Annotated in this window: 56 protein-coding genes and 2 pseudogenes (1 of these 58 only partly in view); 32 read left to right on the top strand and 26 right to left on the bottom strand. The window is 68.6% G+C overall.

Going from position 1 to position 55,875, the window contains the following annotated elements; genetic code table 11:
* Both BLR04_RS28100 and BLR04_RS42865 read left to right on the top strand, forming a co-directional pair.
* Positions 1-599 carry the end of an L-lactate MFS transporter gene (locus tag BLR04_RS28100; RefSeq protein ID WP_425413456.1) on the top strand. It extends 745 nt beyond the left edge of the window, so the window shows 599 of its 1,344 coding nt (coding positions 746-1,344); its start codon lies beyond the left edge, outside the window; its stop codon occupies positions 597-599.
* A complete protein-coding gene (locus BLR04_RS42865; RefSeq protein ID WP_425413455.1) occupies positions 599-715 on the top strand; it encodes an MFS transporter small subunit in 117 nt (38 codons plus the stop codon). Before BLR04_RS28100 ends, BLR04_RS42865 begins: the two co-directional genes overlap by 1 nt.
* Before the next feature lie 55 nt (positions 716-770).
* On the opposite strand, the gene BLR04_RS28095 is transcribed toward BLR04_RS42865, so the two are convergent.
* Positions 771-1,349, bottom strand: a complete 579-nt coding sequence (locus BLR04_RS28095; protein ID WP_090770840.1) for a TetR/AcrR family transcriptional regulator — start codon at positions 1,347-1,349, stop codon at positions 771-773.
* A 77-nt stretch (positions 1,350-1,426) separates the two neighbouring features.
* On the opposite strand from BLR04_RS28095, the gene BLR04_RS28090 reads away from it, so the two are divergent.
* Positions 1,427-2,254, top strand: a complete 828-nt coding sequence (locus BLR04_RS28090) for an NAD(P)H-binding protein (RefSeq protein WP_090770838.1) — start codon at positions 1,427-1,429, stop codon at positions 2,252-2,254.
* Between the two features lie 78 nt (positions 2,255-2,332).
* Positions 2,333-3,187, top strand: coding sequence for a haloalkane dehalogenase (locus tag BLR04_RS28085; RefSeq protein ID WP_090770835.1), 855 nt, complete (start codon positions 2,333-2,335; stop codon positions 3,185-3,187).
* A 24-nt stretch (positions 3,188-3,211) separates the two neighbouring features.
* On the opposite strand, the gene BLR04_RS28080 is transcribed toward BLR04_RS28085, so the two are convergent.
* A complete protein-coding gene (locus tag BLR04_RS28080) occupies positions 3,212-3,730 on the bottom strand; it encodes an EF-hand domain-containing protein (RefSeq protein ID WP_090770831.1) in 519 nt (172 codons plus the stop codon).
* 135 nt (positions 3,731-3,865) lie between these two features.
* Here BLR04_RS28080 and BLR04_RS28075 point away from each other — a divergent pair, with 135 nt between their 5' ends.
* From BLR04_RS28075 to BLR04_RS28060, 4 genes are all read left to right on the top strand, one after another.
* On the top strand, positions 3,866-4,117 hold the full coding sequence (locus BLR04_RS28075; protein ID WP_143022247.1) for a hypothetical protein: 252 nt from the start codon (positions 3,866-3,868) through the stop codon (positions 4,115-4,117).
* The gene (locus BLR04_RS28070; RefSeq protein WP_143022246.1) at positions 4,101-4,373 is read left to right on the top strand and encodes an HAD family hydrolase; all 273 of its coding nucleotides are present in this window, start codon (positions 4,101-4,103) and stop codon (positions 4,371-4,373) included. Before BLR04_RS28075 ends, BLR04_RS28070 begins: the two co-directional genes overlap by 17 nt.
* A gap of 96 nt (positions 4,374-4,469) precedes the next feature.
* Positions 4,470-5,195 carry a polyprenyl diphosphate synthase gene (gene uppS / locus BLR04_RS28065; RefSeq protein ID WP_245740608.1) on the top strand — a complete coding sequence of 242 codons (726 nt, stop codon included), beginning with the start codon at positions 4,470-4,472 and terminating at the stop codon, positions 5,193-5,195.
* A complete protein-coding gene (locus BLR04_RS28060; RefSeq protein WP_090770825.1) occupies positions 5,192-6,604 on the top strand; it encodes an oxygenase MpaB family protein in 1,413 nt (470 codons plus the stop codon). The genes uppS and BLR04_RS28060 overlap by 4 nt, the downstream gene beginning before the upstream one ends.
* On the opposite strand, the gene BLR04_RS28055 is transcribed toward BLR04_RS28060, so the two are convergent.
* Both BLR04_RS28055 and BLR04_RS28050 read right to left on the bottom strand, forming a co-directional pair.
* Complete coding sequence (locus BLR04_RS28055; protein WP_090770823.1) at positions 6,577-8,544, bottom strand: ATP-binding protein; 1,968 nt, start codon at positions 8,542-8,544, stop codon at positions 6,577-6,579. The two genes, BLR04_RS28060 and BLR04_RS28055, sit on opposite strands and share 28 nt — an antisense overlap.
* Positions 8,534-9,253 carry a response regulator transcription factor gene (locus BLR04_RS28050; protein WP_245740607.1) on the bottom strand — a complete coding sequence of 240 codons (720 nt, stop codon included), beginning with the start codon at positions 9,251-9,253 and terminating at the stop codon, positions 8,534-8,536. The genes BLR04_RS28055 and BLR04_RS28050 overlap by 11 nt, the downstream gene beginning before the upstream one ends.
* Positions 9,254-9,356: 103 nt before the next feature.
* Between BLR04_RS28050 and BLR04_RS28045 the strand changes: the two genes are divergently transcribed.
* On the top strand, positions 9,357-9,950 hold the full coding sequence (locus tag BLR04_RS28045) for a hypothetical protein (protein ID WP_090770819.1): 594 nt from the start codon (positions 9,357-9,359) through the stop codon (positions 9,948-9,950).
* Positions 9,951-10,073: 123 nt separating this feature from the next.
* On the opposite strand, the gene BLR04_RS28040 is transcribed toward BLR04_RS28045, so the two are convergent.
* The 3 genes from BLR04_RS28040 to BLR04_RS28030 all read right to left on the bottom strand — a co-directional run bounded on the left by BLR04_RS28040 (position 10,074) and on the right by BLR04_RS28030 (position 12,017).
* Positions 10,074-10,520, bottom strand: coding sequence for a hypothetical protein (locus tag BLR04_RS28040; protein WP_143022245.1), 447 nt, complete (start codon positions 10,518-10,520; stop codon positions 10,074-10,076).
* 228 nt (positions 10,521-10,748) lie between these two features.
* On the bottom strand, positions 10,749-11,501 hold the full coding sequence (locus BLR04_RS28035) for a hypothetical protein (RefSeq protein WP_143022244.1): 753 nt from the start codon (positions 11,499-11,501) through the stop codon (positions 10,749-10,751).
* Positions 11,502-11,648: 147 nt separating this feature from the next.
* Positions 11,649-12,017, bottom strand: a complete 369-nt coding sequence (locus BLR04_RS28030; RefSeq protein WP_090770814.1) for a YybH family protein — start codon at positions 12,015-12,017, stop codon at positions 11,649-11,651.
* Positions 12,018-12,088: 71 nt separating this feature from the next.
* On the opposite strand from BLR04_RS28030, the gene BLR04_RS28025 reads away from it, so the two are divergent.
* From BLR04_RS28025 to BLR04_RS28005, 5 genes are all read left to right on the top strand, one after another.
* Positions 12,089-12,991, top strand: coding sequence for a LysR family transcriptional regulator (locus tag BLR04_RS28025; protein ID WP_090770812.1), 903 nt, complete (start codon positions 12,089-12,091; stop codon positions 12,989-12,991).
* A gap of 130 nt (positions 12,992-13,121) precedes the next feature.
* Positions 13,122-13,649, top strand: coding sequence for a MauE/DoxX family redox-associated membrane protein (locus tag BLR04_RS28020; protein WP_342672310.1), 528 nt, complete (start codon positions 13,122-13,124; stop codon positions 13,647-13,649).
* Between the two features lie 115 nt (positions 13,650-13,764).
* Positions 13,765-14,316: a redoxin domain-containing protein gene (locus BLR04_RS28015; RefSeq protein WP_176903320.1), complete on the top strand. Its 552-nt coding sequence runs from the start codon at positions 13,765-13,767 to the stop codon at positions 14,314-14,316.
* Positions 14,317-14,324: 8 nt separating this feature from the next.
* Positions 14,325-16,115, top strand: a complete 1,791-nt coding sequence (locus tag BLR04_RS28010; RefSeq protein ID WP_245740605.1) for an ABC transporter ATP-binding protein — start codon at positions 14,325-14,327, stop codon at positions 16,113-16,115.
* A 498-nt stretch (positions 16,116-16,613) separates the two neighbouring features.
* Positions 16,614-17,033 (top strand): S26 family signal peptidase, encoded by a 420-nt coding sequence (locus BLR04_RS28005; RefSeq protein ID WP_176903319.1) that lies wholly within the window; start codon positions 16,614-16,616, stop codon positions 17,031-17,033.
* 168 nt (positions 17,034-17,201) lie between these two features.
* Here BLR04_RS28005 and BLR04_RS28000 read toward each other — a convergent pair whose 3' ends face one another.
* From BLR04_RS28000 to BLR04_RS27990, 3 genes are read right to left on the bottom strand one after another with little or no spacing between them, the layout of a single operon-like run.
* Positions 17,202-18,047, bottom strand: coding sequence for a GNAT family N-acetyltransferase (locus BLR04_RS28000; protein WP_090770804.1), 846 nt, complete (start codon positions 18,045-18,047; stop codon positions 17,202-17,204).
* Entirely contained in the window at positions 18,044-18,919 is an 876-nt protein-coding gene (locus tag BLR04_RS27995) for an alpha/beta fold hydrolase (protein WP_090770802.1), read from the bottom strand. Before BLR04_RS27995 ends, BLR04_RS28000 begins: the two co-directional genes overlap by 4 nt.
* Positions 18,920-18,973: 54 nt before the next feature.
* On the bottom strand, positions 18,974-19,909 hold the full coding sequence (locus BLR04_RS27990) for an RNA polymerase sigma factor (RefSeq protein WP_090770801.1): 936 nt from the start codon (positions 19,907-19,909) through the stop codon (positions 18,974-18,976).
* A 117-nt stretch (positions 19,910-20,026) separates the two neighbouring features.
* On the opposite strand from BLR04_RS27990, the gene BLR04_RS27985 reads away from it, so the two are divergent.
* Positions 20,027-20,617, top strand: coding sequence for a DUF6461 domain-containing protein (locus BLR04_RS27985; RefSeq protein WP_090770798.1), 591 nt, complete (start codon positions 20,027-20,029; stop codon positions 20,615-20,617).
* 157 nt (positions 20,618-20,774) lie between these two features.
* Here the strand turns inward: BLR04_RS27985 and BLR04_RS27980 are convergent, their stop codons facing one another.
* A complete protein-coding gene (locus BLR04_RS27980) occupies positions 20,775-21,206 on the bottom strand; it encodes a hypothetical protein (protein WP_143022242.1) in 432 nt (143 codons plus the stop codon).
* Positions 21,207-21,405: 199 nt separating this feature from the next.
* On the opposite strand from BLR04_RS27980, the gene BLR04_RS27975 reads away from it, so the two are divergent.
* The 3 genes from BLR04_RS27975 (at position 21,406) to BLR04_RS27965 (ending at position 23,945) form a co-directional block, all read left to right on the top strand.
* Complete coding sequence (locus BLR04_RS27975; RefSeq protein ID WP_143022241.1) at positions 21,406-22,491, top strand: sulfite oxidase; 1,086 nt, start codon at positions 21,406-21,408, stop codon at positions 22,489-22,491.
* Between the two features lie 43 nt (positions 22,492-22,534).
* Complete coding sequence (locus BLR04_RS27970) at positions 22,535-23,173, top strand: HD domain-containing protein (protein ID WP_090770792.1); 639 nt, start codon at positions 22,535-22,537, stop codon at positions 23,171-23,173.
* A gap of 202 nt (positions 23,174-23,375) precedes the next feature.
* Positions 23,376-23,945 carry a hypothetical protein gene (locus tag BLR04_RS27965; protein WP_143022240.1) on the top strand — a complete coding sequence of 190 codons (570 nt, stop codon included), beginning with the start codon at positions 23,376-23,378 and terminating at the stop codon, positions 23,943-23,945.
* Between the two features lie 70 nt (positions 23,946-24,015).
* On the opposite strand, the gene BLR04_RS27960 is transcribed toward BLR04_RS27965, so the two are convergent.
* Both BLR04_RS27960 and BLR04_RS27955 read right to left on the bottom strand, forming a co-directional pair.
* Complete coding sequence (locus tag BLR04_RS27960) at positions 24,016-24,456, bottom strand: hypothetical protein (protein WP_425413454.1); 441 nt, start codon at positions 24,454-24,456, stop codon at positions 24,016-24,018.
* Positions 24,457-24,627: 171 nt separating this feature from the next.
* Positions 24,628-25,833, bottom strand: a complete 1,206-nt coding sequence (locus tag BLR04_RS27955; RefSeq protein ID WP_090770786.1) for an FAD-dependent monooxygenase — start codon at positions 25,831-25,833, stop codon at positions 24,628-24,630.
* A gap of 81 nt (positions 25,834-25,914) precedes the next feature.
* On the opposite strand from BLR04_RS27955, the gene BLR04_RS27950 reads away from it, so the two are divergent.
* Both BLR04_RS27950 and BLR04_RS27945 read left to right on the top strand, forming a co-directional pair.
* A complete protein-coding gene (locus BLR04_RS27950; RefSeq protein WP_143022239.1) occupies positions 25,915-26,511 on the top strand; it encodes a TetR/AcrR family transcriptional regulator in 597 nt (198 codons plus the stop codon).
* 770 nt (positions 26,512-27,281) lie between these two features.
* The gene (locus BLR04_RS27945) at positions 27,282-28,349 is read left to right on the top strand and encodes a hypothetical protein (RefSeq protein ID WP_090770784.1); all 1,068 of its coding nucleotides are present in this window, start codon (positions 27,282-27,284) and stop codon (positions 28,347-28,349) included.
* Between the two features lie 243 nt (positions 28,350-28,592).
* On the opposite strand, the gene BLR04_RS27940 is transcribed toward BLR04_RS27945, so the two are convergent.
* From BLR04_RS27940 to BLR04_RS27930, 3 genes are all read right to left on the bottom strand, one after another.
* On the bottom strand, positions 28,593-29,000 hold the full coding sequence (locus tag BLR04_RS27940; RefSeq protein WP_176903317.1) for a PIN domain-containing protein: 408 nt from the start codon (positions 28,998-29,000) through the stop codon (positions 28,593-28,595).
* Positions 29,001-29,193: 193 nt separating this feature from the next.
* Positions 29,194-30,402 carry an FAD-dependent oxidoreductase gene (locus BLR04_RS27935; RefSeq protein ID WP_090770782.1) on the bottom strand — a complete coding sequence of 403 codons (1,209 nt, stop codon included), beginning with the start codon at positions 30,400-30,402 and terminating at the stop codon, positions 29,194-29,196.
* Positions 30,399-30,995 (bottom strand): PadR family transcriptional regulator, encoded by a 597-nt coding sequence (locus tag BLR04_RS27930; RefSeq protein ID WP_090770780.1) that lies wholly within the window; start codon positions 30,993-30,995, stop codon positions 30,399-30,401. Before BLR04_RS27930 ends, BLR04_RS27935 begins: the two co-directional genes overlap by 4 nt.
* Before the next feature lie 512 nt (positions 30,996-31,507).
* Here BLR04_RS27930 and BLR04_RS27925 point away from each other — a divergent pair.
* Positions 31,508-33,760 carry a sensor histidine kinase gene (locus BLR04_RS27925; RefSeq protein WP_090770778.1) on the top strand — a complete coding sequence of 751 codons (2,253 nt, stop codon included), beginning with the start codon at positions 31,508-31,510 and terminating at the stop codon, positions 33,758-33,760.
* On the opposite strand, the gene BLR04_RS27920 is transcribed toward BLR04_RS27925, so the two are convergent.
* Entirely contained in the window at positions 33,653-34,258 is a 606-nt protein-coding gene (locus BLR04_RS27920; RefSeq protein ID WP_090770776.1) for a response regulator transcription factor, read from the bottom strand. The two genes, BLR04_RS27925 and BLR04_RS27920, sit on opposite strands and share 108 nt — an antisense overlap.
* 91 nt (positions 34,259-34,349) lie before the next feature.
* Here BLR04_RS27920 and BLR04_RS27915 point away from each other — a divergent pair, with 91 nt between their 5' ends.
* The 3 genes from BLR04_RS27915 to BLR04_RS27905 all read left to right on the top strand — a co-directional run bounded on the left by BLR04_RS27915 (position 34,350) and on the right by BLR04_RS27905 (position 38,690).
* A complete protein-coding gene (locus BLR04_RS27915) occupies positions 34,350-35,081 on the top strand; it encodes an ABC transporter ATP-binding protein (RefSeq protein ID WP_090770774.1) in 732 nt (243 codons plus the stop codon).
* Positions 35,081-37,618 carry an ABC transporter permease gene (locus BLR04_RS27910; RefSeq protein ID WP_090770772.1) on the top strand — a complete coding sequence of 846 codons (2,538 nt, stop codon included), beginning with the start codon at positions 35,081-35,083 and terminating at the stop codon, positions 37,616-37,618. Before BLR04_RS27915 ends, BLR04_RS27910 begins: the two co-directional genes overlap by 1 nt.
* A gap of 268 nt (positions 37,619-37,886) precedes the next feature.
* Entirely contained in the window at positions 37,887-38,690 is an 804-nt protein-coding gene (locus BLR04_RS27905) for an MBL fold metallo-hydrolase (RefSeq protein ID WP_218129214.1), read from the top strand.
* Positions 38,691-38,843: 153 nt separating this feature from the next.
* Here BLR04_RS27905 and BLR04_RS27900 read toward each other — a convergent pair whose 3' ends face one another.
* Together BLR04_RS27900 and BLR04_RS27895 are read right to left on the bottom strand one after the other, a co-directional pair.
* Positions 38,844-39,545 (bottom strand): response regulator, encoded by a 702-nt coding sequence (locus BLR04_RS27900; protein ID WP_090770768.1) that lies wholly within the window; start codon positions 39,543-39,545, stop codon positions 38,844-38,846.
* Complete coding sequence (locus BLR04_RS27895; protein ID WP_218129213.1) at positions 39,542-40,771, bottom strand: sensor histidine kinase; 1,230 nt, start codon at positions 40,769-40,771, stop codon at positions 39,542-39,544. Before BLR04_RS27895 ends, BLR04_RS27900 begins: the two co-directional genes overlap by 4 nt.
* Positions 40,772-40,938: 167 nt before the next feature.
* Between BLR04_RS27895 and BLR04_RS27890 the strand changes: the two genes are divergently transcribed.
* The 4 genes and pseudogenes from BLR04_RS27890 to BLR04_RS41475 all read left to right on the top strand — a co-directional run.
* Positions 40,939-41,730, top strand: coding sequence for an ABC transporter ATP-binding protein (locus BLR04_RS27890; RefSeq protein WP_090770764.1), 792 nt, complete (start codon positions 40,939-40,941; stop codon positions 41,728-41,730).
* 48 nt (positions 41,731-41,778) lie between these two features.
* On the top strand, positions 41,779-44,322 hold the full coding sequence (locus BLR04_RS27885; RefSeq protein WP_090770762.1) for an ABC transporter permease: 2,544 nt from the start codon (positions 41,779-41,781) through the stop codon (positions 44,320-44,322).
* Between the two features lie 471 nt (positions 44,323-44,793).
* The gene (locus tag BLR04_RS27880; RefSeq protein WP_218129212.1) at positions 44,794-45,675 is read left to right on the top strand and encodes a sulfotransferase domain-containing protein; all 882 of its coding nucleotides are present in this window, start codon (positions 44,794-44,796) and stop codon (positions 45,673-45,675) included.
* A gap of 4 nt (positions 45,676-45,679) precedes the next feature.
* Positions 45,680-45,853 (top strand): annotated as a pseudogene (locus tag BLR04_RS41475) (IS982 family transposase); the annotation flags it as partial.
* Between the two features lie 29 nt (positions 45,854-45,882).
* Here BLR04_RS41475 and BLR04_RS27875 read toward each other — a convergent pair.
* The 3 genes from BLR04_RS27875 to BLR04_RS27865 all read right to left on the bottom strand — a co-directional run bounded on the left by BLR04_RS27875 (position 45,883) and on the right by BLR04_RS27865 (position 48,447).
* Positions 45,883-46,728, bottom strand: a complete 846-nt coding sequence (locus BLR04_RS27875) for a phosphotransferase (protein ID WP_090770758.1) — start codon at positions 46,726-46,728, stop codon at positions 45,883-45,885.
* A gap of 121 nt (positions 46,729-46,849) precedes the next feature.
* Positions 46,850-47,233 carry a hypothetical protein gene (locus tag BLR04_RS27870; protein WP_090770756.1) on the bottom strand — a complete coding sequence of 128 codons (384 nt, stop codon included), beginning with the start codon at positions 47,231-47,233 and terminating at the stop codon, positions 46,850-46,852.
* Positions 47,233-48,447, bottom strand: coding sequence for an MFS transporter (locus BLR04_RS27865; protein ID WP_090770754.1), 1,215 nt, complete (start codon positions 48,445-48,447; stop codon positions 47,233-47,235). The genes BLR04_RS27870 and BLR04_RS27865 overlap by 1 nt, the downstream gene beginning before the upstream one ends.
* Before the next feature lie 421 nt (positions 48,448-48,868).
* Between BLR04_RS27865 and BLR04_RS42860 the strand changes: the two are divergent.
* A pseudogene (locus tag BLR04_RS42860) lies at positions 48,869-49,036 on the top strand (tyrosine-type recombinase/integrase); the annotation flags it as partial.
* Positions 49,037-49,369: 333 nt separating this feature from the next.
* Here BLR04_RS42860 and BLR04_RS42855 read toward each other — a convergent pair.
* Together BLR04_RS42855 and BLR04_RS27855 are read right to left on the bottom strand one after the other, a co-directional pair.
* Complete coding sequence (locus tag BLR04_RS42855; protein ID WP_425413453.1) at positions 49,370-49,495, bottom strand: hypothetical protein; 126 nt, start codon at positions 49,493-49,495, stop codon at positions 49,370-49,372.
* A 502-nt stretch (positions 49,496-49,997) separates the two neighbouring features.
* On the bottom strand, positions 49,998-50,480 hold the full coding sequence (locus BLR04_RS27855; RefSeq protein ID WP_090770752.1) for a hypothetical protein: 483 nt from the start codon (positions 50,478-50,480) through the stop codon (positions 49,998-50,000).
* 408 nt (positions 50,481-50,888) lie between these two features.
* Here BLR04_RS27855 and BLR04_RS27850 point away from each other — a divergent pair, with 408 nt between their 5' ends.
* A complete protein-coding gene (locus BLR04_RS27850) occupies positions 50,889-51,167 on the top strand; it encodes a type II toxin-antitoxin system Phd/YefM family antitoxin (RefSeq protein WP_090770750.1) in 279 nt (92 codons plus the stop codon).
* Positions 51,164-51,568: a type II toxin-antitoxin system VapC family toxin gene (locus BLR04_RS27845; protein WP_090770748.1), complete on the top strand. Its 405-nt coding sequence runs from the start codon at positions 51,164-51,166 to the stop codon at positions 51,566-51,568. The genes BLR04_RS27850 and BLR04_RS27845 overlap by 4 nt, the downstream gene beginning before the upstream one ends.
* Positions 51,569-51,900: 332 nt before the next feature.
* On the opposite strand, the gene BLR04_RS27840 is transcribed toward BLR04_RS27845, so the two are convergent.
* Positions 51,901-52,737 carry an HARBI1 family protein gene (locus BLR04_RS27840; protein WP_090770746.1) on the bottom strand — a complete coding sequence of 279 codons (837 nt, stop codon included), beginning with the start codon at positions 52,735-52,737 and terminating at the stop codon, positions 51,901-51,903.
* 446 nt (positions 52,738-53,183) lie between these two features.
* Complete coding sequence (locus BLR04_RS27835; RefSeq protein WP_090770744.1) at positions 53,184-54,170, bottom strand: phosphoribosylaminoimidazolesuccinocarboxamide synthase; 987 nt, start codon at positions 54,168-54,170, stop codon at positions 53,184-53,186.
* 812 nt (positions 54,171-54,982) lie between these two features.
* Between BLR04_RS27835 and BLR04_RS27830 the strand changes: the two genes are divergently transcribed.
* On the top strand, positions 54,983-55,765 hold the full coding sequence (locus BLR04_RS27830) for a transposase family protein (protein WP_090770742.1): 783 nt from the start codon (positions 54,983-54,985) through the stop codon (positions 55,763-55,765).
* Positions 55,766-55,875: the final 110 nt, after the last annotated feature.

Here is a 55,875-nt window from a genome sequence, read left to right as displayed (position 1 = left end):
TGGAGAAGGCCGCCCCGATGATCACGAACTTCTTCGCGGAGACCGCCACGCCGATCTCGGTCAGCGCCGCCGCGGGCTTCGTCGCCCTGCTGTCGCTGGCGAACATGGCGGGCCGGCTCGTGTGGTCGTCGGCGTCCGACGCCATCGGCCGCAAGAACATGTACCGCGTCTACCTCGGCGTCGGCGCCGTGCTGTACCTCGTCATCGCGCTCGCGGGCGACTCCAGCAGCTTCGTGTTCATCCTGTGCGCGATGGGCATCCTGTCCTTCTACGGCGGCGGCTTCTCGACCGCTCCTGCGTACCTCAAGGACCTGTTCGGCACCTACCAGGTGGGCGCCATCCACGGCCGCCTGCTCACGGCCTGGTCGACCGCGGGCGTGCTCGGCCCGCTGATCGTCAACGCCATCGCCGACCACCAGGAGGCGGCCGGCAAGAGCGGACCCTCGCTCTACACGACGTCGCTGTTCATCATGATCGGCCTGCTCGTGGTCGCGTTCGTCGCCAACGAGCTGATCCGTCCGGTGAACCCCAAGTTCCACGAGCCCGCCGCCGCTGCGGCCGGGAAGAACGTCGCGGCCGCATCGCAAGGAGGATCCTGATGGCCGACCAGAAGCGCACCCCGCTGATGATCGTGACGTGGGCGTGGGTGGGTCTGCCCTTCGTCTACGGCGTCTACGAGCTGCTGCTGAAGCTCGGCCCCCTCTTCGGCGGCTGACCTCCGGCATCCACGACGGCGCGGCCTCCGCACGGAGGCCGCGCCGTCGTCGTGTTCACAGGGAGTCGAGCCAGGCGGTCAGCCGGGCGCCCTCCCGCGTCATGACCTGCGGGTCCCGCAGCGCGTTGGCCAGCAACGACATGCCCTGGTACGCGCCCACGAGGGTCACCGCCAGCGCGTCGGGCTCCGGCTGCCCCAGCTCGCGGAACTGGGCCTCCACCCAGGCGAGCAGCCGCCGCACGAGATCGCCGGTCGCGTCCGCCAGCTCGCTCTCCTCGCGTTTGCCCAGCTCGGCGGCGAGCGTCCCGGTCGGGCAGCCGTGCCGTACGGCCATGTCGCGCTGGGCGACCCAGCCCTCCACCAGGCGCTTGAGGCGCTCACGGGGGTCGGGCAGGTCGTCGAGCTCGCCGGTGATGAGTTCGAGCTGCTGCCGGTGCTCGTCGAGCGCCGCCGCGACCAGGTCGTCCTTGGTCTTGAAGTAGTAGTACACGTTGCCGACCGGGACGTCGGCGGCACGGGCTATGTCGGCGATGGTCGTGCGCTCGACTCCCTGCCGGTGAACCGTCCGGGCCGCCGCCGACATCAGGCGCCTGCGTTTGGCGCCGGCGGCCTGCACTCTCTGTGAGTTGGTCACCTGACTGACTATAGACGCTCGGAATCTGCTACCGTTCTCACTGAGTCAGCCAACTAACTAATAACTGGAGACCGATCGTGATCGTTGTCACGGGTGCCACCGGAAACGTCGGCCGAACCCTCGTGCGGCTGCTTGCCGAGGCCGGGGAGCAGGTCACCGCGGTGGCCCGCGGCGTCACCCCGGCCGACGTTCCCTCAGGGGTCCGCGTCCAGGCCGCCGACCTGGGAGACGTCCGGAGCATGCGGGCGGCCCTGGAGGGGGCTGACGCGCTGTTCCTGCTCGTCGCCGGGGACGACCCGCAGGGCCTGGTCGCGGCGGCCAGGGCCGCGGGAGTGCGCAGGATCGTCCTGCTGTCCACCCAGGGCGCCGGGACCCGGCCGCACGCCTACGAGCACGCCGGCAGGTTCGAGGCGGCCGTCCGTGAGTCGGGGCTCGCCTGGACGATCCTGCGCTCGGGCGGCATGGCCTCGAACAGCTACGCGTGGGCCGAGCCGATCCGCCTGCACCGCACCGTCGCCGCACCCTTCGGGGACGTGCGCCTGCCGTTCGTCGACCCCGACGACGTCGCCGCCGTGGGCGCCGCCGTCCTGCGGGACGACGCACACGACGGAGCCACGTACGTACTGACCGGGCCTGAGGCGACCAGCCCGCGCGAGCGGGCGGCGGCGATCGGCCGGGCGCTGGGCGAAGCGGTGCGCTTCGTCGAGCAGACGCCGCAGCAGGCGCGCGAGCAGATGGCGCGGTTCATGCCGCTGCCCGTGGTCGAGGGGACGCTCGCCATCCTGGGCGAGCCGACCCCGGAGGAACAGCGCGTCAGCCCGGACGTCGAGCACATCCTCGGCCGCGCCCCGCACCCCTTCACCGAGTGGGCCGCCCGCAACGCTACAGCCTTCCGCCGACCCTGACCGCCCGGCCCGGGCCCCCGCAACGCCGCAGTTTCCCGGTGATCGCGACCCGACCGACCTCGACCTTCGGAGCCCCCCATGCCTGTCAGGCACGTCCTCGACTCCACGATGCACTTCCAGGACCTCGGCGACGGATCGCCCACGGTCTTCCTCCACGGCAACCCGACCTCCTCCCACCTGTGGCGGCACGTCCTGCCCGCCGTGCGATCGGGCCGCCGCCTGGCCCCCGACCTGATCGGCATGGGCCGCTCGGGCAAGCCCGACATCGGTTACTCCTTCGCCGACCACGCCCGCTACCTGGACGCCTGGTTCGACGCCCTCGAACTGGACGACGTCATCCTGGTGGGCCACGACTGGGGCGGCGCCCTGGCCTTCGACTGGGCGGCGCGCCACCCTGGACGGGTACGCGGGATCGCCTTCACCGAGACCATCGTCAAGCCGATGACCTGGGAGGAGTTCCCCGACGGCGGCCGCGAGCTGTTCCGTGCGATCAAGACGCCGGGCGTCGGGGAGACCATGATGCTGGACTTCTTGCGCGAGGGCCTGCCCGGCACCGTCGCCACGCCCATGAAGCCGGAGGACCTCGCGGCCTACGAGCAGCCGTACCCGACCAGAAAGAGCCGTCTGCCGCTGTTGCGGTGGGCCCGCTCGATGCCGCTGGGCGGCGAGCCCGCCGACGTCGTGGCCCGGGTCGAGGCCTACGACCGATGGCTGGCCGCCGACCCCGACGTCCCCAAGCTGCTCATCGTGTTCCGGCCGGGCCCCGGCACCATGATGACGCCCGCGATGATCGACTGGTGTGTCGAGCACATGGCCGGCCTGGAAGTGGTCAGGCACGACGGCGTCGCCGGCCACCACACGCCGGAGGACCAGCCCGAGGCGATCGCGGCGGCCGTCGCGAGCTGGGCCGCCCGGGTCAGGGGATCTTCATGACGACCCCCCACCCGTGCCGGTGGGTCAGCGCGCCGGTGGGCCGAAGACGTAGCTGCCGGGGGCGTTCGGGTTGTCGCCGGCCCAGAACTCGGTCCAGTGGGTGCGGAACTCCTCGCGGGTGAGGTGGCCGTCGCCGTCCAGGTCGAGGCGGGGGAAGACGTCGTCGGTGGCCGTGGGCGCGCCGCTCCACGTCTCGATGAGCGCGGCGTACTCGGAACGGGAGATGAAGCCGTCGCCGTCGAGGTCGATGGCCTCGAACATCGCGTCGGCGGTGCCGGCGACGGCGTCCGTCATGCCGTCGAGGCCGTCCACGACAAGGAGCACCTCGTCGAGGGTGACGCCGTCGCCGTCCGAGGCGTCCTGGAGAACCGGCCACCAGCCGGTCATGACGGAGGCCAGCCGGTGCGGGTCGACGGGGCCGGCGACGGCCGTCCAGCGGTCGGCGAGCGCCTGGAAGTCGGACTCGGTCAGCCGGCCGTCACCGTCGACGTCCATCGCGCGGAAGACACCGCCGACCTTTCTACGCTGGAACTCACTGGCCACTTCAGCCTCCGTTCTCTCGCGGACGGCTTCATGGTGACGCCATGTCACCACGAGTGACCATTCCCTCCCGGTGAGTAACTTGTTACGTCACCCTCGGCCGTCCGGCGAGCAGCACCGGCGACGACAATGATCGCCATGACCCGTCCCCCCGCCGTGTCGATCGCCTTCTTCGACGTCGACGGCACGCTCGTGCCCGGCCGGTCGTCCGCCCAGCACCTGGCGGCCGACCTCGGCCATCTCGCCGCACTGGAGGAGGCGGAGGCGGCCTGGGGGACTCGTCGACGCCGCACGGTCGAGGAGCTCGACGCCCGCTGGCTGGGCGGGCGCCGGCGAGGCTCGCGTCCGCGCCCGGCCGGCCTCGCTGCCGCTCGTGGACGGCATCCCTGACGTGCTCGCCTGGTGCGAGAGCCGCCGCGTCGTCCCGGTTCTCGCCACCCTGGCCTGGCGTCCCGTCGGCGACCACCTGTGTGAGACGTACGGTTTCACCAGGTGCAGCGGCCCCTCACTGGAGGTCGTCGACGGCCACTACACGGGCGCGACCCTCGACTCATGGGACGAGTACGCCAAACGCGACTTCGCCGCCCGCGTGGCCGACTGGCTCGACCGCAAGGACGGCGCCTCCCGCGCCGACCGAAGCCGCTAGCCCTCACGCACGCCGGGAAGCCCCACCGCCGTCCCATCGCTCACCTTGACAACACGCAGGGTAAAGCTAGAGTAACGGACGGTTATGGGGGTGGTCATGGCTGTGCCGCGTCACGTGGCCTGTGTGATGGACGGAAACGGGCGCTGGGCCGCGTTGCGATCACTGCCGCGCACCGCGGGCCACGAGGCCGCGGAGGCCGCCGTGATGGACGTCATCGAGGCCGCGCGCTCGTCCGGCGTCACGTGGCTCAGTTTGTACGCGTTCTCCACCGAGAACTGGCGGCGGCCGGCCGTCGAGGTCGACGTCCTGATGAGGCTCGTCCGCCGGGCCATCCGCAAGCACGCGCCGGTGCTGCACGCCAGGGGCGTCCGCTGCAGGTTCCTCGGCATGAGCGACCCGCGCATCCCGGCGCCGCTGGTCCGCGACGTCGCCGACCTGATGACGCTCACCCGCGACAACCGGCGCATGACCCTGACGGTCGCCTTCGACCACGGGGGCCGCCGCGACATCGTGGAGGCCGCGCGTTCCCTCATCCGCTCGGCACTGCCGGCCGACCAGGTCACCGAGGCCAGCTTCGCCGAGCACCTGCCGTACTCCGACACCCCTGACGTCGACCTGGTCATCCGCACCTCCGGTGAGCAGCGCATCTCCAACTTCATGCTCTGGCAGGTGGCCTACGCCGAGTGGATCTTCCCTCAGGTGCTCTGGCCCGACTTCCGCGCGACCCACTTCCGGGAGTGCCTCGACGCCTACCGGCGGCGCCGGCGCAGGTTCGGCGACGTAGGCCGGACCGCCACCACGACAGGAGAGGGGCCTCGATGAGCCGCACCACCCCCCAGGAGAGCGCCGACGTCTTCGGGCCAGACTCGATCCTGCGCCGCCTGGTCGGCCAGGCACGCTGGGCCCTCCCGGTCGTCCGGGCGACGCTGCTGGAGGCCGCCCATCCACAGATCGGCGCGGCGCTGATGGAGCATTCCACGTTCCTCACGCACCCGTGGCGGCGGCTGCGCAACACCGCCACGAGCGCGCGCCGGATCCTCGACCCCGATCCGCGCGTACGCGACCGCGAGGTGGTCAGGCTCAACCGGCTCCACGCCCGCATGTCCGGCACCGACGCGCAGGGCCGCCCCTACGACGCGACCGACCGCGACGCGCGCGCCTGGGTGGTGGCCACCCTCTTCGAGTCGACGGTGACGATGTGCCGGCTGGGCGGCGAGGTGCTCGACGCCGACGCGATGCGGCGGCTCTACGACGAGCACCGCACGTTCCTCGCCCTGATCGACGGCGGCAGCGACCGGCTGCCCGCCACGCTGCCCGAGTTCTGGCCCTACTACGACCACGTCGTCGAGCACCGCCTCGAGAACAACGAGGCGGTCGGCGTCATCCTCTACCGGCTGCTCGCCGACGTGCCCGCGCCGCCGGCGCTGCGCGCCCGTCCCGAGCTGTGGGTCATGGGCCGGTCCGTGGCCGGCCCGCTGGCCACCGCGATCATCGTCGCCTCGCTCCCCGAGTCCTTCAGCCGGCGGGTGGCCCTGCCCGACCTGCCGGGGGCGCGCACGCTCATGCGGTCCACCTACCTCGCCGCCGCGCTCGCCACCCGCTACCTGCCCGAGAGCCTGACCCGCGTCGAGACCTTCATGGGCCTGGCCGGCGCGGGCGCCGACCCCTGGGCGTCCGTACGCCGCCAGGCGGGCAAGGCCGCGGCCCTCGTCCGCCTGCTCACCCCCGCCGCCGAGGACGACGGCGAGACGGTCCGCTCGGCCGACCGGTTCTTCGCCGAGGTCCTCGACCAGACCGGTGACGGCTACCTGCGCTGGCCCGACCTCGCCGCCATGGCCCGAGAGGTCGCCACCCGGCTCGACCTCGGCGAGCACGACGAGGAGCGACTGTTCCAGGCGTACGCGGCCTGGTGGCGGGAGCTGCAGACCGCCCTCGACGGCGACGGCGACGGGCGCGTCACCCGCCACGAGTACGCCGCGGCGGCCGCCTCGCTGCCCGGCTCGGGGCTCATCAAGGTCGCCGACGTGCTGTTCGACGTCACCGACGCCGACGACGACGGGGCGATCGACGCCGACGAGTACCACAATCTGTTCCGTACGGCCTTCCAGCGCGACCTCGCCGACGGCGGCGGCACGAGTTACTCGCGCGGCGCGTTCGTCAGGCAGTTCGTCTCGTTCATGTCCGGGCAGCAGCACTCCAGCGCCTACGCCTCGCTGCTCTCCCAGGCGTGATCGTGCGCGGGCAGCCGAAGCGTGAAGGTCGAGCCCTCGCCGACGACGCTGGTGGCGCTGAGCGACCCGCCGTGGGCCTCGGCGAGCTTGCGGGCGATGGGCAGGCCGAGCCCGCTGCCCCCGCTCCGCCTGCTGCGCGACTTCTCCACCCGCCAGAACCGTTCGAAGACCAGCGGAAGGTCGTCGGGCGCGATCCCGCTGCCGGTGTCGGCGACGTCGATCACCACGTCACCGCCGTCGCGGCGGGCGAGCAACCTCACGGTGCCGCCGGGCGGGGTGTGCCGTACGGCGTTCGAGACGAGGTTGCCCACCGCCTGGCGCAGTCGCACGGGGTCGGCGACCAGCCGGAGCCGGCCGTCGGCCCGTGTCACGAGCGTGACGCCGGCCGCCTCCGCGCCGCCCCGGTGCGCGGTCGCGACCTGGGCCAGCAGGTCGGCCACCTCGACCGGCTCGGCGTGCACCCGCAGCTCGCCCGCGTCGGCCACCGCGAGGTCCTGGAGGTCGTCGATGATGTGCTGGAGCAGCAGAGCCTCCTCCAGCAGCGACGACACGAGTTCCGGGTCGGGGTCGGCGATCCCGTCCTGGGTGGCCTCCAGCCAGCCGCGGATGTTGCTGAGCGGCGTCCGCAGCTCGTGGGCGACGTCACCGACCATCGCCTTGCGCAGCTCCTCCAGCCGCTCGCGCCGCTCGGCCATGGCGTTGAAGGCCGCGGCGAGTTTGCCGATCTCGTCCTTCCCTCTGACCTCGACGCGGGCGGCGCGCCCTTCCTCCATGTTCCGTACGGCGTCGGTGAGCGCCCGCAGGGGGCGGCTCAGCCGGGTTCCTGCCGTGACGCTCGCGGTCACGGTGATCAGCAGCACGAGGGCGGCGACGCCGGCGATGCGGGCCTGGTTCTCCGGCGACAGGTCGAAGACGGTCGACATGTCGCCGGCGCGGCTGCTGATGAAGAGCAGCGCGGGCGGGGCGACGTACGGCGCGAGCTGCTCGCGGCGGCTGCCGGTGACGCATTCCTGGACGGCGTCGCCGTGGAAGGCGTCGTCCGGCGCCGCCTCGGCGGGAACGGCCGCGGGCAGCCGCGTCCAGGTGAAGCCGAGGTTGAGCCGCACATGCGGCTCGTGCCGTCGCGTCAGGCAGCTGTCGACGAGCTTCTGCAGCGCCTTGAGCGCCTTGGCCTCCGTGGCGGTCGGCTGGTTGAGAACCGCGCTCACGCACCGCGTGTCCGCGTACGGGCGCGCCTGTCCAGGGTCCAGCACAGGCCGTCCGCTCGGGCTGTAGGCGATGGCGGCGACGGCGCCGAAGGAGTTGCGCAGGCAGGCGGCGCGCCGCTCGGCGGCGATACGCAGCGCGTCGCGCTCCTTCGACGGCAGCAGGAAGGGGCCCACGGCGCGCGGGTCGATGTGGTCGGGCATCCCACCTTGCGGCGTCCCCGCCAAGGACGCGCCTTGTGGCGCATCCATCGAGCCTTGTGGCGCCTGTGGCCTGGGCGTGTCCTGCGGCGCATCCGCCAGGGGCGTGTCCTGCGACGCGTCCGTCAAGGGCGTGTCCTGCGACGCGCCGGCCGCGAGCACCGTGTCGACGTGCAGCGGGTCGATCGACGCGGTCGGCCGGGCGGGCAGGGTCGCGGGCGGCCCGTCGTCGGAGTCCACGAGCGGCACGCGCTGCTCCGTGGTGATCGTGACGCGACGACCGGTCTCGCGCGCCAGCTGCCGCACCACCTTCTCCGCGCCGTCCCAGCCGGGATGGGTGGCCGCGTAGCCGAGCAGGGTGTCGTACGTGCGGGCGTCGTCGGCGAGCGCCTGTCCCTGTTCCTGCCTGATCGCCACGGTGGTGCTCCGCGCGGTCAGCCAGGCCGTCGCCGCGATCGAGCAGACCGACACCAGCACCGACACCGCGAGCAGCCGCAGCAGCAGGCTGCGGTGCAGCGGCACGTCAGCCCGCATCGCGCGGGTCCCGCCGGTCGTCGGCGAGCTTGTAGCCCACCCCGTAGACGGTGACGAGCCGTACCGGACGCCGTGGTGTGGGCTCGATCTTCCTGCGGAGGTTCATCACGTGGACGTCCACGGTGCGGGAGGTGATGTAACGGTCGAACCCGTGCAGCTGGGCGAGGATCTGTTCGCGGGTGAACACCCGTCCTGGCTGGGTGGCGAGCAGCTCCAGCACCGCGAACTCGCCGGGGGTGCACTCGACGGGCACGCCGTCCACGCTGACCTCGTGCCGGGCCGGGTCCACGACCAGGGCGCCGGCCCGCAGCACCGGCGCGGGCGACAGGGCCGGCGCGGCGGCGGTGCGGGCGCGCCTGAGCAGCGTGCGGACGCGGGCCATCAGCTCGCGCGGGCTGTACGGCTTGGTCATGTAGTCGTCCGCGCCGAGGTCGAGGCCGAGCAGCAGGTCGTCCTCGGTGGAGCGGGCGGTCAGCATCAGCACCGGGAGGTCCGACTCGGCGCGCAGGACGCGGCAGACGTCCAGCCCGTCGACCCTGGGCATCATCACGTCGAGCACCAGCAGGTCGGGGGCTCGACGGCGTACCGACTCCAGCGCCGCGCGGCCGTCATGGACGGCGGCGACCTCGTGGCCCTCCCGCTCCAGGTAGCGACGGATGAGCTCGGCCTGCTTGACGTCGTCCTCTGCCACCAGGACATATGCACCCACAGTTGGCGATACTAGGTCGGCCTCGGGACCACCTCGCCCCTGCTCATCGGCCGACCAAGGGATCCTGACAACTTCCTGACATTGCTCCACCAATCTCTCCGGCATGAGCAACCGAACCCAGCAGCGCGTGTCCGCACGGCACGCCGCCGCTCTTTCCCTCGCCGCCCTCGCCTGCGGCCTCCTCACCGCCTGCAGCGCCGCCGAGGCGGCGAGCGGCCCCAGCTCCCCCGCCCCCGCGCCCGCCGCCCAGACCGCCAGGACGGCCGCGAAGCAGAAGCCCGCCGAGGCCGCGAAGTCCCGCCCGCAGCTGCGTCTGGACAGCTCCCCCGCCGAGGTGCGCAAGTTCCGCGCCGCGTACGCCGGCTGCCTGACCGAGCACGGCATGCCGAGCAAGGGCACCTGGTCGAAGGCGGCGGAGAAGTCCGCGCGCGCCGCCTGCGAGCACCTGCGGCCGCTGCTGCCGCCGGAGCTCGACCCGGCCAAGAACCCGAACTACGCCAAGAGCGTCCGCATCGAGGCCAAGTGCCTGCAGGACCACGGCTTCGACGTCCACCTCGTCAAGAGGCCCGCCCCCGCCAAGCTCGGCTGGCAGTACGCGAGCGTTCCCGCGGACGGCGTCGACATCACCAAGATCCAGAACGACTGCCGCGTGAAGGCCTTCGGCGGCGGCCGCGCCATCGAGCCCGGCCCGGCGTAACCCCAAGCACGTGACGGGCGCGGCGGCACTTCCCCGAGTGGCATCCACCGCCCCGCCCGTCACGGCATGCGTCTTCTGGCGGCGCGCGTCCTGGTGGTGCGCGTCTTCTGTCGGCGCGGGCCGTCACGGCTTGACGTAGCGCAGCCTGAGGGTGTCGACGTGGCCGGACCAGCGCAACGTCAGGTGCCAGCAGCCCGCCTGCGGCAGGTCGATGCCCGACGGGCCGGGACCGCCGCGCACCTCGCGCATGACAGGCTCGCCAGAACCGTCGAGGCGCGCCTCGATCCGCAGGGGATCCCTGTCCTGGGACACCCTCGACACCCACAGGATCTTGTTGCTGTAGTCCTTGCCCGGCGGCGACAGCAACGGATTGCCGAAGACCACGGCCGCGATGTCCCCCTGGTCGCCCAGGACGTACGGCATCGGGGTCTCAGGCGGCCGGAACCCCGTACGGGCCCAGGTGGGCAACGGCTCCGGCGACAACCGGTCAGGACATCCACCGGCCGACTGTTCGGCACACCCCACCAGCAGGGAACAGGCCAGGGCCAGGGTGAGGGCGGAGCGAAGCATGGGTGACTCCCGTGTCAGGTCGCGTGCATAGTCGCTACCTCTACACCGCCGCCCTCGCACAGGTTCCCGCGTGGGACAACCGGCCGCACCGGCCACGGGAGCGCCGGTGCGGCCGGCCCACCCCCTTTGCGTGGAGGCGGGCGCGCGGGCGCTGACCAGGACGCCGGAACCAGGGCTCGCCATGCGACAGGCCCACCCCCTTTCGGTGGAGGCAGGCCGCCGCCCCTGTTATTCGTCCGGCAGCAGGTACCGCCACGTGAGCACGTAAAGTGCTCCCGCGCTCGTCCTGAACAGCGACTTGCCGTACTCCTGGCCGGCCGGGACCGCCTTCGTGACCGCGGTCGCCGCAGCACCGTCGAGGTCCTTCTGCCAGACCGGGTCGACCGTGCCCGAGGGCTCCTCGACCCCGGCCGGCCACGGCGACGGCTTGCCCTCCGCCGACTCGGCTCCCTCGGCGACCAGGCGGATGCGGGTGCCCACATAGTCGGTGCCCGACTCGGCGGCCTTGGTTGCCAGGGCGTCCATCAGCTTCTTCGCCTCCGGGAGCTCCTTCGGGTAGTACTGCGCGATCTGGTCCAGGGCCGGGACCCGGACCTCCACCATCTTCCCGTCCTTGCCCTGCACCCCGAGGACGGTGGTCGGCACGTCCGACACCACCGGCGCGTCCGGCTTGGGCGACGCGGTCGGCGGCTGCCCGGTCAGGTACTTCTCCATCGAGGTGACCGTTCGGGTCACCTCGTCCTCGTTGAGCTTCAGCTGCTTGCTCGCGTCGGCGATCACCACGCCGTCGTCGTACACCACCACCCTCGGTGGACGCAGCACGTTCGTGGTGGCGGTGACGAACCCGCCTTCGGCGCCCCACAGGGCCACCCGCTTCGCCGGCCCGTCGTCAGCCACGGCCGCCGATATATCCGATCCCGCTCCGCCACAGGCCGCCGTCAGCGACAGCAGGGCTACGAGCAGGGTCAATCGCAGTCTCATGCCCCCCAAACGTACGCGGCCCCCGAGCAGTTCAAACCGCACGCGACCCGTGCCGCCCACGCTCACCTTCGCCCCCGCCGATCCGGAGGCCGAGCCCGCGGAGCTGATCATGCTGACCCGCGCGCGTCCGCGGTTGAGGGGGCGGGGTCAGCGGCGGTCGGGGGCGACGAACTCGGGCTGGTCGAGCACGCGCAGCCAGCTTCCGTCCGACTGGCGGCGTACGACCTGGGCCCGGGCGCCGGCCCCGTCCCTCGGCGGGGTCGAGGTCAGCGTGAGGTCGCCGCTGACCAGCGTCGGCAGCGGCTGCTCCGGCTCGAACCGCGGCCGGTTCGCCAGCACCTTCTCCCACAGTTCCTGGATCGCCGCGCGTCCCACCGTCCGGCTGCCCGGCGGGTACGCGAGCACCGCGTCCTCCTCGTACAGCGCCGCGACCCCTGCCGCGTCACCGGCGTTCGAGCGTTCGACGAACAGCCGGGTGATGTCCTCCGGCCGCATGGCCTTCTCGTATTCCGTCACGACCGTCAGCCTGCCGACCCCACTGTCAGAAGTCCAACAGCTGGTTGTGCTGAGATCTAGAATCCGCAGTCATGGAACTCAGGCAGCTCGAGTACTTCGTGGCGGTCGCCGAGGAGCAGAGCTTCACCCGTGCCGCCGAGCGGGTGCACATCAGCCAGTCCGGTGTCAGCGCCCAGATCCGGCGCCTCGAACGCGAGCTCGGCGCCGAGTTGTTCGACCGTTCCGCCCGTACGGCCACACTCACCGTCGCGGGCAAGGCCGCGCTCGAACACGCCCGCGCCGCGCTGTCGGCCGCCGGGGCGGTCGGGCAGGCGGTGAGCGCCGTCACCGGCCTGATCAGTGGACGCCTCACGGTCGGCATGGTGAACGGCTGCACGATCACTCCGCTGTTCGACGCGCTCGCCGCCTTCCACGCGGCGCATCCCGGCGTGCGGCTCTCCCTGCTCGAGGACAACTCCGACCGGCTCGTGGAGTCCGTCCGCGACGGCGCCGTCGACCTGGCGCTCGTCGGCACCACCGCCCCGCCCGACGGGCTGGAGTCCTGGACGATCGTCAGCGAACGGCTCGTCGCCGCCGTCCCGCCCGCTCACCCGCTGGCGGCACGCGGGACGGTCACCCTGCGGGAGCTGATCGACCATCCCCTCGTGTGCATGCCGCCGGGCACCGGCCTGCGCACGCTGTTCGACCAGGCGTGCGCGGCGCAGGGCCTGCGGCCGGTCATCTCACTGGCGGCCGGCGCCGCCGACGCCATCGCCGCCCTGGCTGCGCGCGGGCTCGGGGTGGCGGTGCTGAGCGAGTCGATGGCCTCGGCTTACCGCGGCCAACTCATCGCCCTCCCCCTCACCGACGTCGATGCACCCGCCCTCCTCGCCCTGATCTGGCGCAACAACCCGAACCCCGCCGTACGCGAACTCCTCCACCACAGCCGCCGCACCTTCACGGCCTCAGACCGAACCCGTCACGAGCGCCAGTAGTGCCGTTTCGCGTCGTGACGGTGCCTTGTCGGCTCGACCGCGGGACAGCTGATCCATATACCCTGGTGCCGCGCTTGACCGGCATCCACCATCATTGTGAAACCGGGGCACAGTGGATAATTTGGCCACCGTGCAGTATGCGGAAGTGGCGTGCCGGATTTTGCTCGCGGCGGTCTTCCTGACGGCGGCCTTCGGCAAGGCATCCGGAAAGTCCGCCTGGCTCGCCTTCGTTCATTCGCTGCGCCGGCTCGAACAGGTGCCGGGTCCTCTCCTGCGACCGGTGGCGCTCGCTGTGGTGACGACCGAGGCAGTCGCCGCGGTACTGCTGCTCGTCCCGGCGCGGGTGGCGGGCTGGGCCGGCTTCGCCCTGGCCGGCTGTCTCCTCCTCGCCTTCACACTGGTGATCGGACGGGCGCTGAAGCACGGCAACCGCGCTCCCTGCCGGTGCTTCGGGGCGTCGAGCACGCCTCTGGGAGCGAGCCACATGACGCGGAACCTGATGCTCACCTGCGTCGCCGTACTCGGGCTGGTCGGCACCTCGGCACCGGGCACGCCCGAAGTGCCGTACGCCCTGCTCGCGGGTGCCGCCGGGCTGGTCACCGGCATCCTCGTCGTGGCGTTCGAGGACATCGTCACCTTGTTCAGGCCGGCCGAATAACGCCCAACCGTATCGACCGAAAAACGGCCTGACAATGCGATCACCATGGTCCATTGTTCGTGAACAGTATTATCCTGGCCGCTCCAGACAGGCTCGAGCGTTGAGGGATTCCGCCATGTCAGTCCTGTGGGTCGCGTTAGCCGTCGTCTTCGTCATCTGCCTGCTGAATCTGATGCTCACCCTCGCCGTGATCCGGCGGCTTCGAGAGCACACCGAGCTGATCAACCGAGGCCGCGTGCAGCCTCCCGGGCAAGGCGAGATCACCCTGCCCGCCGGAAGTCAGGTCGGCGACTTCCGCGTCGTGACCGGCGACAACCGGGAAGTGACCCGTGACGACCTCCGGGACGGCATGCTCGTGGCGTTCTTCTCGCCGCGCTGCCCGTCCTGCGAAGAGCAGAAACCCGCCTTCGTACGGTACGCGTCCGATCTGCCGGGCGGGCGCGACAACGTGATAGCCGTCCTGCTCGGCTCACCCGAGGAGCTGAGCGGCCTGCGCGAGGAGCTGGGCGGGCTCGCGCAGATCGTCGTCGAGGCGGACGTCGACGGTGCCATGTCCAAGGCGTTCGGCCTCAACGGGTACCCGGCCTTCTGCCTGATGGGCCAGGACGGCGTCCTGGCGGTGACGGGGTTCCAGGTCGACGTCCTTCCCGGAGCCGTTGCGCTGTGACCTCCGGCATGCGGGTGGCAGCCGCCGCCTGGCGGCTGGCCTGGCGGGTCGCGGCGCGTACGACCGTCGCCCAGCTCGTGCTGACGGTGCTGGGCGCGGCCGCGCCGGTCACCGCGGCGTGGCTGACGAAGGTGGTCCTCGACCAGCTGAGCGCCCCCGGCGGGCCCGCGGACCTGTTGTGGCCGATCACCGGCCTGGTCGCCGCTGGCGTCATGACGGCGCTGGTCCCGCAGGTGATGCGCTACCTGCGGGCCGAGCAGGAACGGATCGTCGCGCTCGCCGCCCTCGACCGGCTCTACACCGCGGTCAACAGGCTGGTCGGCCTGGGACGGTTCGAGGACCCGCAGTTCGCTGATCGGCTGCGCTTCGCCCGGCACGCCGGAGGGTCAGGACCGGCCGAGATCACGACCGTGAGCCTGAACCTGCTCCAGCAGGTCCTGGTGACGGCGGGATTCGCCGTCTCCCTGGCGACCGTCAGCCCCGCACTGGCGATCGCCGTCCTGGTCGGCGCGGTCCCCGCCGTCGCCGCCGAGTTCGCTCTGGCCCGCCGGCGAGCCGAGGCCATGAACACGGTCGGGCCGATCGAGCGGCGGGAGTTGTTCTACGGCCAGCTGCTGTCCGATGTCGACGCGGCGACCGAGATCAGGCTGTTCGGTGTCGGTTCCTTCCTCAGGGAACGGATGCTCCGCGAACGCCGTACCGCGAACCAGGTGCAGCGGGCGATGGACCGGCGGTCCCTGCGCACGGAGGCGCTGCTCACCATGCTCTCGACCGCCGTGGCCGGCGGCTGCCTGGTCTGGGTGGTCAATGCCGCGGCCGGCGGAACGGTAACCATCGGCGACGTCTCCATGCTGGTCGCCGCCGTCGCCTCGGTGCAGACGTCGCTTCTCGGCATGGTGCGCGACCTGGCGGGAGCGCACACCCAGTTGCTGATGTTCGGCCACTACCTCGCTGTCGTGGAGGCGGAGCCTGATCTGCCGCTGCCGGTCCACTCCCGTCCGGTGCCACCGTTGCGGCACGGCATCGAGCTGCGTGACGTCTGGTTCCGTTACCGCGAGGATCTCCCGTGGGTGCTCCGCGGCGTCACCCTGACGATCCCGAAAGGGCAGGCGGTCGCCCTCGTCGGCTACAACGGCGCGGGCAAGAGCACGATCATCAAGCTTCTGTGCCGCTACTACGACCCGGATCGCGGTGCGATCCTCTGGGACGGCGTCGACCTGCGGGACCTCGACCCGGTGCAGCTGCGCGCCCGGATCGCGGGAGTCTTCCAGGACTTCGTCTCCTACGAGCTGTCGGCCGCCGAGAACATCGGCATCGGCGACGTCGAGGCCCTGGCGGACCGGTCACGCGTCGAGAGCGCCGCGCGGGAGGCGGGTGTCCACGACATCGTGAGCGGGCTCCCCCACGGGTACGACACACTGCTCAGCCGCACCTACTTCGCCGGCGACGAACTGAACGGAACCACCCCGGGCACCATGCTGTCCGGCGGGCAGTGGCAGCGCCTCGCCATCGCGCGCAGCTTCCTGCGCGGCGGTCGAGACCTGCTCATCCTCGACGAGCCCAGTGCGCGTCTGGACGCCGAGGCCGAACACGAGATCCACCAGGGCTTCCGACGGCTGCGCGACGACGGTACCAGCCTGCTGGTGTCGCATCGGCTGGGCACGATCCGGGACGCTGACCTGATCCTGGTGCTGGACGCCGGCACCGTGGTGCAGGCCGGTTCGCACGACGAACTGGTCGAGGCAGCAGGGCCCTACGCCGAGCTGTTCTCCCTCCAGGCCGCCGGTTACCGCGATTGACCAGAACCTCATTCCAGTCTCTAATGTAGATCGAAACGGGTCAAAGTCAGACGTTGCCTATCAGCCGTTCCGAATACGGCCCGTCATTCACGAGGGAGTAGAGCATGCTACGTCTCTTCAACACGCTCGGCGACCGAATGTTGTCCGCCTTCGTCCCGAAAGTCACTGCTCAAGCCGCCTGTACGACCTGGAAGGAATTCTGCTACTGCAGTGGCGCCTATTCCGTTTACCGGTGGTGCGACCGCGGCTGCGACAGCAACCAGACGACCTGCGGGGGCTGCACGGTGAGAGTGTTCGACGGCCGCTGCTAGCTGACACGTGGGCGGAAGCGGACCGCCGGCCGCGATCGGCGGCCGCTCGTCGTGACCGGTGGTCTGCTGCCACGACGCCCGAAATGCGCGGCCGCCGCCTGCTCGGCGGACGTGACCGCCGAGCAGGCGGCCGACCGCCATGGCGCTCCGAACACCGCCGACCGGTGAGGCGCATGTGTTGCAGGCCGTGATCGCAGTACTCCTGACGGCTTCCGGCATCGCGACCCTCGTCGCGATGCTGCGGCGCAGGTTCGTCCTGGCCACCGTCAAGGGCTTCAGCATGGCGCCCACCTTCCGTCCCGGCGACCGGTTGCTGGTGCGCCGGACCTCCCTGTCGCGCCTGAAGGCGGGCGACATCGTCGTGGTCGTGCCGGACGCGCGGATGGCAGGCCCACGGCCCGGTACGGGCTACGTGATCAAAAGGTTGGCCGCGGTGCCGGGGGACCCCGTACCGGAGCACGTACCGTCCCCCACGAGCACACAGATCCCTCCCGGCTGGATGGCGCTTCTCGGAGACAACCCCGACGCCAGTCGCGACTCGCGGGACTACGGCCTGGTCACCCAGCAGCAACTCGTCGGAGTCGTCGTACGCGCCATCGGCACCTGAGCCGTCCCGGTCCTCAGGTCGGCGACGGCGAGCACACCGCCGCCCACCGCATCACGCATCAACGTGCGGGTCCGTCCGAGCCCTCGTCGGACGGCGGCACCTCGGCGACGAGGACCGGGAAGGCGAGCTTGGCCGTGGAACCGCGACAGCGCCATCCGGGTGGGCGCCTCACGCGGAAGGGTCGCTCCACACCCAGGTGGCGCGCTCGTACAGGGGCTGGAAGCCGGCTCGCAGCATGTTGTGAAGGGACGTGTTGTGCTCGCCGGGGCCTTCCGCGCCGGTCTCGGCGACGACCCATCGGCAGCCTGCCGCCTCGGCCGCGCGGGCGCGGATGGCGAGCAGCGCCGACTGGGCGCCGCGGCCGCGGCTCTCAGGGAGCGTCGCGCCGCCGAACATGTTCGCGCACTCGCCGTTGAGGAAGACGGCTCCGACCGCGACGATCCGGTCGCCGTTCCATACGGCGTAATGCCGCCAGTTCGGCTTGCCCACGGACGACACAGCCATGTCGATCATGTCTGCCTTCTCGAAGCCGAAGGTGGACATCATGACGGTGGCCCACTCTTTCGCCTGGTACGGCTCGATCAGGCCGGCACGCAGGCCGGGGTCGAGCGCCGCGATGCCGTTGGCCACGGACAGCACGGTCTCGATGTCGCGGCCCAGCTTCACGTACCCGTGTGCCTGGGTGAGGTTCAGCTGTGCGGCGGTCGAGGCCCAGTCCGGCGGCAGCAGGTCCGGCGCGATCATGAAAGCGGCCCGCGGCACGCCCTGCTTGCGATAGAAGTCGCGGATCTGTTCCAGGACGTCCGCGGTGATCTCCTCGCCCGCACCGAACCCGCCTGCGCGGTTGAAGAAGCCACTCGGCTCCTCGCGCATCACGAGCGCCAGCGCCGATCCGACGTCCTGCGAGTCGATGCCCAACGACTCCCGCACCGGCGCCGGCGCACCCGCCAGGAAGTCGACGTACGCCTTGATCTCGGTCTGCTCGGCCAGGCCGAGCGGCACGATGGTGGTCATTCCCCGTTCCCCGTTCTCTGTTCTCGTACGAAGTCCAGCACGGCGGCAGCGAACGCGTCCGCCTGCTCGATATGCCCAAAATGTCCGCTCTCCCGCAGCTCGCACAGCCGTGCGTCCGGCATCCCGGCGTGCAGCTCGTACGCCAGGCGAGGCGGGCAGATGAAGTCGTGAGTGCCGACGATCACCAGCGCCGGCACGCCGATCGCGCCGAGCCGGTCCCGTACGTCCCAGTTCTCCGGCCGCCGGTTCGGGTCATGGGTGACCGCCACGGCGACCTCCCCCGTCCTGCGGTGGTCGGCGAAGTACGCGGGCAGGATGCCGCGGAGGTAGTGCCCGAACGACTCGTCGTCGATGATCGCCATCGTCCGCGACACGTTGACCGCGTCCCATATCCGGCCTGCCTCGACCGCCTCCGGACGATCCGCCCAGCGCTGGACGAAGGCCGCCATCTCTTTGGTCGCGGCCTCCCTCTCGTCCGGCCCGAATGCGGGGGCGGTGTCGTACAGGATCAGCCCGTCGAGACGGTCAGGGTGGTCGAGGCCGAACTGGAGGGCGACGAAGCCGCCGTGCGAGTGGCCGAGGAAGTACGCGGTGCGAGCACCGATGTCGTCGAGCACGGCCTCGGCGAACCGCCCGTAGCGCGACACGGAATAGTCGCCGTCCGGCAGCAGGTCGCTGTCGCCGCAACCGACCGGGTCCACGTACACCATGGTCAGCCGGCCTTCCAGCCCGGGCAGCCGCAGGTACTCCGGGTGCACGCCGGGGCCTCCGGAGTGCACGAGGCACACGGGGCCCTCGCCCGCGACGCGGTAGACCTGGCGTACGCCGTCGACGATGACGGTCCGCTTCTCCACCGCTGGTTCTTGGTTCATACGAGCAAGATGCGGCGAGGGCCGGGAAAAGTTCGATCGCGGGCCGGATTCGTTTCAGCGGCGGCGCGGGTGGTGAAGGCGCAGTCTGCCCACCCGGCCCTGGTCCATGAAGTGCACCCACACGGCGGTGGGCGGGCAGTGGTACGGGTCCTCCGGCGGGTTGAGCAGCGCGCACTCCCAGATGACCACCTCGCGGCCGGCCACCACGTTGAACAGCTCGTGGCGTACGCCGGCGGACGTGTCACGCGCGAACGCGGTCGGCAGGTAGTCGGGGCCGGTGCGCTTGCCCGTCGGCCAGATCACCTCCGCGTGCGGCGCCCAGCGGTCGGACAGGTCACCGCGGTACGCGGACTCCAGGGTCTGCACGGCCAGCCTGCGGTGCAGCGCGCTCAGGGCGGTGGCATCGTCGTGCGTCCGATCGGCCGAGCTCAGCAGAGCGCCGACCAACTTCGCCCGCGCCTGGTTGAGCCTGCTGCGGACGGTGCCGACCGGCGTGGCGCACACCGCCGCGATGTCCTCGTACGAGGTGACATCGGTGAAATACCGCAACATCGTCACCAGCCGCTGGCCGGGCGACAGGTCCTCCAGCGCGCTCCAGATCCAGTCACGCAACGCATGCCGGTCGAGTACCTCCGCCGGGTCGGGCGGACCGCCCGACCGGTCCATCGCGAGGGCTTGCGCGGGTTCGGCCACGGGCACCGCCGACATCTTGCGCAGCTGTGCACGGCACACGTTGCGCACCACCATCCGCAGCCACGGGCCGACCGCGTCCGGATCCCGGACATCCCCGATACGGCGCAGCGCGATCAACGCCGCCTCCTGAACGGCGTCCTCGGCGTCCTGGCTGTGCCCCAGCATGGCCAGCGCGACCGCGTACATTCCCGCTCGGTGCCTGGCGAGCAGCAGACCGAGACAACTCGCGTCGCCCCGCCGTACGGCCTGCACCAGATCGAAGTCCGTGGGCACCCCACCCACCAACAAATCCCCCATTGCGTGATAATAGCCACCAAACTTCACCCATGTACGACGACGACGGTCAGGCCGACGGCAGCTGTGGACCCGCCGACCATGCCGCGTTGTGTCGGTAGCTGCTGCCAATATGGCGCGATGATCAGGAACCCCGACAAGTACGCCTGGCTGACCGAAGCGGCGGACGGCTCCACCTTCACCTACGTCCACGGCCTCACGCCCGAACAGGTGGTGACCCGGCTCGGTGGCCGGCCGGAGGACTTCACCCCCGAGACGCTCGACGCACTGGGCAACGCCGATGGTCGCGGCCCCGGCGCGTTCCTCGGCGTCACCACCATCGGCGACTGGGCGTTCGTCGTCGAGCCCTACTGGCACACCATCGCCGAGGAAATGATCATGCCGCTTTCGGCGGGCACCCGCCTCGTCTCCCACCACTCCCTCGGCGTCAAGGGCCTCGACCACTTCTTCTGGGTCGACGACCGCCAGCTCAGGTTCTGCTTCATCGCCCAGGAAGGGTACGCAGAGGAGGTCCCTGACGAACTAGTGGAGACCATGGACCAGATCGACTCCCTCTACCCCCCACTCGCCGACCCCAGCGACGGCCCCATGTTCCTGCTGACCGAGCACCTCACCGGCATCACACTGACACCGCAGCTGCTGAACGAGTCCACTTACCTGTGGGGAACCGTTCCTGAACCCCGGTCCTGGATGTTCCCGTCCCCGTGGTGAGCTCCAGCGGCACCAGTGGCCCGGCTGGATGAGGCCTGGCCGACCCGAAAGGCCGCGAAAGACACGTCAAGAATGCGCCTTGCCGATCTGATGGGTCATGAACTCCCAGAACGACCGGCAGCGGACGGCGCCGGGATACCGGTGGCGTGCCACGGCCTTATTCGCCGGTCCATGTCGCCAGCAACCGCTCCGCCGTCTCCTCAACGCTCAACTCCGTGGTGTCCAGCCACAGATCGACCCCGGACGTCAACTCCTGCTCCCGATGCAGCATGGCGAACTCGTCCGAGGTGAGGTAGACGGGTCGGCCGGTAGCGCGATCACGAGCATGCCCGTACGCCACGTGCAGATGCACCACGAGAAGACTGTCCAGCGACACCCGGTACACGGGAAGCGTCTCCCCGTTGAGCACGTCGGCGATGACGACGTCCATCCCGGCCGCGACGAAGTTCCTGGCCAGGCTGCTGGCGTTGACCGCGCTGAGCCGCCGCTGCCGTCGCCCCTCCGCGCCGTCCCAAGGAGCGGCTGCCCCCGCGACCACGTTCCTGGGCCGGGGACTCGTCCGCCACGCGACCGTTGCTGACCTTGCCATCCCCAAGCCGAAGAGCCAACTTGTTCAAAGCGGCGATGGGGCAGGGCGAGGTCCGGCCCGAAGGGCGGCTCGTCCATCGATTGGGCCCTCTTTGCGACCCGTTCAGGGCAAGCCGTAATGCGCTCTGACAGGATGAAATGAGTGGTTATGCCAGGCGAGGGCCTTGAGAAGAGGCTCAAGCCGTGGGAGGCGATGCACCTTGAGTGGTCCCCTGCGTACCAGCGAGAAAGTCGTCAAGCCGACTCCTCCCGAACTCATGGAGGACGCCGGGACCGGTCTCGACTACGGCACCCGGCCGGACCGCATGCCCGGCTACATCACCCCGATCGACCGTTTCTTCCTGCGCAGCCACGCGCCGACCCCTCATCTGGACGCGGCGAGTTGGTCGCTCAGGATCGAAGGAAGTGGGGTGCGAGAGCCGCTCACCTACACCTACGCCGATCTGTGGGAGCGCTTCCCGCTGGTCACCGTGGTCCGGACCCTCGAGTGCGCCGGCAACCGCCGCGTCCTGTTCGGCGAGGCGTACGGACGCGAGTTCAAGGGAACCCAGTGGGGACGCGGCGCGATCGGCACCGCAGAATGGACCGGCGTCCGGCTGCGCGACCTGCTCGAACCGGTGGGGATCACCCCGGGAGCCCGCGAGGTCATGCCGCAGGCGCTCGACGCGATCCAGACCCGTCGTCCCATGCCGCTGACCAAGGCGCTTGCCGACGACACCGTGCTCGCGCTGACCATGAACGGCGAGACGCTGCCGCTCGATCACGGGTATCCCGCTCGGGTCGTGGTGTCCGGCTGGCTCGGCGCCGCCAGCATCAAGTGGGTGGGCCGGATCGAAGTCTCAGAACATCCGCTGTACGTCCCGTGGAACACCGAGGACTACGTACTGATCGGCCCGGACTACCCTGCCCAGGCGCCCTCACTCGGTGTGCCGATCACGGCCATCCCGGTGGCCGGTCTGGTGGAACTGCCCTGGCCGGCGCTGCTGCGTCCGGTGCCGCAGGTTGTCCGGGGGCGTGCGTACGCGGGAGAGAACCGGGTCACGGCGGTCGAGTACCGCATCGACGAGGGTCCCTGGCAGGAGGCGACCCTGACTCCCCCGGAGATCCAGGGCGCGTGGGTACGCTGGCAGTTCGGCTGGGATCCGGAACCCGGCGATCACACCATCCAGGTACGCGCCACCGACGACCAGGGCCGCACCCAGCCCGACACCGTCCCATGGAACGACCTGGGCTACTGCTATCACGCGGTGCTGTCCCACCCCGTCCGAGTCGAACCCACGGCCTGAGGCCGTCACAGAAGACCGAAAGGACTACGGAAGGGCGCAGCTCATGAGCGAAACCATCGCAGGGGTGGAGGTTCCCGAGACAGAAGCGGTCGCCGAAGCCACCCGCCGCATCCGGGAGATGACCAGCCCCCTCATCTTCCATCACTCCCGGCGCGTCTTCTTCTTCGGCGCTCTGCACGCTCGCGAAGTCGGGCTGCGGCCGGACCCCGAGCTGCTCTACCTGGCCGCCATCTTCCACGACCTCGGCCTCCAGGTGCCCTTCTCCGAGGTGGAGCAGCGCTTCGAGCTCGACGGCGCCGACCACGCACGCAAGTTCCTGCTCGACCGCGGTTTTCCGGCCACGGCCGCCGACGTGGTCTGGGAGGCGGTCGCGCTGCACAGCACGCCGGCGATTCCCGGCCGGATGGGCCCGGAGATCGCCGCCACGTACCACGGTGTGCTGACCGACGTGGTGGGCGCGGGCCTGGACAAGCTGGATCGTGGCCTGGTGGACGAGATCACCGCCGTTCATCCGCGCGGCGACTTCAAGAACGGGTTCCTGCAGGCCCTTCTCGAAGGAACCAGAGACCGCCCGGACACCACCTACGGCACCATAAGCGCGGGCGTGTTGATGCACCTCATCCCCGGTTTCCGTCACGTCGGCATGGTCGAGCGCGTCATGGGTTCCGCCTGGCCGAGCTGACCACCACCATCCCCTTCAGGAACGAGCAGCACCGGGCCCACCCCCCCTGATCGCGGAAGTCGGCACAGCCCCGCGAATCACCACACGGATTGAAGGCGCCGGACGGCTTCGCATTGCAACGCTCTCCGCTCGCCTCAGGACCGTCCAGGACGGCCCGTGAACCAGATGAGCAACAGCATGCGGACTGGCATGATCCGGAACCATGGCTGAAGGGACGGCTCTCAAGGACCTGAGGAGAGCAGGAAGTTCCGGTCTACCGGTGAGGGTCATCCGTGGAATCGACGATGCGGATCGACTCGACGCTTACGTGGTGGGCGTCGGTGACAAGTGGGTGCTGCTGAACACCGTCTCCGACGCACTCCGTCTCGACGGCTACTCGGCCGTACGCCTCCGCGACATCGAGCACGCGACTCACTCGGGATGGAAAGGCGCGATGACGGCCCATCGTGCCATCGCCTTGCGCGGGGAGCACTTCCAGCCCCTGCCATCCATCGACCTCGACTCCACCAAAGGCTTGATCAAGACGCTGACCACAGCGTTTCCCCTCATAGGGGTCTACATCGAAAAGATCGACCCCGATGTCTGCCACATCGGCCGAGCGCGCGGGATCACCGGAAAGAAGCGATTGCGCCTGCAGGAGATCGGCCCTGCGGCGGACTGGGCACACACATGCTCCACGAACAAGACAGCGGACATCACCCGGTTCGACGTCGGCAGCGGGTACATCGAAGCGCTCCACGCAGTCGGCGGAGACCCTCCAGAACCTCGATGACCTGCGTACGTCGGTGACCACGTGATCAGGTTCCCGATGGCCCACAGCTCTACGTCAACCCCGTGAGCGCTCAGGTCTCCTCGAGTTGCCGCAGGTACTCGCCCAATCCGGGGACTGTCGGCAGGATCCGCGGGTCGACGCTTCTCCGAATCAGGTCGGCCTCCTCGTCCCCGCGTTGCCCTTCGAGGATGACGACGACGAACTCGCCAGGAAGCGAGCCGTCGATGTTGCCCCGGCGTGCCGTCGTGGTGATCGCTTTACAGACGTTGGCCATCGCGGTGTCGTGCGCCGCCTCGAGTGCCTGCATCGCGGCATCGGCCTCGCCGGCAGCAGGTGCCAGGTACTCCTCAGTGAGGTGGTGATACCACGGCGCCATCGCATCGCCGGCGGCGTCCAGGACGTCCCACCGCCACTCCGGCGGGGTGAACCGCGTCGAGTACCCGTCGTCCTCGTGCACCGCAGCCTCGGTGTTGGCGGCCAGGGCGGGCGGAAGGATCGTGGCGTCGTCCATGTAGAAGAGATGAAACGCAGCGCTGTACAGCCGCTCGCCAGGACACGCCGCCGCAAGGTCACTCAGGACGCGGCATCCGCTGTCATGCCATGCCCTCTCGAAGGCACCCCAATCCATCGCCGCATGCTAGCGCGGCTCTTTCATGCCGCCGGATACGCGGTCGACGTCCGGTCATCGACCGTCGCGTGGCCCTCTGGAGGGCACAGCCTCCGCCGGCGGACGCCACCGCAGCACCTCGTCCATCGATCGCAGCATCAGATCCGGGCTGAGCCGCCCCACCGCCGCCACCGCCGAGTCCCGCAGCCACACGGCGACCGGGTTGCGCAACCGGGACATCCGGCACAGCGTCATCGAGCGCCGGACGATCCGGGTCGTCCGCTCTGTCCTGGCCGCGCTGTAGGCGGCCAGGCCGCCGCCGGGGCGGGAGGGATCGGCCAGGTGGCCCAGCACGACCGCGTCCTCGATCGCCTGGCAGGCGCCCTGCCCGAGGTTGGGCGTCATCGCGTGGGCCGCGTCGCCGACCAGCGCCACCTTGTCCCGGTGGTAGGCGGGCAGCGGCGTGGTGTGGGAGTAGATGTCGCCCCGGATGATCCGCGCCGGGTCGGCCGCCCGCAGCAGCGCGGGGATGGGCTCGTGCCAGCCGCCGAACCTGCGCAGCAGTTCCTCACGCTCGTCCGCGGCGGCGCCGCCGGGTGGGGCGACGTCGGTGGCGTAGAGGTAGACCACATCGCCGGCCAGCAACTGGATGCCGAAGACGGCACCCCTCCCCCAACTCTCCGATCTCGGCACCCGCGACGGGTCGCCCAGCCGTACGTCTTCGAGCGGGACGAGGGCGCGCCAGACCGTCACCCCCGCGTACACCGGGCCCGGGTGGCCGGGGAAGAGCGCGCGCCGGGTGAGCGAGTGGATGCCGTCGGCCGCCACGACCAGGTCGGCCTCCAGGTCGCCCGCCGCGGTCCGTACGACGCCGCGCTCCGCGTCCACCTCCGTGACGGTCGCGTCCAGGCGCAGGCAGCCGGGCCCGCTCGCCGCGGCGAGCGCGTCCGCGAGGATGTCGAGCAGCGTGGCCCGCAGCATCACCACCACAGAGTCGCCGTACGCGCTGTCCGCCGCCTCCTCCGTGGTGCCCGTCAGCAGGCGCCCGTCGGCCCTGCGCAGGGCCATCGGCCCCTCGGCGTGGGCGAGGGCGCGGACGCGGTCACCGAGCCCGAGGGCGTCGAGGGCCTTCAGCGCGTTGGCGGCGATCGCCAGGCCGGAGCCGACGGGTTCGACGGCGGGCGCCCGTTCCAGCACGGTCACGTCCCATCCTTTGCGCAGCAGCGCGACACCGGCGCTCAGCCCGCCGACACCGCCACCGATCACCACGGCTCTGGCCATCGCCGCCCCTTTCACTACGTCTGTAGTCGCACACTACTACGCCCGTAGTTGGGTTGCACTACCCCTGTAGTATCAGGTTTCGTGAAGCGCTCAGACGTCGTGGCGGACGCGGCCATCGCCCTGCTCGCCGAACGGGGTATGCGCGGCCTGACCCACCGGGCCGTCGACGAGGCCGCGGGCCTGCCGCCCGGATCCACCTCCAACCTGGCCCGCACCCGGGCGGCGCTGCTGGAGCTGACGCTGGCCCGGCTGACCACGCTGGAGTGGGAGGTAGTGGCGGGGGCGTACGAGAGCGCGTACGAGGGGGGCCGCGACCTGACGGCACTGTCCGCCCTGCTGGCCGGGGCGCTGCACCTCCGGCTCGGCGACCGCGTCGGCATGCTCGCCCGCTACGAGCTGGCGCTGGAGGCCACCAGACGACCGGAGCTGCGCGCCATCTACGACCGGGCGGGCCGCCGCTTCCGCGACCCCGCCGTCGCCATACTGGCCGCCCTGGGCTCCCAAGACCCGGTACGGCACGGACGCACGCTGGTGGCGTTCGCCGAGGGCCTGCTGTTCGACGCGGTCGCGGGCGCAGGCACCACACCCACACGAGAAGACCTCGAACAGGCCGTACGCGAACTGCTCACAGGCATGCTCGGCACGGACGTCACCGGTAACCACTCGAAGCCCGACTAGGACGCCACCGGCCGCGCCCTGTACGAGGAATGCGAGCATGTTCGCCGTGCTCATCCACATGATGACCGTCTCCGCTTCCCGCGGATCTCGACGGTCGTCCGAAGCTGTCATCGGTGTCCGCGTCAGCGAATAACACATGCCGGTATGGGCGGGAGACAGCCTCGTCACTTGACGTCGACACGCGGCCTACGCTGGTTCATGCCGCCGTGTCGCAGCAGATACGTCTGAAAGCGCAGCTCAAAGGCCGTCCACTCCGCCGGAGATCGACACGGGAGCCGACGGCGGCCTACGTAGCCTTGTCACGGGGAGCCCCGCCGTTTCCACGATGTTGCCCCGTTACTGCATGCCATTTCTCCGTATGATCCACGATCATGATCGTCGTCGTCTTAATAGTTTTCTGTCTCCCAACAGCATTTGCCTGCGGTGCAATAATCTTCGCAGCGAGATCGGCCCCTCGCGGTCGACAAGATCGGATGAGTGCGCCCCCCTTGATCTGGGGAGCAGCCGCGACAAGCGTCGGCATGGCGGCGCTTGTGCTCATCGCATGGTCCACGCGCGAAGACACTCACTATGACGACGCCAGGTCGGCGCTGGGCGTCCTGGGAGGCATCTACAGCGGATCGCTGTTGATTTTCGGGTTGAGCCCCGTCGTCCCATGGCTGCTGGTAACGCTCAGGCGAAACGCCGTACGTCTGCCGCGAGCGTTTCGGCTGGCCGCTCGCCACGTAGGTCGTGAGTCCCGCCGAACTGCCGCAGGAGTAGCGACGACGATGGTCGCGGTCGCCATGGCAACAGCTTTACTGATCATCATCCCCGCCGTGACGTCGCAGGGAAGAGCGAACTACTACCCGGATGCCCGATTAGGCGCACTCGTCGTGGCGGGCTTTTCCGCAGAACAGGCGGCCACCGTTCGGGCGACCGTTCAGCAGGAATTGCCCGGCGGCGTACCCATCGTGGAAAGTGGTCATGCGGGCGGGCCGAGTTTTGGTGTAACGACCTCCGACCGCTCCTCATCGTGGCCGGGAGCCTACATCGGCGACCAGGCACTGCTGCGCTACCTCACCGGGAACCCGTCCACGCCTTATCGCGAGGACACAGCCGTGCTGGTCTCGCCTGACGGGGAGGAAATCACCTCGGTGGAGCTGAGCGTTCCCCGGTTCGCGACCGACGGCTCCGCCACCGTCACATCCATCCCGGCGATCACTGTCGAATCCCATGATCCTCATTTCGGCAGGCTTTTCGTTCCCCGCGATGCAGTGCAGGCCCTTGGTCTCCGGCCGGAGCCCGAGGAGTTCATCATCGACCCTTCGCACTATCGCGTTTCGGCGGACGAGCAAGAGCGACTCGACCGCCGCTTGACCGGAACCGCCTACACCTACCTTGAGCAGGGATATCAGGCTCCGACTGCATGGTGGTACGTCGTCGCGGCAGCGATTCTCATGGCTCTCTCGGGCGCGCTGCTCGCAACCCGCTCGGCCGGTTCGCAACGCGTCTTGCTACGGATGAGCGGCGGCTCCGCCGTGACTCCGCGATTCCTCCTCGCCTGCCGAGCAGCCCTCAGCGCGGCATGTGGAACGGCGATCGGCGCCATCGCCGGGTGCGTCGTCGGCCTGTGCCTGATATGGCCCATGACGATCTCGGTCAGCTGGGAAACGCCTCCACGAGCACCCTTCGAAACTCCATGGCCGGCGATCGCCACGCTGATTGTCGCGCTGCCCGTACTCGCCGCCGCGATCGCGGTCCTCGCCCTCCCTGCCTGGCTCACCCGCTCGTCACGCGCCTTGGGACGCGGCCCCTCGGCTCCTCCCGAACCGCAAAAGGGCGCTCCCATCCCGTAGCTGCAGAAGGTGCCCAGGCCCATCACCGACAGGACCGGCAGCTCCTGCTGTCGCCCCCGCCGCGTAGCGACAGCTCGGTTGTGTGATCAGCACGGCAACCCGCTGCTTGGATCACCGCCATGGAACAGGAAACGGGAGCCGGCGAACCGGTGACTCCGGCACATATGGAAGACGACCGTGCTGTGGGATCGGCATGGCAGTCCTGCATGACACGGTCCCTGCCGTCAGGGTTGCCGTCGTCGCTCAGCGAGGAACCACCTGTGCGCGGACGCCTGGAAGGTCATCGAAGGCGGCCGAGGCGTCCATCGTGATCACTGTTCTCGCAGTGGCAGCGGCCGTCGCTGCGATCAGCAGATCGTACGCTCCCCGAGATTGACCTTCTCCTCGGACATGCGCCATGAGACGAGCATGAACGCTGGCGACATCCGTCGTGTACTCCTCGACGGGAATCAACGCCAGGACTTCGTCCACGAAGGCCTGGCGATTCGGTCGCCGGGCCGCATCGGCCATCTCCACACCGACGAGCAGCTCGGCCGCGTCACCGTCGGCGGGCACGAACTGTCTGGCCCGCGGAGCCGACAGCAGCAGGCCAAGCGACCCTACGACCTTCGGCACGCCGCAACGCAAGACAGTTCCGATGCCGGCGGTCACACGCACACCCTGCTGATCCACCGCGGCGGCACCGGCTGAGCGCGGTCAAGGACGCCGACCTCATCGTGGTGCTGTCGGAGGGGGCACCCACGCCGCACTCATGGCATCAGGCGGCGAATACGCCCGCCTGTTCACCCTCCAGGCCAGTGGTTACGCCGTCGAGACCCACTCGTCGACTCCGCTTCGAGGGCTCTCAGGCGGGGCGTGGGCCGTCGGCGACCGACTCGTCCCAGTCGATCACGTAGCGCTGTTCGACGCCGAAGGCCCGCTCGGGGTGCATGACCGTCCTCAACATGATCGGCATCAGCAACGGCATCAGGGCTCTGGACAGTGGCCCGGCCGCCTTGCTGCTGTTGATCCTGGCCGCGCGGGCGGCCACCCTTTCCACCCGGGGACGGCGCATGCGCTCGTACGCGGCGAACGCGGAGGAAGCGTCGGGCAGGTCGCGCACGCAACGGGCGAGCTGGACGGCGCTCTCGACGGCCAGCGACGCGCCCTGTCCTGAGCTGTTGGACGGCGCGTGGACGGCGTCGCCGACCAGGACCATCCGGTCGCTGTGCCAGCGCGGCACCTTCAGCATCATGTGCAGCGACCCGAGCACCTGGAGCCGGTCCGGATCGGTGCGCCGGATCAGCTCGGCGCCGGGGTTGTCCTCGGCGTGGTAGTCCCGCAACCTGCGCAGCCACTCCTCGTTCGGGATCCGCCGGGCCTCGGTCAGGGTCATGGGTGTGTCGGCGGGCAGGTTGGCGCCCCACTCGGCCCCGCCGTCGGGGTGCGGGCGGAACAGGTAGAAGCCGCGCCTGCCGAAGGCGTAGGTGATCGTCCCCTCGTCCTGTGGCAGGTCCAAGTCCGCGACGGCCTCGAAGCCGAGCAGCCCGGTGGGGGTCGGGCCCGGCGCGTTCGGGTCGATCAGCGTGCGGACCGTGGACCGGATGCCGTCCGCTCCTACCAGGATGTCGGCCGTGGCCGTGGTCCCGTCGGCGAACCGCGCCGTGACCCCTGACTCGCTCTCCTCGGCTCCGACCAGGCGCTTACCGTGCTCGACCCGTACGCCCTGCGCGACCGCGTGGTCGTACAGTGCGCGGTGGAGGTCGGCGCGCCAGATGAGCTGCAACGGCGGAAGGCCGGGCAGCGTGGGGATCGTGTCGAGCCGTTTGCGGCCGACGGCCATGACCGAGCGGGGCATCGGCCGGGCGAATGCCCGCACCGCGCCGGCGACTCCGACGATCTCCAACGCCGAGAGGCCGTTCGGCGCCAGGCCGAGCGAGCCGCCGACGCCGTCGGCCGTGGAGAGGTACGCCTCGTAGACGGTGGCATCGACGCCTGCCTTGCGCAGGGCCATCCCCGCGACCGGGCCCGCGACGCCGCCACCGATGACCAGTGCCGTCCTCACCTTGCTCATGTCATGCTCTCCTTCATCCGTTGCCAGGTCCGCTCGTAGGCGGGGTCCTTCAGGGACTCGATGAGATCGGTGACGAAACGGATCTCGGCCTCCACCAGCGAGAGCCGGTACCGCTCCTCGGCCAGGAACACCCACGGCACGTCGTCCTCGACGGCCTGCCGCAGCACGCCCCGTGTCTCCTCGGCCTGCTCGCCGAGGGTCGCGAGGCGCCGGCCGAGCAGCTCGGTCGCCTCCGCCGGGGCGAGCACAGCCAGTAGCGACAGGGCGACCCCGAAGTGCGGGTACTCCTCGTACGGGACGGCGACCAGCGCGCGCATCCAGTCATAGAGCTCGTCCCGGCCCGCTTCGGTGATCCCGTAGATGGTGCGTTCCGGGCGCTGCGTGTCACGCACGGTCTCTCGCTCCGCGACGAACCCGGCCTTGCACAGTTGCTCGACGACCATGTACAGGGATCCGCGGTTGTACTTGATGCTGCGGTCCTTGCCGTGCTGCTGAAGTCGCCGCCCGAGTTCGTACGTGTGCATCGGCTCGGCCATCAGATAGACGAGCACGGCCAGAGCCAGCGGATTGGACACCTTGCGTCGCTTGACCACGATCTTCCCATCTCCTTAGTTGATTCCGACTATCCATAACCAACTAGTTGATGTCAACTATCTTGCGCCGGCCTTTTGCCATACAGCCGCGGAACCCTCACAACAGGCCGCGAAGTCAGATCTTCAGGTTGGCCGGAGGCTTCGACCCCCCGAAATGGCCCCTCGTCAATGGAGTCCCGGCTGGACAGCGTTCGACTCGATCACCCGCTACCAGCTCACCCCTGACGCAGACCCCCTCGACTACGGCGACATCACCCCCACGCCATCGACGAGGCCCTCACTTCGCTCGCCACCATCACCGACGGACAGCACAGGTCAGGGCGCCTTGCAGGGCCGTCGCCGCAGGGGAGTGCGTCAGGCCGGAAAGCGGCCCAGCCACGCGCTGTTCCTCTCCCAGCCCGAACTGGTGACGTTGCTGTCATTGGAGATCATGGGGTGATCTATCGGGCGACTGACGCGGCGTTGTCGCCGGTTTCGCCACTTATCGGCCGTTGTTGAAAAGATATCGGCATATGGATCGCATTGACCTGTTTCCACGCCTCGCCCGGATGGTGGTCATCGCCGTCCTCGGCGGGTTCGCCAGTATCTACGTGCTCGCGGAGTTGCCCGCGCCCGCGCCGGTACTGACCGCGGTGGCCGCCTTCCTGGTCCAGGTCGCCTATGTCCTGCCGGGCGCGCGGCCGTGGTGGCTGCTCGCGACGCAGGCCGCTCTGGGCTGTCTGGGCGTGCTCGGCTTCGGGATATCGGTGGGAATGCTCGGCTTCGTGGCCGGGTCGCTGCTGCTGACCGCCGCCTGGCCCGCGGCGGTGCTCATCGTGGCGGCCGCCGGGGTCGTCTCGCTGTCATTGGACGCCACGATCACCACGCTGCTGATCGCCCTGGTGATCTACGGGCTGGCCCGGATGATCGAGCTGGTGGACGAGCTGTTCGCGGCACGACTCGAGCTGGCCATGGCGGCCGTGGCCGAAGAGCGGCTGCAGATCGCCGCCGAGCTGAACGCCGGCGTCGGCCAGAGCCTGGCGGTCATCGGCAGGCTCGATCCGGAAAGGCCCGAGATGCTCGGCGAGGTCCTGGCCGTCGCCAGGCAGGCCCTGGCCGACGCCCGCGCCGCCGCCGTCGACTACCGCTCTCTCTCCTTGGCCCCCGACACCGCCTCCGCCCGCGCCCTCCTTCTCGCGGCCGGGGTCGAGGTCGAGGTCCACGTCGGCCACACCGAGCCCCTCGGCCCGACCGGGGCCCTGCTCGCTGCGGCGCTGCGCGATGCGGTCGCCGATGCCGTGCGGTACGGCACCGCCCGCCACTGCCTCATCGAGACCTCCGAATCCGAGGATTCCGTACGGCTCCGCATCACCCATGACGCTCCTCGCACCGCCGCCCAAGCCGCCGACGCGCTTTCGGAGGCCCAATTTCGCATCGTCGCCGCCCACGGGAACCTCGCCCTCGATCTCGCCCCCGACGGCCGCCTCACCATCGACGCCCGTGTTCCCAAAACCCCGCCCGCCCGGCCGGTATCGGCCGGCACGGGGAGCCCGGTGGCGGGTGCGCCAGGTGGGACGGGTAGCGGCGTGGGTGTCGCCGGGCGTCTCAGCGGCGGTTTCTGGCGCCTCGACCTCGGGCGCCTCAGCACGGTGAGCGACGCGGACTCGGCGTACCGGCTGTCGGTGGGGTTGCTGGTGGCCGTGCTGGTGGGCTTCTGCGTGAAGGCACTGCTGCAGATGACGGTGGAGACGCTGGTTCCGGGCGCGGCGTGCCTGGCAGCGATCGTCTTCCTGCAGCTCAGGTCGGTGAGGGGACGGCATCCGTGGAACTTGGCGGCGATGGCCGTGCTGACCTACCTGCCGATACTCGCGTTCGGGTCGGGCTGGTCGGTGGTGGCGGGATTCCTGGCCGGGCCGTTGCTGCTGGCCTTCTCCCCGGTGGCGGCGTGGCCGATGGTCGTGGGGGTCATGGGCAGCGTGGCGGGGATCGGCGTGAGCGCGGGTCTCGCCCCCGCAGTGATCGTCAACCTCACGGTCAGCACGCTGGTGACCGGGCTGGTCATGTACGGCCTGGGCACGCTGGCCCGGCTGGTCAAGGAGCTCCAGACCGCCAGGGAACGGCTGGCGAGCGCGGCCGTCGTCCAGGAAAGGCTCAGGACCGCCAGGGACCTGCACGATCTCCTCGGCCACAGTCTTGCCGCGATCCTCCTCAAATGCGAGCTCGCCCGCCGTCTCGCCGGCCGGGACCCGGCTCGGGCCAGGGCCGAGCTGGCCGACGTCGTCGAGATGGCCGAGCGAGCGGTGGCCGACATGCGCGGCGTATCGGGGGACGGGTGGGAGCTGTCACTGGAGGTCGAGGCGGAGTCGGCCAGGTCGGTGCTGGCCGCCGCGGGGATCGAGGTGGAGCTCGACCTCTCCCACGACCGCCTGCCTCCGCAGGTGGCCACCGTGCTGAGCGCCGTGCTCCGCGAGGCCGTGACCAACGTCCTGCGCCACAGCTCCGCCCGGCGCTGCGTCATCAAGACCACGTCCGATGGGCTCGGCGTGGCCAACGACGGGGCGCCCGCCGTGAAAAAGAAGCCGGGTTCGGGCATCGGCAACCTGGCCACCCGGCTGGCCGCCCTGGACGGCAGGCTCACGACCCGATCCGATGGTGGCTGGTTCGAGCTGCGCGCGGTGCTAGATCCAGCCCGCCTCACTGGCGATGCGGACCGCGTCGGTACGGTTGCGGGCGTTGAGCTTGGCCACGATCGCGGTGAGGTAGTTGCGGACGGTTCCCGCGGTTAGGTGGAGCTGGGCGGCGATCTCGGGCGCGTCGGTGCCCTCCGCGACGAGCCGGAGCACGTCGGTGTCGCGGGGGGTGAGCGGGTTGTCGGCGAGGTCCCAGGCGGTAACGGCGAGCTTCGGATCCAGCACCCGCCGGCCGGCGGCGACCGCATGGATGGCGTCGATCAGTTCCTCGGGCGGGGCGGTCTTGAGCAGGAAGCCGCCGACCCCGGCGGCCAGAGCCTGGCGCAGGTGGCCGGGCCTTCCGTTCCCGGTCAGCAGCAGCACGCGGCATTCGGGTAGCCGCTCACGCAGCGCGGTCGCGGCGGCCAGGCCGTCCATGACGGGCATGTCGATGTCGAGCACGGCGACGTCCGGACGATGCTCGAGCGCAGCCGGGAGGACCTGGTCTCCGGAGCCGACCGCGGTGACCACGGTGAGATCGGACTCCAGCTCCAGCAGCGCGACGAGCGCGCCCCGGACCACGTGCTGATCTTCGGCGAGGAGAATCGTGAGCATGTGCTCATATGTACCAGTTCATGACGAAATCATGGTTGACAGGTGAGGACGTCCCTGGGCCGGTGCTCGCGTGATCGAAAGACTCATACCCATGAACAACGTGGTGTGTCTGGACGCAGTGAGCAAGGTGTACGGCAGGGGCCAGAGCGCGGTGGCGGCCCTCCGCGAGGTGACGGTCGGCATTCCGAAGGGCAGCTTCACCGCGGTGATGGGCCCCTCAGGGTCGGGCAAGAGCACGTTCCTGCACTGCGCGGCGGGCCTGGACAAGCCGACCTCGGGGTCGGTACGGCTCGGCGACACGGAACTGTCGACGATGAACGAGACCCAGCTGACCGAGTTGCGCCGTGAGCGGATCGGGTTCGTGTTCCAGGCCTTCAATCTGGTGCCGTCGCTGACCGTGGCGCAGAACATCACGCTGCCGCTCCGGCTGGCCGGGGTGCGACCGGAGGGAGCCTGGCTGAAGGAGATCGTCGAACGGGTCGGGCTGGCCGGCCGCCTGGGCCACCGGCCCGCGCAGCTGTCCGGCGGACAGCAGCAGCGGGTCGCGATCGCGCGGGCCCTGGTGGCCCGGCCCGAGGTGGTCTTCGGCGACGAGCCGACCGGCGCCCTGGACATGATGACGGCCCGCGACGTGCTGACCCTGCTCCGCGAGGTGGTGAACGCTCTGGGGCAGACCGTACTGATGGTCACCCACGACCCGATCGCCGCCTCCTACGCCGACACCGTCCTCTTCCTCGCCGACGGCCGCATCGTCGACTCCGTGACCGCCCCGACCGTCGAGGCGGTCGCCGAGCGTATGACCCGGCTGGGAGCGTACGTCTGATGATCTCCTTCGCCCTGCACAACCTGCGCCACCGCAAGGCCTCCTTCGCCGGAGCCTTCCTGGCGCTGCTCTGCGCCGCCGCGCTCGTCTGCGCCTTCGGCATGCTGCTGGAGACCGGCCTGCGCGGCACCATCGCCGCCGCCCGTTACGCCGGAACCCCGGTGATCGTCGCCGGTGACCAGAACGTACGGGAGACGATCCGTAAATCCGAGGACAAGGTCAAGACCAAGGCCAAGCCCATCGCCGAGCGCGCGTGGATCGCGGCCGGGCTGGCCGACCGGCTCCGGGCGCTGCCCGGTGTGACCTCGGTCGTTACGGAGGTGACCTTCCCGGCCTACATCACCGGCGTGTTCTCGGGAACGGGCGCGGAACCAGGTGCCTCCACGAGCTCGGCCGCACCATCGGCCGATGCCCCCATGGCATCGACCCTCTTCCTGGGACACGGCTGGGAGTCGTCCGCTCTCACCCCCTTCACCGTGGCCCAGGGCCGGGCGCCGAAGGCGGACGACGAGGTCGTCACCGACGCGGCCGCCGGCCTTCGGGTGGGCTCCCGCGTCACGATCCAGTCCACCGCCGAGCCACGCGTCTACCGGGTGGTCGGCGTGACCGCGCAGGCGCTGGAGAACCAGCCCACGCTGTTCTTCCTCACCGCCGAGGCCCGCCGCCTGGCCGGTCATCCCGGCCTGGTCAGCGCGATCGGCGTCTTCCCCGCCACGGAGGTCACCGCCGCGCTCAAGGACGCTTCCGCGCAGGCGCCCGCCGAGGTGAAGGGCGCCGTCGCGGTGGCCTACACGGGCGAGGCCCGTGGCCCGCTGGAGTTCCTCAACGCCGACAAGGCACGGATCAAGCTGATCAGCCTCGGCGGTGCACTCGGTGGCACCTCGCTCCTGGTCGCGATCATCGTGGTGGTGGGGACGTTCGCGCTCTCCATCCAGCAACGCCTTCGCGAGATCGCGCTGCTCCGGGCCGTCGCCGCCACCCCCCGGCAGATCAGGAAGATGATCGGCGCCGAGGCACTGCTGATCAGCCTCCCCGCCGGAGCGATCGGCGCCGCCCTCGGCCTCGGACTCGGCTTCTGGTTGCAGGCGAGGTTCGTCGCCCTCAGCGCGATCCCGGTCAACCTGAAACTGGTCGTGAGCCCGTTCCCGATCTTCGCCGCCGTGCTGGCCACCGTCGTCGCGGCCTGGACCGCCGCGCGCGTCTCGGCCCGCCGTACGGCACGCGTCAGACCGGTCGAGGCGCTCGGCGACGCCGCGCTGGCCCCGGCAGCCCTGTCCCTGGTCCGCGTGCTGGCCGGGCTGGGCTGCATAGCAGGCGGCGTGACCCTCACGATCGTACTCTCCACGCTCTCCTCCGAGGCCGCCTCCAACCCGGTCACGATGCTGACGGCCCTGCTCTGGACGGTCGCCGTGGCCCTGCTCGGCCCCGTCATCGCACGGATCCTCGTCTCGGTGCCGGCCCTGCCGCTACGCGCCTCCGGGGCGGGCGGCTACCTCGCCGCCGCGAACCTCCGCACCGGCGCCCGCCGCTTGGCCTCCGTCATCGCCCCGCTCACCCTGATGGTGACCATGACCTGCACGATCCTCTTCGTCCAGGACACGACGGGCCACGCCGTCGCCACCCAGCAGCGCGACGGCACCCGCGCCGCTCACGTGCTCGGGCCCCACGTAAGCGCCACCGCGGTCGAGGCCGTACGGCACGCGCCCGGAGTCACCGCGGTCACCGAGATCCTGCACACCACGGTCCGGATCGGCCTCGCCAAGCACGGAGCCCAGGCCGTCACCCCCACCGGCCTCGGGAAGACCATGGACCTCGGCGTGCGTTCCGGCTCGATCGACCTCCTGGCCGAGAACACCGTGGCGGTCAGCGAAACGCTGGGCTTCAAGGTCGGCGACCAGATCAAACTCACGCTCGGCGACGGCACCCCCGCCGCGCTGAAGGTCGTCGCCACCTACACCAGAAACCTCGGCTTCGGCGACCTCACCCTGGCCCACAGCCTCGTGGCCGCCCACGTCGACAACCCCCTCAGCGACACCGTCCTCGTCACCGGCTCCTCACCCGAGGGCCTGGCGAAGGCCCTGCGCAACTTCCCCGGAATCATGGTGGCGGATCAGGCGACCGTCGCGGCCGAGCGCGAGCAGGCCGGTGCCGAGATCAACTACGTGGCCATGGGACTGATCATCGCGTTCACGGTCATCGCGGTCGGCAACACCCTCGCCATGGCCACCTCCGATCGCACCCGCGAGTTCGCCCTGCTCCGCCTCGTCGGCACCACCCGCCGCCAGATCCTGCGGATGCTCCGCCTGGAGACCCTGTCCGTGGTCGCCATCTCGGTGCTCCTCGGCACGGCTGCCGCCCTGATCACCATCTCCGCCTTCAGCAGCGGCATGACCGGCTCCGCCCTGCCCTACATCTCCCCTCTCACTTATGCCCTGATCGTCGTGGGGGCGGCGATCCTGGCACTGGCCGCCACCGGCTTCCCTGCCCGCCTCGCCCTCGACGGCCACCCCGCCGAAACCATCGGCGCCCGCGAATAACCCCCGACCGCCCCAGGCCCCGGACGCCTCCCGGGGCCTTCGGCATTCCTCCTTCTTCGGGCGGCCCAAGCGATCCTCAGCAGAGGATCGACCCGCATCTTGGAAAGCCCCTGACCGCTCTGCACCGCTGACGCTTCGAGACCCGCCACCGCGCATCCCCTGACGGGTGTGTCACCCGACCCGGTGAACCTTCGTGGTCGCCCCACTGGGTAGCACAGCACGAAGAGAGAGCAGCGCTCTTGACACGGAGCACCTCTACGCGAGAGCATTGCTCTCACAACGGAACAATGCACTCTCTGAGCAGCACCATCCGGCCCGAGCTCTCAGCATCGAGAGCTGTCGACGTCAACCCTGGGGGAAGCTCATGAAGCTCGCACCTCACCTGCACCGCCTCGGTAACGATGTCGTGGCGTGCTACCTCGTCGACACCGACGAGGGCATCACCCTGATCGATGCGGGACTGCCCGGCCACTGGCGGGATCTGCAGGCCGAACTCAGCTCTTTGGGCAAATCGGTCGACGACATCCGCGGACTTGTGCTGACCCATGGCGACTCCGATCACATCGGCTTCGCCGAACGCCTGCGAAGCGAACACGGCGTTCCGGTGTTCGTGCATGCCGCCGACGCGGTCCGCACCCGCACGGGAGAAAAGCCCAAGACCGCGTTGGGCCCCATGCGCCTTGGCCCGACGCTCGGCTTCTTCGGTTACTCCATCCGCAAGAACGGCCTGCGCACCCGCTACGTCAGCGAAGTCACCGAGATCGGCGACGGCGATGTCCTGAACCTGCCCGGGAAGCCGGTGATCGTGGGCATGCCGGGGCACTCACCGGGCAGCGTGGCGGTACACGTCCCGCTGGCCGACGCGGTCTTCGTCGGTGACGCCCTGACCACGCGGCACGTCCTCACGGGACGTTCAGGCCCGCAGCCCGCGCCCTTCACCGACGACCCGGCCACGGCCCTGTCCTCCCTGGACCGGCTCGCCGGGCTGCCGGCCTCCTGGGTACTTCCGGGCCACGGCGCCCCCTGGCGCACCTCACCGGCCCAGGTGAGCGAGGCGGTCAGGAAGGGCTAGAGCGAGGGCCAGGCACCGGCACGCCTGGCTGAGACAGCGCGGCCGGTTCGCCCCGGCCGGCCACCGACAGCGGATCGGGGAGAGTTCTGCGGAACCGTAACCAGGCTCGTCCCGTTCGGGGTCCTCGTCAGAGTCGTAGTGGGCATCGAGGGCCTAACGGCTGGTGCAGACGCCGTTCTCCCACGCCCAGGCGGCGATCTCGACGCGATTGCGGGCGGCGAGTTTGCGCTGCACCTTGGCGAGGTGAGTCTTCACCGTGGACAGCGTGACGTACAGCTCCGCGGCGAGCTCCTCGTTGGTGCGTCCGCGGGCGACGAGGCGGACGACGTCGAGCTCCCGCTCGGTCAGCGGTTCGATCAAGCCGTCCTGGCCGGCGCTCGCGGATGCCGCCGGTGCGTGCCCGGCCTGGCCGGTCGTGATGCGTGCGGGCGGGTTCATGTGCTGCAGGAGGCGGACAGTGATCGACGGAGAGATCAGGGAGTTTCCCGCCGCCGCCGCGCGTACGGCCTCGGCGAGCAGGACCGGGGAGCCGTCCTTGAGGAGGAAGCCGCAGGCGCCGTTGCGCAGGGCACGGTAAACGTACTCGTCGAGGTCGAACGTGGTGGCGATGAGGACGTGCAGGGGGTCACGGACGTCGGCGCCGGCCAACAGCCGGGTCGCCTCCAGCCCGTCGAGTACGGGCATGCGGATATCGAGAAGGCAGACGTCGGGGCGCAGGGCTCGTGCCCTGTCGACGGCGGCGCCGCCGTCGGCCGCCTCGGCGATGACCTGGATGTCGGGTTGCGAGTCGAGGATCATACGGAACGCCGAGCGGATCATCTCCTGGTCATCGGCGATGAGCACCCGGATGGTCATACGTCCATGATGCCAGCCGGCGATTCGGGCGGATCCGCCCGACGGGGAAGGGGAAGGTCGGCGACGACCTGCCAGCCGGTGAACTCACCTGGCCCGGCGCTCAGACGGCCGCCGGCCGCTTCTACGCGCTCGGCGAGGCCGGTCAGGCCGTAGCCGCCGGCCGTGGTCCTGCGGCGGCCGCGGTCGTGCCTGCCGCCGCGTCCGTCGTCGGTCACCGTGGCCCGGAGCGTGTTCGGATCGGCAGCCTGAACGCGTACGTCGACGGTGACATGCTCGGCCGCGGTGGCGTGTTTGCGGATGTTCGTGAGGGATTCCTGCACCACTCGGTGCACCGTGGTGGTGATCTCGGGCGGCAGGCATCCCGAGGTGAGCCGCGGGTCGAGTGTCAGCTCGGCGGGCGGGCCCGTGCGGGAGAACGTCCGGACCAGGTCCTGCAACTGGGTGAGGTCCGCGCCGGGACTGGTGACCGCCGGTTCCTCGGCGTTGCGCAGGATGGAGACCAGTGCCCGCATGGAGTCCATCGCCTGGGATCCGACTTCCTCGATCTGGACGAGCATGCCGTCCAGCTCTGCGGGGCTGGGTGGGTGGCCGGCGGAGGTGGCGAAGCGGATGGCCTTGGTCTGCGCGATCATCGCGGTGACGTGGTGCGCCACGAAGTCGTGGAGCTCCCGGGCGTACTGGATGCGCTGGGCCTGCCGGTCACTTTGCAGCCGGCGATCGCGGGCGTCATCGAGCAGCCGCAGGTACAGGCCGAGGACGACCGCGGGCACCACGGCCAGCACGACGGCCGGCTCGGCGTACGTGATCACGTTCGGCCATTGGGACGGCTCGATCCGCAGGGGCAGCGCGACGGCTGAGACGGCGGCCGCGGTCCCCAGCGCCGCCGCCGTGACGAACGGCCGGCACCGGACGGCCCGTGTGATGAGCAGCAGGAGCGCGACCAGTTCCGTGACCCCGAAGGTCACCTGAGGCCGTTGCGTGAGCTTCAGGCTGACGGCGGTGAGCGCGCAGGAGGCGGCCACGGCGACGATCGCGGCCATGGTGTAACGCCTCTCCGGCACGACCAGGGCGGTGACGCACAGCGCCCCGGTCAGGAACGTGGCCACCGCGGTGGGCAGGTAGCCGGTGGCAGCTCCTTCCAACACGAGCGCGGCGATCACCAGGACGGCGGCCAGGACGAGCAGCGCCTGATGGGCGAGAGGGCGGCCCCGGAACACGGAAAACACGTTTTCCCACGTTACGGCGCTGCCGAGGGGCATCGCGTCAGCCTTTCGGCTGATGCGGGCAGCGTGGACGGCCGCGCCGTGTCGGCCGTCCGGTGGATTCGCCGCACCCGCCTTCACGCGGAGGATCGACCTGCCATTTGGCATCCGCATTTCTGGAGTGATCCGCAATGAATTCCAGCCGTACGCCGACCTCCGCCTCCCCGCCCGCGACGACGTTGATCCGGGCGGCGGCCGTGGCCGAGGATCTGACGAAGGTCTACGGGCACGGCGTGACCCGGGTGGTCGCCCTGAACGGCGTCAACGTCACGTTCCTGCGCGGCGAGTTCACCGCCATCATGGGACCGTCCGGCTCCGGCAAATCCACCCTCATGCACTGCATGGCCGGCCTGGACACGATCTCCGGCGGCTCGGCGCGGATCGGTGACATCGAGCTGACCGGGCTGAACGACATGCAGCTCACCCGGCTGCGCCGGGACAGGATCGGGTTCGTCTTTCAGGCGTTCAACCTGCTGCCCACGCTGACCGCGGCGGAAAACATCACCCTTCCCCTGACCATAGCCGGCCGCAGGCCGGACCAGGCCTGGCTGGAGGGGGTGATCGCCGCCGTCGGCCTCGCGGATCGCCTCAAGCACCGGCCCGCCCAGCTGTCCGGCGGTCAGCAACAGCGGGTCGCGGTCGCTCGCGCACTGGCCGGGCAGCCGGAGATCATCTTTGCCGACGAGCCCACCGGCAACCTTGACTCCCGATCCGGCGCGGAGGTGCTGGGCTTCTTGCGCGACTCGGTACGCGAGCTCGGCCAGACGGTCGCCATGGTCACCCACGATCCGATCGCCGCCTCCTACTCGGACAGAGTGATCTTCTTGGCCGACGGCCGCGTCGTCGACGAGCTGCGCGTGCCGACCGCCGAGACCGTTCTCCAACGGATGAAGCGTCTCGACACCGGCGACCGCGCCGGCTGAACCGCGTCCCGATCCACTCACGATCACTTCTCTCAGGACCGACCTCACATGTTCCGCACGTCGCTGCGCAATGTCCTCGCCCACAAGGGCCGGCTGCTGATGACCATGCTCGCCGTACTGCTCGGTGTGGCCTTCCTCTGCGCCACCCTCGTCTTCACCGACACCTTCGCCGAGGCGTACCGCAAGAGCTCTGAGCGGAGCTTCGAGTACGTCGACGTGGCCATCAGGCCGGGCAGGGCGCCCGAGGGCGCGCCTCCGGGTACGCGCCCCGCCCTCACCCAGGATCTTCTGCATGCCGTGGCCCGGCTGCCCGAGGCCCGCACGGTGATCGGTTCGGTCACCGGCTTCACCGCCATCGCCGGTAAGGACGCCACGCCGGCGGGTCAGGGCTGGTCGACGCGCGGCGCCAACTACTATCCGGGCCAGGACGGTGCGGACCCCCGATACCCCCTGGCCCGGGGGCGGGCGCCCGAGAACGCGGGCGAGATCATGATCGACGCCGAGTCGGCGGAGCGTACGGGCTACGAGGTGGGCGACACCGTACGCGTCTCCGTCGACGGGCCGATCCTCAAGGAGAAGCTGGTCGGCGTCTTCACCACCGACGACGGTGAGGTCTCCGCCGGCGGCACGCTCACCCTCTTCGACACCGCCACCGCGCAACGGCTGTTCGCCGAGCCGGACGAATTCCACGAAATCACCGCCAAGGCCACATCCGGCGTGTCCCAGGCGGCGCTGCAGACGGCCGTCGAGAAGGTGCTGCCTGCGGGGGCCGACACCTTCACCGGCGACTCACTCGCCCATGACCAGGCCGTACGGGTGGAAAGCAGCATCAGCGACCTGCGATCCACCCTCCTCGTCTTCGCCGGCATCGCGCTTTTCGTCGGCGTCTTCCTCATCGCCAACACCTTCACGATGCTCACCGCCCAGCGAACCAGGGATCTCGCGCTGCTGCGGGCCATCGGCGCGTCACGCCGCCAGATCACCCGCTCCGTACTCGTCGAGGCGCTCCTCATCGGAGCCGGCGCCGGCTGCGCCGGCGTGGTGGCCGGGATCGGCGTCGGCGCCGGTCTGCGCAGTCTGATCGGCTTGTTCGGCGCCGGCGACCAGGTCCTCCCCGACGGACCGCTGGTGATCACCCCTGTCTCCGTCGCGGTGTCTCTGTCCGTCGGCGTCCTGGTGACGATGGCCGCCGCCTGGCTGCCCGCGCGTCGTGCCGGGAGGATTCCGCCCGTAGCCGCGATCAGCGCCGTGCACGCGCAGGCCACCAGCAAATCCCTGGCCGTGCGCACCATCGTCGGCGCCTTCCTGTCCGCCGCCGGCGCCGCCGCCGTGCTCGCCGGCACCGGCATGGGTGTCGACGACGGCCAGTACGTCATCGGGCTGGGCGCGAGCGCGCTGCTGATCGGGGTGTTCGTCCTCACCCCGATGCTGTCCCGCCCGTTCGTCGCCGCGGTCACGCCGCTGCTGCGCCGCATGGGCGCCCCCGGGAAACTGGCCCGCGAGAACGCCTTGCGCAACCCCCGCCGAACGGCCGCCACGGCGTCCGCCCTGACCATCGGCCTCGCGATCATCACCGGGCTCACCGTCATCGCCACCAGCAGCCAGGAGGCCACCGACGCCCGGGCGACCGCGACCCTGAGGGCCGACTATGTCATCAGGATGGGCAACTACGACGACCTGTCCGTACAGGTCGAGGACACGCTCAAGGCAGCCGGCGGAGTCACCGCCGTCAGCCCCTTGCGTGAGGTCCCGGCGCGCGTCGCCGACTCCCCCACCTTCCTGACCGGCGTGGACGCGAGCGTCATCGGTGACCTGCTCCGCCCGGAGTTCACCCGCGGCTCCCTCTCCGCTTTCGGCGCGGGCGGCGCCGTCGTCGACGCCGGCACGGCCGCCGGCCACGGCTGGACCATCGGCACCGTACTCCCGGTCACCTTCCCCGACGGCAACCACGGCCGGGTGACCGTCCGCGGCACCTATCAGGACACCGACCTGCTCCACGGCCTCGTGATCGACACCAGCCTCCTCGACCCGCACCTGCGTACCCGCACCGCCGCGTCCGTCCTGGTCAAGACCGCGCACGGCCCGAGCGGAGCGGCCAAGAACTCGATCGTGAAGGCCCTCGGAAACAGCCCCGCGATCCTCGTACAGAGCAAGCAGGACGTCTCCACCTCCATCGCCCAGAACATCACCATGATGCTGTACCTGCTGTACGGACTGCTCGCCATGGCCGTGATCGTCGCCGTCCTCGGCGTCGTCAACACTCTCGTCATGTCCATCGCCGAACGCTCGGCCGAGATCGGCATGCTCCGCGCCATCGGCCTGGACCGTCGTGGCGTCAGGCGGATGGTACGCCTGGAGTCGCTGGTCATCTCGTTGTTCGGCGCAACGCTTGGCACCGGTCTTGGCCTCTTCTTCGGCTGGGCGGGTGTCCGCCTCCTGACCGCGGACACACCTGCCTACCGGCTCATCCTGCCCTGGGGCCAGATCGCGCTCGTCCTCGCGCTGGCCACTGTCATCGGTGTCGTCGCAGCCGTGTGGCCCGCCCGCAACGCGGCACGACTCGACATGCTCACCGCGATCCAGTCCGGTTGACTTCGCCGGTCAGCGCGCCCTTGGTGTGCCCTGGTTCTCGTAAGGCCCGCGTCGGTGCCACGGCTCTGCTTGCCGCCGCCTGCCTCGCCATTACCGGGGCCCCGGCGCACGCTGCGGACGAGGCGTACGACGCGCTCTCCGTCGTCGGCCCCAAGGTGCGCGTGCATGGAATCAGGGTCTGCGCGTGGCCTATGTCGCGATCATGCCAAGCCTCACCTCAGGCAACACCAACGCCCCGTCGATGCTGATCGGTGACCGTGCAGGGAGGTTGATTCTGGGCCCCGGGTGACGCAATGTGAACAGCCGCAGCAGAGGTAGCGGCCGTTCTTCGAAGCGGGTGACGAGAATCGCGCCCGCACTCTAGCTGGCAATCGTTGACAGCGCAGTCCGCCCCACGTGGCGGACCTGTAATAACAGCACAGAAAGGGAGAATTCTTCGTGAGACCACCAATCGCTCGTTATCGGAACATCTTGACGGACAGCACCCGCTGGGACGACATCGCGCTGCGGGACGGGGACATCGTGATCTCGACCGCCCCGAAGTCCGGTACGACGTGGATGCAGATGATCTGCGCACTGCTGATCTTTCAATCGACCGACTTCTCCCGGCCGCTCAACGCTATGTCGCCTTGGCCCGACTCTCTCCTCCACCCGCGCGAGGAAATCGTGGCCGAACTGTCCGCGCAGCGGCACCGTCGGTTCATGAAGACGCACACCCCGCTCGACGGCCTCCCGTACGACGAACGGGTCACCTACATCACCGTCGGGCGAGACCCGCGAGATGTCGCGATCTCCTGGGACAACCACCTGGCCAACACCAACTTCCCCACCCTGATGACGCTCCGCGCCGCAGCCGTCGGGGCGGAGGAAGCCGGTGGTCCGCCGCCCGGTCCGCTGCCCGAGCCGCCCGAATCGGCCCGCGACCGGTTCTGGCTCTGGGTCGACGGCCCCGAAGAAATGCCCGGCCTTCCGGGAATGCTGCACCACCTCTCCACCTTCTGGCAGATGCGCGATCAGCCCAACGTCATACTCCTCCACTACCAGGAGATGAAGGACGATCTCGAAGGCACGATGCGCAAGCTCGCGGCCCGACTCGGCATCGAGATTCCCGAGAAGAAGTGGCCGGAGCTGGTCAAGGCGGCAGGCTTCGGCGAGATGCGGAGACGGGCGGACGAACTGGCACCCGACGGCAGGGTGTGGAACGATCGCGAACAGTTCTTCCACCGAGGCATAAGCGGACAGTGGCGCGAGTTGCTCGACGCGGACGACCTGCGGCGATACCGGGACCGGGTCCAGGAACTCGCCGACCCGCAATTGGTCGAGTGGGTCCACCGCGAGAAGATCATCAGCTAGATGTCGATGTGAAGTACTGACCTCGGCCGAGGCGGTGGTCGTGGCGGTGGCGCACGTTCTGTTGCGTTGCGATCAGGAACGTTACTGGCTGCGGACGGCGGCGGCCCGGATCGGTCATCTGTTCCCGGGGTTGCCCTCCCGGACCGTCTACAACCGGCAGTTGCGAGAGCTGGCCCCGCAGATGCCGGCGACGCTCACGGTTTCCGCCTAGATGACCTGCCCAAGATCTTGTTCGAGCCACTTCACCGTCGACTCCACGTACCGCTCAATGACGCTGGGAGGCTCTCCGTTGGCAATGGCGGCACCCACCTGTTCGATGCCGAATGTCCTCGCCCATACACGAGCTCTCCGGTAAGTGTCGCCGTCAACGGCCTGTCTCACCGCCTGCCACCCGTGCCAAGCCAGGCAGGCGGCATCGATGGCCGGGTCAAATACCTGGGCAAGATCCCAGTCCAGGATCCCGATCAAGTCACCGCCGGAGCTCCAGTGCATGTTCTCCGCAGCCAGGTCTCCATGCACCAGCGAGGCCGGGACATACTCGAGGGCCAGGGCCGCACTCACCCTGCGTTGTGCTTCCCCGCGCAGATGGGCCGGCAACCGGGGCACATCCTCCTCGATGAGGAGCTCCTCCCAACGCCCTCGACCTGCATATGCATGGGGTTCGTCCAACACGTCTTCGATGAGCGCCACATCGATCGATGCCAACGCTTCCAGAACACCCCGAAGCTTCGACGGATCACCGCTGCCTTTGGGGTGCATGGCGCCATCGATCCAGCTCACGGCGACGGCTGTCCGTCCGTCGATCGTCGCAACGGGGCCGAGTGGGATCGGCGTCTTGAACGGCAGATCCAGCTGAGCCACGCGGAAGAGCAATTCCGTTCGGCGCGGCAATTCGAGGGCGGCAGCCTCCCTCCGAGCGATTCGGACAGCAGCGACGCCGGGGACTGCGACGACATCGTGGAACTGACCCTTGCGATGCTGCGCACCGGTTAGAGAGATCCCTGGCAGCAGCTCGGCTGCAATATCGAGAAGAGCGTGATCCGGGAGAGGCACCGGCCGAGATTACCGTCATCAGCGTGATCTACTCCTGCGCCAGTGGTGCCACCACGGGACATGCGCCGGCTCGAGCCGATCCCCTGTGAGCGCTTGGAGCTGTCGCTCCGGGCGCTCACTGTTACGCGAGCCGGGCTCGCACGTGCTCTGGGAGAAGGGGCAGGTAGTCGTATCCGAGTTCGTCCAGCCGTGCGCGCACCCATTGGGCTGCCTGGCCGTCGTGCTCAAGTCCTCGAAGGTGGGACTTCAGGCTCTCCATCGCTCGCCGCTCACGCTCGCGATCATTCGTCGGACGCAAGTCGCCTGGAAGGTTGTGGCAAACATTCGCGATCATCCTGATGCGTTCGATGTGGCTGAGCGGGCTACTCAGATCATCACCGGCCAACTCCCGGCGTAGGAGGTGCGTCGTGAAACGTATCTCGATGAATCCCAGGGCCATCAGATCTCTCACCGCGTCCTGAGCCGACACGCCCGCCTTCTGAGACCGTAAGGATCGCCAGCTCATCACTCGTTCCTTGATGTAAGCGCGTTGTCGGACGCTGAAGGGGCAACTGCTGCCCGGAACTCGTGGCGACGTGTGAGAAACAGAACCATGGGCGAAAGAAGGCACGTCGCGGCAGCAAGCGCTAGCCAGCCTATCGGCTTACCGACGGTGACGATAAGGCCAAGTACCGATGGCGCCGCAGCTGACGCAAAGCCATGCATCATTCCAAATACGGCACTGTATTGCCCCTGAAGTTCGGCTGGCGCAATTCTAAATTGCAAATCCATAGAACCGGCAGACATTGCCATTTCGCCGACTGAGTATACGACAGCAAAGCCGAGAGAAAGAACGATCGCGACTCCGACAGATGTCTCGGACATCCAGGCGAGTGCGATGTACGAGGAGCTGATAATCGCGCTACCGGAACAGAATGCTATGACAGCACCCCTACCAGACCTAATTCGATCGCTTACGTAAACCTGAAGCGTCACCTCGACAACAGTGTTCGCCACCATGGCGATTGCTGCAATCCATGCAACTTCTGGATGGAACGCGGCGATCCATAGTGGTACAGCGAAGGGGAGTACGTGGTTATGTATTGATATTAGTGCCGACACCACCGTAAAACCAACAAAACGGGCATTACGAATTGCCGCTAACCTATCACCCATCTCAACAGCGTCACCCCTTGGCGGATTCTTCACCTGTAGGAGGCCGGCGAGAACTGAACAGCACAGGAATGTGATTGCGTTTACTACAATGGCGCCGCTATACACATAGAAGTTGTTGGTAGCCACAACGAGTGCGCCGACAAGCCCTCCAAGAGCCAGGCCGAGCGTTAGAAACGAGCGCAAAGTTGCGCGTGCCATTACTGGGTCTGCATCTGCTGACCGACGAATAAGAGCAATATTCGACGACATACAGAGGCCTTGGCCCACGCCAGCGAGTGTGATTGCAACAATGAAGAGAAAGGAGTCTTTGGCGAGGAGCATCGCCAGCATCGCCAGCATAGAGATCGCTAGTCCACTCAGGAATACTTCCTTCGGTCCACGCGTATCCGCAAGCCGCCCTCCGACAAGGTCCGCCGAAATTGCCAGAATCATCGCCCCGAAGAGGGCCAGCGAAACAAAGGCGACGGAATGATCGAGCATTAAAGTATAGTAGAGTACACAAATTGTGGTGTACAGTCCATTGCCGATCGCATTAACGCCTGTGATTACAGCAAGGATGGTCATTGTGCGAGAGCTACGGACTGTTCGCCACGCCCGCTTGTATGCGACAATCACGACGCCCTCCAGAAATGGGCATCAAAGATTGAATATTCTTCAAGCACAGTTGTCGCCAGAGGTGGAAGCTGCATTATCGTCTACGCGTAGAGAGACAACATCGGGATTCAGCTTTGCCAGCAAACAGTACTGTCGCATACTGGAAATCAGGCGTCCGCACCAGAAAACTCCCGCCTCCTTGCGCAGCAATCTCCAACTCTCCAGGTAACACACCATAGACCCGCCGGATCCGTAAGCGCTCCAATGGTGAGGGCAGCATCTGGCCGCGTAAGGATGGCCGCTACGGCTACGCCGCCTTCGTTCAGCCACCTCGGGGACGGTCAGACGCGTCCAGAGCTCCGCTCGTACGCAAGAAGAGGCCAGAAAGAAGCTGACAGAGCTCCTCCGCCAGGCCGACGAAGGCATCCTCGTCTCATCCGAAAACTGGACGCTGGCCGACTTCCTGACCTACTGGCACAAGCACATCGTCAGCCAAGAACGCCGCCCGAAGACCTACCAGGGCTACGAGAGCGTCGTCCGCCTCCACCTCATCCCCAGCCTGGGCAAGAAGCGGCTCGGCAAGCTCAACGCCCAGGACGTCCGGCTCTTCATCAACCGCATCCGCACCGAATGCCAGTGCTGCCGCAACGGCTGGGACGCCTCCCGTGACAAACCCATGTGCTGCGCTCTGAAGACGGGAACGTGCTGCGAGTCCCGGCTCTCGACCCGCATGGTGCAATCCATCCACGCCGTCCTACGCAACGCGGTGGAGTGCGCCGTACGAGAAGAGATCATCGCCCGCAACGTCGCGAAGCTCGTCAAGGTGCCCGTACCGAAGTACAAGGTCAATCGCGGGCTGACCGTCCCTCAGGCCCGTGCGGTCCTCAAGGCATCAAAGGATCATCGACTCCACGCCCTGTACGTCCTGGCCCTCTGCCTCGGCCTGCGCCGTGGGGAGCTTCTCGGCCTCCGCTGGGAAGACGTCGACCTCGAAGGCGGCAAGCTCGAAGTCATCCAAAGCCTCCAGCGGGTCGCGGGCCGCCTCCAATTCGTCCGCCCCAAGACCTCCGACTCAGAGCGAACCGTCCCGCTACCGCCTATCTGCGCGGAGACCCTAAGGGAGCACCGAAGGAAGCTGTTCACCGAACGCTCCGACCGCTGGGAGGAGTGGACGGAACACGGCCTCGTCTCCCCTCCCGCTGCGGGACCCCGATGGAGCCGGACAACCTCCGGCGAAGCTGGGGAACGATCCGCAAGGCCGCCGGCCTCGGCGACATGCGCTTCCACGACCTCCGCCACACCTGCGTGACGCTCCTGCTCAACCTCGGCGTACCGCCCAGGTCGTCCTCGACATCGTCGGCCACAGCGACGTCGAAGTCACCATGACCATCTACGCCCACGCTTCCCTCGACGACAAACGCAACGCCCTGCGCAAACTCGGAGACGCCTTGGGCTGACCCGAACTCGGCACCTCTCGGAGGCCACCACCTTTATCGGGTCGGTGGCCTCCGTAACGCTGCTCAGGACTCTTCATCGAGGTGAGAGATCGTCGAAGGAGCTGCTTCACTGTCGGCATGGCCCAAGCTCTTGACCTCGTCGTCCGATTCGCCACGAGCGGCCGGCTCGGGCTTCTGCACTGCGGCATGCCCTTGGCGGAGGTAGAAACCCTGGTCGGGCCATTCCACGACCGCCAGCACGACTCCAAGCCTCGCCGCTGGCGGCCCCGGCTCTACTTCTGGGACGACCTTGAAATCCTGATCTGCCATGGGCTTGTGATCGATATCGGAATACCCCTCTGGCGTGACACGGTTGCCCTCCCCGCCGCGCTGTCCGGCTGGCAACGTGCCATCCCCGCTCGACTCGACCAGCCAGACGTCCTCGACGCCCTGGACACGGCTGGATGTGAGTGGGAAGAAGCCCCCGGCATCGTCGTAGGCGACGAAGCCTGCGGTATCCGAACCCGCCGACATGATGTCCGCCTCCTCTTCGGGCCCGAGCCGCATTCAGGAGCTAAGCGTCTGCACAAGATCTACAAGTCGGACCATCAAGTGGACCAGAGCGATCCTTCACCACGGCAAGGGCCGACCAGCCGATGAGGCGACGGGGACGTTGCTGTCACTGTTGCTGTCAGTGGACATCAAAAGCCCCGAACGATGATCCGTTCGGGGCGTTCTTGCTAGTGAAGTCTTGTGGTCAGGGGCAGGGTCGAACTGCCGACCTTCGGCTTTTCAGGCGTGGCAGTCACCCCGCCCATCTACTGGAAGCCGGAAGCAGAAGGATGTCCGCGTTGCCCTGCGTGTGGCTGCGGCGGTGGACGTTGCCGTCAGGGTTGCCGTCGACAAACCTGACGGTCCAGCGTAGAGGCCACTCCTTGCGTAGCACGCTGAGACACAAGGAGCTACATTGGAACCATGAAGACGATTACCCAACGCGAGTTCCGCAACAACTCCGCAGCCGTTATGGACGCAGTGGAGACGGGCGAGGTGTACCACATCACGCGCAACGGCATCGAGGTCGCCGAGCTGCGACCCCTGCCCCGTCGGCGGCGCCTGACCGCGGAGGAACTGGTCGCCCGCCACCGCCGGCTACCGCGCGTGAACCACGAACTCATGCGCCAGGAGGCCGACGAGTTCTTCGGTACGGAAGACCGCGTCGGCAGCGACGACGACCCCTGGGAGCCGCGATCATGACTGACCGTGACGAGTCGGGAGTTCTTGACACCTGCACGTACATCGATCTGGACCTGATCGATCCGGCACGCCTCCCGACCATCCCCGAGATCACCGCGATCACTCTCGCCGAACTCCACCAGGGTGTCGCCATGGCCAAAGACGCCGGGGTCAGGGCCGCACGCATGGAAAAGCTGGGAGCGGCCGTCGCCGACTTCGACCCACTGCCTTTCGACGGGGACGCCGCCGCACGCTACGGAACTCTGGTGGCCCTCACCATCGCCGCCGATCGCGGTCCCCGGCCCCGCAGGATGGATCTGATGATCGCAGCGGTGGCCTCCACCCGAGGCCTGCCGCTCTACACACGCAACGACGCCGACTTCAAGGGGCTCGAAAGCGTCGTGGCCGTAGTGCCCGTGTGACGACCCCGCAGAGCACACCGGAAACCTGGAATCACCCGCTGCCGTCAAACTCAACGAAGACTGCCTCCTCAAGCGTGATTTCTCTGCCGTAGAAACCCGGCCGGTCCGGATCGATACCCGTAGGCGGCGATCCGGCGGGGGTGGATGCTGATGAAGGTGGTCTCATGTGCTCGGCTGAAGGTACGGCCGGTGACGCCGCCTCCGCCCGGATGTTTCCTTCGTGGTAACAGGGCACGCTCCGATGGGAGCCGTGATGTCAAGCGACTTGCAGGTCGTTCAGCCCGCTGGTTTCGTGAAGTCGTCGATGTGGTCACGGGCCCACTGACGTGATCTCAGCGAATTGCCGGCAGGTAGTCGTGCTCGAAGTGAGTGAGGACAAGTGCCGCGCGGGCGATGTCGCCGATTCTGCTGGGGCTGACGGTGACGTGCTGGAGGGTCCGCCAGCGCCCTTTGAGCAGGGCGAACCCGCGTTCGCCGAGACAGCGCAGGGCGCGTAGGAGCCGGTTGTAGGTGTGGTTGTCCGGGCTGAGGATCTGGTTTCCTTCGGGCTGTCTGATCGGCGTATGAATGCCGATTCCGGCGCCGTCGTAGCCGCTGTCGGCGAGGGTGGGCAGGCCACGTGCGGCTGCGGCGTACAGCGCGCCCAGCACCTGTGCGCGGGCGGCGGACAGGTCGTGGACGGAGCCGGGCTCGACCTCGGCGATCCACAAGGGCAGCCCACCGGGTGCCGACAGTGCTTGCAGGTTACCGGCGTGCTGGTGGGCCTTGCGGGAGTACCAGGCGTCGATGGGTTCGCCCTTGACGCTGATGGTCTGCTCGGCGCAGCGATCGATCGGGATCAGGGTGCCGTCCAGGATCACATACGCCAGTCCTTCGGCTTGGGCGCGGTCGAGTGCTTGATGCAGATTCGGCGCTTGAGCTGCGAGAACTGCGATGCCTTCGTGGATGTAGCGGTAGGCGGTGGCCCGGGAGACGCGATGGTCACGGCCGAGCTTGGGAACATCGTGCTCGCCGCGGAACCAGCGCACCACCATGACCGCCTGCCGGAACGGGCTCAAGGCCCGGCTACCTTGCGGGGTGCCACGCAGTCGGCGTTCTTGGTGCAGGAGTCGCGCGACGTACTGAACGAGTGCGCGGAAGACGTCGAGCGTGGCACGATGAGCAATCACGTGGAGCCATTCGGCCTTGAGCGTTCTTGTGGTGAGCGCTCTTCTACCGGGGGCTCCACGTCTGTTTCCGGCCTTCGGTGACTCCTCCCGAAAGGCCCGGAACGCCACAGGTGGCGTCCAAGAAATCCCAATCGCCCGAACTATTTCGCTGAGATCACCTCAGTGAACCGCGCAACACCGACCTGGCCATGCGGTTCCGCACGCAGCCTGTCCACCGGACGCGCAAGATCCATGGCACCGGCCACCTTCTAGTCTTAGACCGGACGATCGTGGCTACGGTACGCACACGCCGTAGGTTCCGGACAACCGGCGGCAAGGGCCGACGCAGTCAGTCCGTGAGCCGATCGCCCCAGCCCAATAAGCGAGGACCGAAGTTGGGCGATCGTCACTGGATCACAGCTCTTTGTGGACGCCGTCCAAACCGTCTGAGACAAAAGCCGTACCGGTCAGAAATACTCGGGCAGTTCCTTGGCCAGCGCTTCCCGGATACGAGCACGCATGGAGACCAGCGGGTCGGGTTTCTCAAATTCCAGACCAGTCAACCGTTCGAACAAGGCGATATATTTGTTGCTGAACTCTATCAAAGTCTCGGCGGGGATCTGCGGAATCGGGTCCTTGTAGGGATCGCATTGACCAACGATCCACAAACGCAGGAATTCCTTATCCAAACTGTATGGCTCTTCGCCGGATTCAAACTTTTCTTGATAGGTTTCAGCAATCCAGAAGCGACTGGAGTCCGGGGTATGAATTTCGTCGGCGACCACGATGGCGCCATTTTCATCAAGACCGAACTCATATTTGGTATCTACTAGGATAAGCCCCTTCTTGGCTGCCAACTCTTGCCCGCGTGCGAATAGTGCCAGACTTCTTTCCACCAACTCGTACCATTGCGCGGGCGTTACGAGCTGGGTTTCGAGGATTTCCGATTCCGTGATGGGCGCGTCATGCCCTCCTTGAGCGGGTTTCGTTGTCGGCGTTACGATCGCTTCGACCAATTGCTGATTCTTCTTCAGGCCTTCTGGGAATTCATGACCGTATAGCACTCTGTTACCTTGATCATACATCGACCAAAGGCTGGTATTGGTAGAACCTGTCAGGTAGGATCGCACTACGATCTCGATCGGCAGCATGTCGAGGTCTTTGACCATGACGATGTTCGGGTCCGGGTAAGAAATTACATGGTTCGGACAAACATCTTCGGTCTGATCAAACCAATAGCGTGCCGTTTGGGTCAGTACCTGGCCTTTATGCGGCACAGCGGCCAAAACCTGATCGAACGCAGATTGACGGTCAGTTGAAATCAACAGACGTCGCCGATCCGGCAGTTGGTAGGCATCCCGCACCTTGTTACGGTAAAAGCCCGGCAACTCACTGAATTCCGCGTCGGTGAGGCAATGGTCCAGAAGTTGGAAGTCGCTGGTCCGTGGCGTCATGAAGTTGACCTCTCAAATAGTCTTCCAGCCTCGCGGCCGGGATGGCCTTCACCCACCGGGGATTGTGGCCTGCCCGCCCCGGCCATCGCGATGTCGAACATGGTGGCATCCTCACCGAGGAAGGCAACCGAAGATCACGCAATAACCGTGGCCGACAGCGTAGGCCCTGCCCCCTGGATGGTATCCTCAGCCGGATCGCCGGCCGGTTCGCCCGCGTCGAACCACGTCGACCACAACCGCCTACGTGCGCGGCCTGCTCTCGGAAAGCTGGGAGACCGCCTCAGCTGATCGTCACTCCGCCGCAACGCCCCGTGAGCTCATCCGCTCCGGGGCGTTGCCGTGTTCGGGTGAACCCGTGGATGTCAGTATCCATGTGAGCACACGCTCGGGGACGTTGCCGTCAGCGGATACAAAAACGCCCCGGAGCGGTGATCGCTACGGGGCATCTTGGCTGTTCGAGACTGGTGGTCAGGGGCAGGGTCGAACTGCCGACCTTCCGCTTTTCAGGTGTGGTGATCAGGCTGAGGGGCCGTCTCGACCCGGTGCCGACGGGGTGGCCAGGAGTGCCCTAAGTGTGGCGTTGGCGTCCGACGTTGCCGTCAGGGTTGCCGTCGTCGCTCAGCGAGGAACCACCTGTGCGCGGACGCCTGGAAGGTCATCGAAGGCGGCCGAGGCATCCATCGTGATCACTGAGCTCTTTCCAACCTGGCGGCCCTGGTCACCATGGCTTCACGGAGAGCGGTGGCGGATGAGAGGAGGCTCCCGATAAGACAGCAGTCGACCAAGATCCGATGCCCCAACCGGGAGCCTCGTTGCTGTCTTACCGTGCCTCGATTCCGCTGTCCAACCACACCCTGATCCGCCTGGCCGAACTCATCCGCACCCGGCGTGCTGAACGCCGCTCCCGGTGGCGGAAGTTAGACCCGGCACAGCAAGCGCTGCTGGTTCTGGCCCACCTGCGCAACGGCGACACCTACGCCCGCCTGGCCGCCGGCTTCGCCATCGGCACCACCACGGCCTGGCGCTACATCCGCGAAGCCGTCGATCTCCTGGCCGCCTTGGCCGACGACGTGCACGCCGCCGTCGAGCGCGCATCCCGACTGGCGTACACCATCCTCGACGGCACCCTCATCCCCATCGACCGCCTCGCCGACGAGCGGCCGTACTACAGCGGTAAACACAAGCAGCATGGAATGAACGTGCAACTGCTGGCCGATCCCGTCGGCCGGCTGGTGTGGGCCTCACCTGCGCTGCCGGGCGCCACCCACGACGTGACCGCCGCTCGGATGGTTGGCCTGATCGACGCCTTGACCAGCGCTGGCGTGAAAACCTTCGCGGACAAGGGGTATCAGGGCGCGGGCGGCACGATCCGCACACCCTTCAAGCGGCATCGTCATCGTCCCTTGTTGTCGCGCGGACAGCGGGACGTCAACCGCGCCCACGCCCGTATCCGAGCCATCGGCGAGCGGGCGGTCGCGACCTTGAAGTCCTGGAAGGTGCTGACCAAGCTGCGCTGTTGCCCGCATCGCGCGACCGCGCTCGTGCAAGCGATCCTCGTCTTGCAGCTCGTCGAAGAGGGCCGTTACCCAAGATGAAAAGAGCTCACTGTTCTCGCAGTGGCCGCGGCCGTCGCTGCGATCAGCAGATCGTACGCTCCCCGAGATTGACCTTCTCCTCGGACATGCGCCATGAGACGAGCATGAAC

The organism is Nonomuraea maritima (assembly GCF_900100395.1).
Lineage (GTDB): Bacteria > Actinomycetota > Actinomycetes > Streptosporangiales > Streptosporangiaceae > Nonomuraea > Nonomuraea maritima.
Note: the sequence above shows the minus strand (reverse complement) of the source record. Positions and strands in the feature narration are given on the sequence as shown.

Excerpts from the sequence above, each read along its gene's own strand:
- BLR04_RS42865 (WP_425413455.1), top strand. The coding sequence starts at position 599 with ATGGCCGACCAGAAGCGCACCCCGCTGATGATCGTGACGTGGGCGTGG.
- BLR04_RS28085 (WP_090770835.1), top strand. The coding sequence starts at position 2,333 with ATGCCTGTCAGGCACGTCCTCGACTCCACGATGCACTTCCAGGACCTC.
- BLR04_RS28075 (WP_143022247.1), top strand. The coding sequence starts at position 3,866 with ATGACCCGTCCCCCCGCCGTGTCGATCGCCTTCTTCGACGTCGACGGC.
- uppS (WP_245740608.1), top strand. The coding sequence starts at position 4,470 with ATGGCTGTGCCGCGTCACGTGGCCTGTGTGATGGACGGAAACGGGCGC.
- BLR04_RS28060 (WP_090770825.1), top strand. The coding sequence starts at position 5,192 with ATGAGCCGCACCACCCCCCAGGAGAGCGCCGACGTCTTCGGGCCAGAC.
- BLR04_RS28055 (WP_090770823.1), bottom strand. The coding sequence starts at position 8,544 with ATGCGGGCTGACGTGCCGCTGCACCGCAGCCTGCTGCTGCGGCTGCTC.
- BLR04_RS28045 (WP_090770819.1), top strand. The coding sequence starts at position 9,357 with ATGAGCAACCGAACCCAGCAGCGCGTGTCCGCACGGCACGCCGCCGCT.
- BLR04_RS28040 (WP_143022245.1), bottom strand. The coding sequence starts at position 10,520 with ATGCTTCGCTCCGCCCTCACCCTGGCCCTGGCCTGTTCCCTGCTGGTG.
- BLR04_RS28035 (WP_143022244.1), bottom strand. The coding sequence starts at position 11,501 with ATGAGACTGCGATTGACCCTGCTCGTAGCCCTGCTGTCGCTGACGGCG.
- BLR04_RS28025 (WP_090770812.1), top strand. The coding sequence starts at position 12,089 with ATGGAACTCAGGCAGCTCGAGTACTTCGTGGCGGTCGCCGAGGAGCAG.
- BLR04_RS28015 (WP_176903320.1), top strand. The coding sequence starts at position 13,765 with ATGTCAGTCCTGTGGGTCGCGTTAGCCGTCGTCTTCGTCATCTGCCTG.
- BLR04_RS28010 (WP_245740605.1), top strand. The coding sequence starts at position 14,325 with ATGCGGGTGGCAGCCGCCGCCTGGCGGCTGGCCTGGCGGGTCGCGGCG.
- BLR04_RS28000 (WP_090770804.1), bottom strand. The coding sequence starts at position 18,047 with ATGACCACCATCGTGCCGCTCGGCCTGGCCGAGCAGACCGAGATCAAG.
- BLR04_RS27995 (WP_090770802.1), bottom strand. The coding sequence starts at position 18,919 with ATGAACCAAGAACCAGCGGTGGAGAAGCGGACCGTCATCGTCGACGGC.
- BLR04_RS27990 (WP_090770801.1), bottom strand. The coding sequence starts at position 19,909 with ATGGGGGATTTGTTGGTGGGTGGGGTGCCCACGGACTTCGATCTGGTG.
- BLR04_RS27985 (WP_090770798.1), top strand. The coding sequence starts at position 20,027 with ATGATCAGGAACCCCGACAAGTACGCCTGGCTGACCGAAGCGGCGGAC.
- BLR04_RS27980 (WP_143022242.1), bottom strand. The coding sequence starts at position 21,206 with ATGGCAAGGTCAGCAACGGTCGCGTGGCGGACGAGTCCCCGGCCCAGG.
- BLR04_RS27970 (WP_090770792.1), top strand. The coding sequence starts at position 22,535 with ATGAGCGAAACCATCGCAGGGGTGGAGGTTCCCGAGACAGAAGCGGTC.
- BLR04_RS27965 (WP_143022240.1), top strand. The coding sequence starts at position 23,376 with ATGGCTGAAGGGACGGCTCTCAAGGACCTGAGGAGAGCAGGAAGTTCC.
- BLR04_RS27960 (WP_425413454.1), bottom strand. The coding sequence starts at position 24,456 with ATGGACGACGCCACGATCCTTCCGCCCGCCCTGGCCGCCAACACCGAG.
- BLR04_RS27955 (WP_090770786.1), bottom strand. The coding sequence starts at position 25,833 with ATGGCCAGAGCCGTGGTGATCGGTGGCGGTGTCGGCGGGCTGAGCGCC.
- BLR04_RS27945 (WP_090770784.1), top strand. The coding sequence starts at position 27,282 with ATGGTCGCGGTCGCCATGGCAACAGCTTTACTGATCATCATCCCCGCC.
- BLR04_RS27935 (WP_090770782.1), bottom strand. The coding sequence starts at position 30,402 with ATGAGCAAGGTGAGGACGGCACTGGTCATCGGTGGCGGCGTCGCGGGC.
- BLR04_RS27925 (WP_090770778.1), top strand. The coding sequence starts at position 31,508 with ATGGATCGCATTGACCTGTTTCCACGCCTCGCCCGGATGGTGGTCATC.
- BLR04_RS27920 (WP_090770776.1), bottom strand. The coding sequence starts at position 34,258 with ATGCTCACGATTCTCCTCGCCGAAGATCAGCACGTGGTCCGGGGCGCG.
- BLR04_RS27915 (WP_090770774.1), top strand. The coding sequence starts at position 34,350 with ATGAACAACGTGGTGTGTCTGGACGCAGTGAGCAAGGTGTACGGCAGG.
- BLR04_RS27910 (WP_090770772.1), top strand. The coding sequence starts at position 35,081 with ATGATCTCCTTCGCCCTGCACAACCTGCGCCACCGCAAGGCCTCCTTC.
- BLR04_RS27900 (WP_090770768.1), bottom strand. The coding sequence starts at position 39,545 with ATGACCATCCGGGTGCTCATCGCCGATGACCAGGAGATGATCCGCTCG.
- BLR04_RS27890 (WP_090770764.1), top strand. The coding sequence starts at position 40,939 with ATGAATTCCAGCCGTACGCCGACCTCCGCCTCCCCGCCCGCGACGACG.
- BLR04_RS27885 (WP_090770762.1), top strand. The coding sequence starts at position 41,779 with ATGTTCCGCACGTCGCTGCGCAATGTCCTCGCCCACAAGGGCCGGCTG.
- BLR04_RS27870 (WP_090770756.1), bottom strand. The coding sequence starts at position 47,233 with ATGAGCTGGCGATCCTTACGGTCTCAGAAGGCGGGCGTGTCGGCTCAG.
- BLR04_RS27865 (WP_090770754.1), bottom strand. The coding sequence starts at position 48,447 with ATGACCATCCTTGCTGTAATCACAGGCGTTAATGCGATCGGCAATGGA.
- BLR04_RS27855 (WP_090770752.1), bottom strand. The coding sequence starts at position 50,480 with ATGCGGCTCGGGCCCGAAGAGGAGGCGGACATCATGTCGGCGGGTTCG.
- BLR04_RS27850 (WP_090770750.1), top strand. The coding sequence starts at position 50,889 with ATGAAGACGATTACCCAACGCGAGTTCCGCAACAACTCCGCAGCCGTT.
- BLR04_RS27845 (WP_090770748.1), top strand. The coding sequence starts at position 51,164 with ATGACTGACCGTGACGAGTCGGGAGTTCTTGACACCTGCACGTACATC.
- BLR04_RS27835 (WP_090770744.1), bottom strand. The coding sequence starts at position 54,170 with ATGACGCCACGGACCAGCGACTTCCAACTTCTGGACCATTGCCTCACC.